The following is a 57,671-nucleotide window of genomic DNA, read 5'->3' as shown; positions in this document are numbered from 1 at the left end:
GCATCGCGCGCGGTCAGGATCAACACCGGCAGGTTGGAACCGCTGTCACGCAAGCGCCTGAGCACTTCGAGACCGTCCATGCGTGGCAGACCGAGGTCGAGCACGGCCAGATCAAAGATTTCGCTGAGCAACGAGTGCAAGGCGCTGTTGCCGTCCTGCAACCAGTCGACGGTATAGCCTTCACGGCAGAGGGCCTGATGAATGCCCTCGCCGAGTGCCACGTCATCCTCTACAAGTAATAAGCGCACAGGGTCTCCTGTCAGCCGAGTTTCTGGTTCACGTCCACCAACAGCGTCTCGATCTCCTTGCGGCGCCCGGCGTCAGCACTCTCGCGGCCAGGCCGGGGCGCAGCCAGCAAGGCTTTTTGCAGCGCTGCCCTGGCTTCGCCATAACGCTTCTGACGGTAGAGGTGATCGCCCCAGAAGTACAGGCTGTCGATGCCGTTGGGGTTCATTTGCAAGGCCATCTTGAGCAACTGCTCGGCTTTGTCCGAATCGCCGAAACCGATGGGCCAGCCTGGTACGCGGTCATAGAGTGCCCCCAGACTGGTATAGGCTGAGCCTTGCAGGGCCTTGGGGTCCAGGGCCAGGGCTTTTTCCAGGTCGGCTTTGGCATCCTTGACCTTGCTCAGCGCCCCCAGCCCTCCCTGGGCGCCCGCCCAGCTACTGGTGACAATGCCGGACCAGATCCAGGCCTCCGCCACCGTTTGGCGTTCCTGCTTGAAGCTCGAAGCCTGGGCGGCCAGTTTTTCGAAAGCCGCGGTTCGTTGTCCCTCGGGCAACTCGTACTGAATATGCGCCCAGCTTTGCTGGATACCGTTGAGACGCTGCTGGTCGGCAGCATCCAGCGCCCACGCGCTCTGGCTCAATGCGCCAAGCAACAGGCAAGCGATGATCTTTTTCATGGTTCGGGATTCTCCTGGTCGGGTTTCTGGCTCAGGCGGCGGATCAGTGGCAATTGCTTGCGCAAACCACGGTCCACCAGATGGGGCAGGAGGCTGTTCAGACGTACAAAAAAACGTTCGGGCCAACCCAGGTACAAGTCGCGACGGTCACCGGCAATGGCGTGAATCACCGCAGCCGCCACGGTCTGCGGATCGTCGACATTGGCTTTGAGGGCATCGTTCAGCGCCTGGGCTGCCGGGCTGTTCATGCTGGTACGGGTCGCCCGCGGTGCGACGTACAGCACACTGACCCGGGTATCTGCCAGCTCTCGGCGCAGGGCTTCGGAGAACCCGCGCAGGGCAAACTTGCTGGCGCAGTAACTGGCGTAGCCGGGGTAGCCAATGGAGCCATAGGTCGAACCGACGTTCACCAGCATGGCGCTGTCGGCTTGCTTGAGCAGTGGCAACATCAGTTTTGTCAGGCACATCGGCGCACTGATGTTCACCGCGAGCATCGATTCGATTTCACTGTCGTCCAGCTGTTCGAGCATGGCGAAATGATTGACCCCGGCGGCATTGATCAGCAGGTTGATGCCGCCGATGCGCTCGGCCTGCGCCAACACCTGGCGGCGGTCGGTGACCAACGTCAGGTCCGCACGGACCCAACTCAGGTTGCGCGGATAAAGCTCGAGCAGCGGCACCAGGGGTTCGCGATGCCGAGCCACCGCCAGCACCCGGGCACCACTGGCGCACAGTGCGGTGGCGATGGCCAGGCCGATGCCGCCGCTGGCACCGGTCAACACGACACGCGCTTCAGACAGGCGCATGCAGGTGCTCCCCGTTACGCGGCAAGCCAAGGAACATGTCGGTGTAGAGCCGGTACACCACTTTGGAAGCGTGAATGACGGCGGCCTGGTCGCCCGGGTCGTCCAGACGGTCCATCAATCGACGGTAGGTCTGCATATGTTCGACATCCAGCGAGCCGTGGGAACTGAGGTAGCTGAAGGCGCTTTGCGGCAAGTCCAGGCGTTGGCGAATGCTGCCGGCGGCATGCGTGGCCAAGGCGATGCTCGTGCCTTCGAGCACGTTGACCATGCCGAACAGTCCCACCGGATTGTCCCTGGCGATCAGGTCGTAGAGGAAACTGACCATCAACTCGATCGGCAATGACGGACGCCCGTCACGTACAGCGGTCCTGTCACCGCCGCAGGCTTCAATGTCATCGAGTACCCATTGTTCGTGGCCGTATTCGTCCTCGATGTATTCACATACCGCTTCGCGCAGCCATTCCAGGCGTAACGGCAGGCGCGCACCGCAGGCCATCATCAACGGCACCGTATGGCGCACGTGGTAATAGGCCTGCGCCAGAAAGGCCCGGTAGCTTTCCAGGCTGACGTCGCCCTGCAGCGCATCACGGATGATCGGCAGGTTGAACAGCTCGGTACGTTCTTGCTCGGTGGCTTGTTGCAGCCGGTCAAAAAAACTCATGGTGCGGGTTCCTCGGAAAATTCAGATTCGCTCAATAGCCCCCGGTAGCGTTCGATGATCGCGTCACGACGGGGCCGGCCATTGGCGGTAAGCAGGCCGTTGGTGGCCGTGAAGGGTTGGTCGAGCCGACGCCAGTGATGGACCCGGGCGTACTCGGGCAAAGCCCTGTTGGCCTCGGCCACGGCGCTGGCCAGTTGTTCGTCGGTGCAGTCCGGGCGATGGGGCCAGAGCAACGCATGGTTGTGAGGCATGGCCTCGCCATGGACGAAGGCCTGGGCGACAGGCCCGCGCTGGGTCAATTCGGCCTCCACCCACTCAGGGTTGACGTTGCGTCCGAAACTGGTCACGAACTGATGTTTCTTGCGCCCCTTGAGGTAGAGGAAACCTTCGGCGTCGAACTCGCCGAGATCGCCGCTGGGCCACCACTGGGCGGTGTGCGGCGCCTCTCCGAGATAGCCCAGCAAGGTTGAACCCTTGATCAGCACTTCGCCGTCGTCCGCCAGGCGAATCTCTACATGGGGCAATGGCCGTCCGACACTGCCGGGCCGCCGTGCTTGCGGGCGATTGAGGCACACCACGGACGCGCACTCCGAGAGCCCGTAACCCTCGTAGACCGGTATCCCCACCCGTTGAGCGCGATGCAGCAGGTCTTCGCTGACCCGGGCACCGCCCACGGCGGCAAAGCGCAAGTGCTGTGGGTCGAAGGCCTTCTGCTCGGCAGCACTGACCAGTATCAGCAACAGCTGAGGCACCAGAATCAGGCTCTGGGGCGATCGGCTGGCCAGGCATCCCAACAGTTTCGCCACATCCACGCCGCTGGCACCTTCGATCCCCAGCGCTTTCTGGCTGGGCAGGCTCAACGCAGCGCCGGCATACAATGCGGCGTAACAACCCATGTTCTCCAGCAAAATGGCCAGCGGCAGCAGCGCCAGGTGGTGTTGCGGGTCGGTGGGCTGGCTGGCCAGGTGCAACTCGCGGGCGACCCGCAGAATGCTCTCGGCACTCAAGCACACGCCCTTGGGTGTGCCTGTGGTGCCCGAGGTGAAGGTCAACTTGGCGGTGCCCGCCGGCATCCGGTTCGGGCCAGTGAAGGTGCGGTGCCAGAACTCGCTGCACTTCTGATAACCAGCCGCTTGCAGCTCGTCATGCAATTGCGGTTCGGCAATGACGTGTTCGGCCTGGCTTTGCTCCAGGCAGTGCTTGCGTTGCGCCGGACTGAAAAAAGGCGGCAAGGCCACGCAGGTCAAGCCCTCGAACAACGCGGCCAGGTCCCACAACATGGCTTCGACGCCATTGTCCAGCGCCAGGGCGACCACCCTGACCCGCTTATCGCGCAGGCGCTGCTGGCGATGAATGACCTCGGTATACAGCGTGGCGTAGTCCAGTTGCAGATGGTCGCCCCACAAGGCAATGGCATTGGTCTTTTGCTCTGCATGCTGACGCAGGGTCTGTTTGAAACGCTCCATTTCAGGCGACATGGCAGGCCCCCTCGACAGAGGTTGGCAAGCCCTGGCGACTGAACAGGCCTACATTGCGCAAATGAATGAAACCGCTGCGGATATTGCCGACATGAACCCAGGGCTTGCTTTCGTAGTAACTGCCCCAGGCGTGGCGGTCCTCGCCCAGGCGCGCCGGGTCGGCAGCACACAGCGTCACGGGCTGCAAACCCAGGCGATGAAAGCTGTTCACCAACCCCAGGCTGCCCGTAAAGGCGACCCATTCCAGACCACCCATGGCCAGCACATAGGTCATCGCGATAATGCTCATCCGCGCACTGCCGGTGTCACTGGCGGCCAAATTACCGACCTCGACGATTGCCGTTCTGTCTACGGCTTGTCCGGCGGCGGCACTGATCAGCGGCTCGACTGGCTCGTCCAGATACCCCTCCAGAAACAAGGGGCCGGCGCTTCCCCGCCGCACGCCGACCACGGCACACAGCGCACCGGCCGCATCACTCATGCCGAACAGTTCCGGCATGAAATGGCGAATATCGGCACCGTGGGCCTTACGAAAACGTTGCTGGATAAAGGCTTCGAACGCGCCCCGCAGCGGGTCCCCCGGCAATGCTCTGACGAGCTGCATCTGCGATGTTTCGGCTTGGCCAAAGTGCAGCGGCAACTGAACGTTCCAGTTGAAATCGGACATTGAAAAACGTCTCCCCCGGATCAATTGGGGAGCAGTATCAAAGGCAATTCTTAACGAAGTCTGAAGGTGATAAAAAGATTCTGTTCGCTGGTTTCCCGGGTGTCACCTTGCGCGACGGACCGGTCCCCCGCACATCGCCAATTCCGTCGTTCTCCCGTATTTGCGAATTCAAACAGGGCAATTCAGCCAGGCTATGGCAGAAGGCCATCCCGCAGGATATTATGCTTTCCTTCGCTGTGCTTTCACCCCCCCGGCGAGGAAATCCACCCCCCTGTTTTGAACATGGAAGTCCTGATGAGCCGAAAAAAACCTCGCTTTCATGACGGGCCCACGCCCCCGAGTCTGTATTTCTGCCCCTCCTGCCATGCATCAGGAACGCGGACTGATTTTTTAACCGCGCACAGCACTTGGTCAAAACAATAAATCTGTCCCCTCTTCCCGTCTTCTCGAACTGATAAAAAGCAAGGAGCATTGGCAATGGCATTGAATTACACGGATGCATCAGGAAACACTTGGGCCGTCGATAGCCGCGGCAACGTGAACCAGGCAAAAACTTCAGCGCCCTACTCCAATACGCTGGACAGCAGTTCGTTGAATCTTTACATCGGCGGATCGACTTCGTCTGCCTACCTGTCATGGGGAACGGCCACCACTACCGCCAATACCCAGACGGTCACGGGGACTGAATCAAGCACCGGTATTACACTTACGCGCACCACCTATATCGGCGATGGTTTTGTCCGCACGCTGGAAATCGTCAAAAACACCGGGAGTGCCGCGCAGTCGGTCAATCTTCAACTGACTGACAACATCTATTACGACTCAAGGACGGTGGTGACCGCCACCAGCAGCGGTGACACCCTGCGCACGACCGCGGACGACTGGTTTGCCGTCGGCAGCACCAACGTTTCCGATGCCAATCTTGTCCACGTGGTGTCCGGCGGTGCCGGTTCGCCAAGCGCCACCACTCAGTACTCCACTTCGGTTGATCAACCGCAGAGCAGCTACAACCTGACGCTGGCCGCCGGCGAAACCAAGGTCGTCATGCATTTCCATGCGCTGGCCAGCACCACGGCCGGCGCTCAGGTGATCGGCAATTCGCTCGCCGGGCTGACGAACAGCGGCTATCTGACCGGCATGAGTGCGAGCGACCTGAGCAGCCTGGCTAACTTCACCCAGGACATTTCCAGCAGCGTGACAGCCACTCTCGCTGCGCATCAGAACAACCTGACGCTGACCGGAACCTCGGCCATCAACGGCACCGGCAACGGGCGCGACAATACGATTACCGGCAACAGCGCGGCGAACACCCTCACCGGCAATGACGGCAATGACACCCTCCTGGGCGGGGCCGGCAACGACACCCTGTTCGGCGGCAACGGCAATGACACCCTCGACGGTGGCATCGGCAACGACCTGCTCAACGGCGGCGCCGGTAATGACCTCTATGTCGTCGACTCGGCCAGCGACCAGGTCATCGAGCTTGCCAATGGCGGCATCGATACCGTCAAGAGCAGCGTCAACTTCAGCATTGCCGCGCTGCTGAACGTCGAAAACATCACGCTGACCGGCACGGCCCTGAACGCTACCGGTAACGCCAACGCCAACCTGTTGATCGGCAATGCCTCGAATAACGTGCTGATCGGCGGTGACGGCAACGACACCCTCAGGGGCGAAGGCGGCGTCGATACGCTCAATGGCGGCGGCGGCAACGATATCTATGTCGTCGATACCGCGACCGATGTCATTGTCGATTCGGCCGGTACGGACCTAATCGAGTCCTCGGTGACTTTCAACCTGGGCGCCTATGCCGCCATCGAGAACCTGACGCTGACCGGGACCGCCGCCATCAATGGCACCGGTAACGGCCTGGCCAACACCATCATCGGCAATGCCGGCGCCAACACCATCGACGGTGGTGCCGGTGCAGACCAGATGATCGGCGGTGCCGGCAACGACACCTACGTGGTGCGCGACAGTACGGATGTCATCACCGAAACCAGTACCGGTGGTACCGACGCCGTGATCAGCTACCTGAACTACACCCTCGGCGCCAATCTGGAAAACCTGACACTGGGCGGTACCGCAGTCATCGGCACGGGCAACGCCGGCAACAACTCGTTGCTGGGCACTGCCGGCAACAACACCCTCAACGGTCTGGCCGGCAACGACACCCTCAACGGCGGCGCCGGGATCGACACGCTCAACGGCGGCGATGGCAACGACCTCTACATCGTCGACACCAATACCGATGTCATCACCGACACTTCAGGCGTGGATACCGTGCAAAGCACGGTCAGCTTTTCCCTCGACAGCCGTCCGACCATCGAGAACCTGTCGCTGATCGGCACCGGCGCCATGACCGCTACCGGCAACGCCCTGGACAACCTGATCTCGGCCAACGCAGGTAACAGTACGATCAATGGCGGGGCCGGCAACGATACCGTCAGCTATGCCAGCGCCACTGCGGGTGTCAACGTGGCGGTCAACGGCGCCGGCCAGGCGACTGGCGGCTCGGGTATCGACACGCTGAGCAACATCGAAAACCTCTCGGGCAGCCGCTTCGCCGACACCCTCACCGGTGACGGCAATGCCAACATCCTGCGCGGCGCTGACGGCAACGACAGCCTCGTGGGCGGCGCTGGCAATGACCAGCTCTACGGAGACAAGGGCAATGATCGCCTGACCGATTCGATCGGCGATGACACGCTCAGCGGTGGCGCGGGCAACGACACCTACGTCGTGGCCGGCACCACCGGGTCTATCCTGATCGAAGATTCGAGCGGCATCGATACGCTGGACGCTTCGACAGCGACGGGCGGTGTCACCATCGATCTCACGCCCGGCGGCACCAGCAACATCAATGGACGGATGGTCACGCTGTCTTCCGGCGGCACGGTCGACGTACCACTGGACGTACTCTTCCTCCAGGACGCCTCCGGCTCGTTTGGCGACGACGTCGCAAAAGTGAAGACGCTGGTGCCCCAGGTGCTCTCCACCCTGTCCTCGGTCCAGGCCGACAACCGTTTCGGCCTGGCCTCCTTCATCGACAAAGGCGAATACGTCTATCGCACCGATCTGGCGATGACCTCCAACCAGACCAGCCTGGTCAATGCCCTCAATACCCTGACCATCGGCAGTGGCGGCGACTCGCCGGAGTCGCAGATCGAAGCGCTGATGCAGGCCGCCGTGCGCCAGACCGAACTGGGTTTCCGCCCGGAGTCCTTCCGGGTCGCGGTAGTGATGACCGATGCCGACTATCACAAGGCGGGCGACACGTCTTACGTCGCCAACGACGGTGATGCGGTGCTGGAGCTCGAAGACTACCCGACCGTTGCACTGCTCAAGGCCAAGCTGCTGGCGGCCGCTATCGTGCCGGTCTTTGCCGTCACCGCTGGCAACGAAGGCTATTACAACAACCTGGTCGATCAGCTTGGCTTCGGCACGGTCGTGACCCTGGCGGCGGACAGCTCCAACCTGGTGGATGCCCTGACGGATGGCATGACCCAGATCACCGAGGCGCGGATCGAGAACGCTATCGGCAGCCTCTACAACGACACCCTGATCGGTAACGGACTGGACAATCGCCTGGAAGGCCTGGCCGGCAACGATACCTACTACGTCCAGGACAGTGGCGACGTGGTGGTTGAAGCGAACCTGGGCGGCACCGACCTGGTCGTCAGCTCCGGCAGCTATGCGCTGTCGGCCAACGTGGAAAACCTGACGCTTTCCGGCATCGCGAACATCGACGCCACGGGTAACACCCTGAACAACCAGCTCGTCGGCAACAGCGGTGCCAACGTCATTTCCGGCGGCGCCGGTGCCGACCGGATGCTCGGTGGCCGCGGCAACGACACCTACATCGTCGATAATGCCGGCGATCAGGTGATCGAGTACGGCGGCGCCGGCACCGACGTGGTCCAGAGTTCGGTCAGTCATGCGCTGAGCGACAATGTCGAGAACCTGATCCTGACCGGCACGGCGGCCATCAATGGCTCCGGCAATGCCCTGGGCAACACGCTGACCGGCAACGCCGCTGCCAACGTGCTCAATGGCAGCGCCGGCAACGACATTCTCATCGGCGGTGCGGGCAACGACATGCTGATCGGGGGTGCCGGCAACGACACCTTCATCTTCACGGCGCTGTCGGACATGGGCACGACCGGTGCGATTACCGATGTCATCAACGACTTCGTGCGCGGGCAGGACAAAATCGATCTGGGGACACTGGATGCCGTAACGAGCACGACCTTCACCAACGAGGCCTTCTCGTTCATCGGCAATACCGTTGCCTTTACCGGCGCCGGGCAACTGCGGATGCAGGACAATGTGCTGTACGGCAACACCGATACCGACAGCGAGGCCGAGTTCGCCATCAAGCTCGTCGGCGTCCCGACCCTGGCGGCTACGGATTTCATTCTCTGATCTACCGCTGAAAACCGCGAGACCGACAACCCCGACAAGCCCTGGTGCTTGTCGGGGTTTTCTTTTATTTGATTGGTCAGTCAACGATAACGCGGGTAACCCGGATGAACGCGGCGCACTGGAGTCCATCGCCAGCAAGCCGGCTCCTACAGGTGTCGCGTCGTCGGTGATTCCCGGGATTGACGCGGTCTTTTGTAGGAGCCGGCTTGCTGGCGATGGTCGTCAACGATAACGCGGGTAACCCGGATAAACGCGGCGCACTTGAGTCCATCGCCAGCAAGCCGGCTCCTACAGGGATTGCGTCATCGGTGATTCCCGGGATTGACGCGGTCTTTTGTAGGAGCCGGCTTGCTGGCGATGGTCGTCAACGATAACGCGGGCAACCCGGATGAATGCGGCGTACTTGAGTCCATCGCCGACAAGCCGGCTCCTACAGGGATTGCGTCGTCGGTGATTCCCGGGATTGACGCGGTCTTTTGTAGGAGCCGGCTTGCTGGCGATGGTCGTCAACGATAACGCGGGTAACCCGGATTTACGCGGCGCACTTGAGTCCATCGCCAGCAAGCCGGCTCCTACAGTCCATCGCCGGCAAGCCGGCTCCTACAGGGATTGCGTCGTTGGTGTTTCCCGGGATTGCGATGAGGCTATCTGCAATGCCTGATTCGCCCTTTCTTGCAGACTGCACGCCTCGGGTAACGCGCACGTCTCGCAAGTCATTGTTTACCTTCGAGTTGGACCTGTGATGCCGTTGGCACAGGAAATGCGATTGCTATCCGGACACCTCGATGCCTGACCCCATCGAGGACCATTTCCGTGCTAGCCGAGGCAGCAGACATGAACGCAATCGACCTTCTGAAAGCCGATCACCAGAAAGTGAAAGCCATCCTTGCCCAATTGAGTGAATCGACGGAGAGAGCCACAAAAAAACGCACTGAACTGCTCGATAAGCTGGAGATGGAGATTTCCATCCACACAAAACTGGAAGAGGAAATCCTCTACCCCGCCTTCAAGCAAGCAGGCAGCAAAGAACAGGACGTCATGTACTTCGAGGCAAAAGAGGAGCATCGCACCGTCGACTCGCTGGTGTTGCCGGATCTGAAGCAGACGGACCCGGGCACGCCGGAATTTTCCGGGCGGGTCAAAGTCGTCAAGGAGCTGCTCGAGCATCATATTGAAGAGGAGGAAACCGAGCTGTTTCCTCAGGCGAAAAAACTGCTGGGCAAAGCCAGGCTCGACGACCTCGGTGAACAGATGGAGTCGATGAAGGCCAGTTTCAAAAAGGATTGGGACGCCAACCATTTGGCAGCTTGAGCCTGCGCTGGTGCAAAGCCCGGTTGCACGCCGGGCTTTGCAGACAAGCGTCACTCAACGGCTCGGCAATCAATCGCAGCTCACACCCATCGTGCCGAACCCCTGCCCCACAAATGCCTCAAAGCGATCGTTAGATGGCAGAATGCCCTTAACTTGATCCTTTCGGAGGCCACAATGCTTCGTGTGTTTGAACGAAGACTCGACCCTTTCCCGCCCGATGAAGCGCCGCCGCCACCTGTCGGCCTGGTGCGGTTCCTGTGGGCATGCACCCGTGGCGCCCGCGGCTACATCCTCATATTTGCGCTGCTCAGCGCCAGCGTCTCGATTTACGAAGCCTGGTTGTTTTCCTTTCTCGGGCAGGTCGTGGACCTGCTCTCCACCTGGCAGGCTGGCGGCGATGCGCAGGCGCAAGCGCAAGAAAGTCGGGTGCTGTGGGGCATCGGCATCGTACTGGTCACCAGCATCGGCCTGGTCGCGCTGCGCACCATGGTTCAGCACCAGATATTGGCGATCAATCTGCCGCTACGGCTGCGCTGGGATTTCCATCGCCTGATGCTGCGGCAAAGTCTTTCATTCTTTTCCGACGAGTTCTCCGGCCGGGTCACGACCAAGGTCATGCAGACTGCTCTGGCCGTGCGCGAGGTCCTGTTCACCGTCATCGAGATCGCACCCGGGATCGGCGTTTATTTCATCGCGATCATTGCACTGGCCGGCGGCTTCGCCCTGAAGCTGATGCTGCCTTTCATTGCCTGGCTCACCCTGTTCGGCCTGGCCATGCTGTACTTTGTGCCGCGCCTTGGCCAGGTCGGGCAGGAACAGGCCCATGCCCGGTCGTCGATGACCGGGCGCATTTCGGACGCCTACACCAACATCACCACCGTGAAGCTGTTCTCGCATTCCAAACGCGAGGCACACTTCGCGCGCGCGGCGATGGAGGATTTCAAGCTCACCGGTTTTCGCCAGATGCGCCTGGTCAGCCAGTTCGAAATCGTCAACCAGGCCCTGGTGGTCGCACTGCTGATGGGCGCCGGCGGCTATGCCCTGTGGCTGTGGCACCAGGGCGAAGTCGGCACGGGGGCCGTCGCGGCGATCACCGCCATGGCGTTGCGGATCAATGGCATGTCGCACTGGATCATGTGGCAAATGACCTCGCTGTTCGAAAACATCGGCACCGTGCAGGATGGCATGGCGACCTTGACCCGTGGCCCCAAGGTGCAGGATGCGCCGAACGCCGGCGTGTTGGTGCCCGGTGGCGGCGCGGTGACCTTCGACAATGTCGGCTTCAACTACAACGGTGAACGCCAGGTGCTCGATGGGCTGAGCCTGAACATCCGCGCAGGCGAAAAAATCGGCCTGGTGGGCCGTTCCGGAGCCGGCAAATCCACGCTGATCAACCTGCTGCTGCGTTTCTACGACGTGGACAGCGGCGAGATTCGTATCGACGGTCAAAACATCGCTCGGGTGACGCAAGACAGCCTGCGCAGCGCCATCGGCATGGTCACTCAGGACACCTCCCTGCTGCACCGCTCCATTCGCGACAACATCGCCTACGGCCGGCCGGACGCGACCGACGCGCAGATCCACAGGGCCGCGGCCAACGCCCAGGCCGACGGTTTCATCAGCCAACTGAGCGACCGGCAAGGCCATCGCGGCTATGACACCCTGGTGGGCGAGCGCGGCATCAAGCTTTCCGGTGGCCAGCGCCAGCGCATCGCCATCGCCCGGGTGATGCTCAAGAACGCCCCGATCCTGTTACTTGACGAGGCCACCAGCGCCCTCGATTCGGAAGTCGAAGTCGCCATCCAGGAAAGCCTCGATGAAATGATGGAGGGCAAGACCGTCATCGCCATCGCCCACCGGCTGTCAACGATCGCGGCCATGGACCGGCTGATTGTCATGGATGACGGACGCATCATCGAACAAGGCACCCATGCCGAGCTGCTGCGCAAAAACGGCACCTACGCGCGGCTGTGGCAGCATCAGAGCGGTGGGTTCCTGGGCGAGGACCAGGGGGTGGCCGAGGCGATGGAGTAGCCATGAACGCCCGTCGCCCCAGGGCAGGTCCTGCCGTTTCAACACACTATCGAAAGCGGTTCACCTGAAGTGCCTGCAGAAGAAACTCAAGTGAATCCGGGGCGGCGTGATGACTGTTCGCCGAACGCTGTTCATCCCACGGCATTGCATCATCGGTGCAGAAATCTCCAACACACTCCATGTTCAGTTCGACATCGAGAAGACCCAGCGGAATCCAGAAGTAGTCTGACTCGCGAAGTGCATTGGGCACGGTTGAGCCACATCGTGAGCAAAAGTCATTTCTGTAGCCACTGGGTTTGTGCCAACTGCTGATCACAGGCTGCCCCTCTTCCCAGCGAAAGTCGCGAGCGTGGACCAGCGTGGCGAGATTATGGCCAACCCCGGTTTGCTTGCGGCACAAGGTGCAATGGCAGCGATAAAACAATCGCGGCTCGACCTCGATGGAAAATCTTACTGCCTCGCACAAACATTTCCCTGATGCCATGGGTCTCTCCTTGAAAGAATCAGACCGATATTCTAGCGGCTCGAGCCCTGGTTTCGCGACACGTCGGCCGCCGTTCGATCGCCACAGGTGGATGACATCCCGCTTGCCTTCTGCCATGGTCAGAAAATCGACCTCCCGCGGTCCATGTGATCACAGCAAACAAACGACAGGGTTCGTCTCATGAGCAAAGCGCCTTATGTTCCTCCGAAGGTCTGGAAAAACAACGCCCCGTCCGGCGGCCAGTTCGCCAGCATCAACCGGCCGATCGCCGGCCCGACCCATGACAAGGCGTTGCCCGTCGGCAAGCATCCGATGCAGCTGTATTCACTGGCCACGCCCAACGGTGTGAAGGTGACCATCCTGCTGGAGGAGTTGTTGGCCCTGGGACATAGCGGTGCCGAATACGACGCCTGGCTGATCCGCATCAACGAGGGTGAGCAATTCTCCAGCGGTTTTGTCGAGATCAACCCGAACTCGAAAATCCCGGCGCTGCTGGACCGCAGCACCGAGCCGGCGACCCGCGTGTTCGAGTCCGGCTCGATCCTGCTGTACCTGGCGGAAAAGTTCGGCGCCTTCCTGCCCACCGATCCGGCAGGTCGCACCGAAACCTTGAACTGGCTGTTCTGGCAGATGGGGGCTGCACCCTATCTGGGAGGCGGCTTCGGGCACTTCTATGCCTACGCGCCGGAGAAACTCGAGTACCCGATCAACCGCTTCACGATGGAGGCCAAGCGTCAGCTGGACGTTCTCGATCGTCGACTGGGCGAAAGCCGCTACCTGGCCGGTGATCACTACTCCATCGCCGACATCGCGGTCTGGCCCTGGTATGGCCAACTGGTGCGGGACAAGGTGTACTCGGCTGCCGAGTTTCTTTCGGCGCACGAATACACCCACGTCCAACGCTGGGCGCAGGCGATCGCCGACCGGCCTGCAGTCATCCGTGGACAGCGCGTCAACCGGACGTGGGGCGATGAGGCGAGCCAGGTGCCTGAACGGCATCAGGCTGGCGATTTGGACTGAGCACTCGGTTTAACAGGTGCGGTGGGTGATCGGGCGCACCCGCCACGCCTAAAAGTGCCGCGCATCCGCCCCCACGGCTGACAGGCTGGTCGCCAGGGGTACGCTCTGCGTGACCTTGGCCATCCGGGTGATTTCCACCTGCATCTGATCCTTGCCGAGCAGGTAGTCGGCCAGCTTCTGCGAAAACGGCCAGTAATTCAGTTCGGCAATCAATGTCAGCGGCCCTGTGGCATCGACCGGTACCAGGAAGGAAAACTCGCCGATCTCGTAGCCCTTGGGCAGGATGCGGTTGTCCGAGAGAATTTGCGTGGCGTTCCAGACCTCGACGTCCAACGGATTGCCGTCCTTGTCGCCGATGTGCACTTTGAAATTGCGTGTGTTGGCTTCGGTCTTGCCGTCCTTGATCGAGCCCAGGCGATAGAGTTCGTGGCCGCCGGCGTCGAGCACGCGGAAATCGATCCACATCTCCCGTCCCTCCGGAAAGCCGGTCGGCAGCTTGTGCCCGGCGCCGACATTGGAAACCTTGACCGCGATCGAGGTGTATTGCCCGGGAATGATGGCTGCCGGCAGTTGTTCGAACGTTATATCCCCTGCGCGCGCAAGCATGTCGCGCGCGCGTTGTGCGCCTTCTTCCTGCCCCAGATGCTTGAGCATCATCGCGTTGGCGCCGCTGAACCAGTGCGACGCGACCTCTTCGCGATCCGGCCCCATGATCGCGGCCTTGCCCTTGAAACCGGGCATGTGGCAGCTCTGGCAAGTGACATCGTTAAGGCTGTAGGTGCTCTCCTGCCATTCGTCATAGGTCCGCTCGACCGCCACACTGCTGAAGGGGTGCGTTACGTTGTGGCAGGTGGCGCAAAAGTCCGAGCGCGTGTGCAGGGCCGAATACACGGTGTCGTGGTAAGGCGAAACGGCATCCTTGCGCGGCCCGAACTTGGTCGGTTTGCCGTGCGCCCGCGGGCTCAGCACGTAGGCGCCGTTATCCAGGCCGGTGCGGGAACTGATGTTGTGGCAGGTCTCGCAATCGACCCCGGGCATCGGATGATTCTTCGTGCTGTCCTCGATCGAGGAGCGGTTGACGTCGGAATTGATCTGCCCGGTGGTGAGACCGATCGGGGTATGGCAGCCGGTGCAGAAGTTGTCGACCTTGCCTTCGGTGGCCGCACTCGCGCGCTTGAGCAAGGCCCGATAGATGGGTTCATCCCAGGCCTGGGACATCATCGACGAGCGCCACTGTTTGTAGATTTCGGTATGGCAGGCGCCACAGACCTGGGCGTTGTCGAAGTCCTTCACATTCAACACCAGGTTGCCGGTGGTATTGGCCCGGTGCGGAAAGAACGGCATCCCGCCATTCACGTGAATGAGCCTGGAACGCGCCGGCTCCAGCCACTTCTCGTTGCTCTGGTTGTCATTGCCCTGGGGCTCGTCGGCCACCACCAGCGTTACCGTCAGCAGGCAGACCAGAAAGCACACCAGACGACGAGCGAGCGTTCTGCCCACCAGCAGGAACGGCAAGAACAACGCCGCCAGGGAAATGTTCAAGTCGACGAGAGCCAGCTTGACGACTGCCGGTATGTGGAAGGTTGCCATGTAGGTGCCCGTGCAGATCGTCCATAGAACAAACACGGCCGATAACCCAAGCAGCGTTGCCTTCGCACACGTACGTCCGGAGTGGCTCATAAGTTTTCCCCTGACCGGTGGCAGAGGATGACTGCAGCACTTGCATTGAGTATCCAAGGGCATCGGGTGATGCAAACCGATGGTTACGGGCAATCACTCAACCAGGTACCTGCAGCTCCTCAGCTTGCCGAATCTGCACCTTCGATGAACGGGACAAGCTCACTGAGCAATTACTCTGCCATCGATGTAACAAAATATGTGCGACGACCGGAACACCCCCGCAAACATTCATCAAGAGTTGCAGTGCCGAGCAATGCACGTGCGAATACGGTTGGGGAATGCCACCCCGCTTGTGGGGAAAATCACACCGGAATCGGGGGCGGTGTCAGACTAAAGGTAGATAGCGCCAACCTTGTGGGCGCTATTGCACCAGCGTTCAGCCTGGCGTACCCGGCACAGCCAGCCCGACCTTCACCCGGTCCAGCGCCACGATGGTCTTGAACCAGGTCACATTGGCGTTTTCGGCGAACAGGCGCCGCGCCAACGCCTGGTATTCCTGCATGCTGGCGACGGTCAGCACCAGGACGAAGTCCACTTCGCCGGTAACGTAGTAGCACTGCTGAACTTCAGGCACCGCGAAGTGGGCCTTCATCGCTTCGAGCTCCGCCAGGCTGGTGCGCTCGGTCATCACTTCCACAATGATCGTGATCGGGCGCCCCACGGCGGTGGGATCGACGATGGCGATATTGCCCGTGATGACGCCCGTCTCCTGCATCCGCTTGATGCGCCGCTGCACCGCGGCCGTGGAAAGATTGACCTGCTCGGCCATCAGGCGCAGCGGCAGGGTGTTGTCGCGCTGGACGAGGTCGAGGATTGCGCGGTCGAATTTATCCAGCGATTGCGATGCAGCGTCTTGTTTTACCATGATGGGTCCGCGAGAAATTTTCTCGAAAACTAGCAGAAAACTGCGACCCTTTATCCAGTCGTGAGAAATATTATCTTGCCAACGGTCTGCATTCGCAGCCCTGGAAGTGAACTCACACAGGATATCCCTGCATGCTCGCGCTGTTTCATCTCTCCCCTGTGCTGTTGGTCACGGCCATGCTTGTCGTGCTGCGCCGGCCACCCGTTCACGCCGCTATCGCCGGCACTTTGCTGGTCGTGGTGCTTTGGCTCGCCGGCGCTGCCGACGCGTGGCACCCGGGCAGTATGCTGGCCGCCGCTCAAGATACGGCCGTGCTGTTCGCCAGTACGGCCTTCGTGATCGTGCCGGGCCTGGCCTTCGTGATTTACATCGAGCGCCTGGGCATCAACCTGGCGGTCAGCCAGTGGGTGAATTCGCTGGGCCTGCGGCGTGGCGACCAGGTGGTGTTCATCGTCCTCGGATTGGCGCCGTTGCTGGAAGCGATGACCGGCTTCGGTGTGTCGTTGATCGCGACAGTGCCCCTGCTGCTCAGCCTGTTCGAGCGCAGGGCCGCACTGCGCATTGCGCTGGCCGGCATGGCGATCATGCCGTGGGGAACGCTGGGGCTGGCATCGGTCATCGGCGCCTCGCTGGCTCACCTGGACGCCAGCGCGCTGGCGGCGACCTCGGCACTGACCAGCGCACCGGTATTCCTGGCCCTCGGTGCGCTGTCGCTGTTTCTGGCCGGTGTTCGTGAGTGGCGCGAATGGAGGACGCTGGGCGCTTGCTGGCTGCTGTTTGTCGGAGTGCTCTACAGTGCCAGTCGCTGGCTGGGGCCGGAAGTTGCCGGCGTTGCCGCGGGCCTGGTGACGGCCTCCGCCGTACTCTCTGTCGGGTTGTGGCGTTTGCGCCTCAGCGAGCGCGGTGCGGTGCACTGGCCGCGTCAGGCATGGCCCTATCTGGTGCTGATTGTCTGCATTGTCGCGCTGAAACTGCTGTGGACGTTCACCGCCTGGCAGGACCTCTGGGTCGTACAGGGCGCACAAGTCAGCTGGAAACCATTGGCCTCGCCCGGGCTGGCCCTGCTGTTGCTGCTGGCCGGGCTGGCGTTTTACACGCGAGGCCGGACAGCCCCCGAGGTCAGCGTGCCTGCCGCGTTGGCCGCGCGCGCGAAGCGGCCGCTGTTGACCATTTTGTTCTTTCTGGCGATGTCGCAGATGATGGTGAAGGCAGGCTTCCTGGCGGGCTTGATGCAATTGCTCGCGGGGCTTTCGCCCAGCGCCGCGACATCGCTGGTGGCCCTGCTGGGCGCCCTGTCAGGCTACATGACCGGGTCGAATGTGGGCGGCAACGCGATTTTCATGCCCGCTATCGCCATGTTGCCCGAGTCCTCGCGCCTGTTGCTGGCAGCGGTACAGAACAGTTCGGCAGGCCACGCGGCACTGGGATCGCTGTCGATCGTCATGCTGATCCTGGGGCTGGCCAAAACCCAGGCCCGGGAAGAAAGCGAACTGGTGAGGTTTGGCTTCGCACTGGTCTGTCTCAATACCGCGCTGGTTGCGTTTGGGGCCGTGTTGCTCGGTGGATGGACTGGATAGCGCTTAGTCCCGGTCTTTCGTGGTGCGGATGAGATTACCGCGCAACTTCACGATGGCTTTTTGCATTTGCACGAAGTCGTCGGGATCCAGACCGGTTTGCGGGAAGCCGTCTTCACTCAGGCCTTCACGCAATTTTCGCCCCTCTGTCGTGAGATTGATCCGCACCTGGCGTTCGTCCTCCGGGTCGCGCTGGCGCAGCAGATACCCCATCGCTTCCAGCTTCTTGAGGATCGGCGTGAGGGTGTTGGATTCCAGGAACAGCTTTTCGCCGAGGCTGCCAACGGTCTGGTTGTCCTCCTCCCACAGCGCAACCAGGGTGATGTATTGCGTATAGGTCAGGCCGAGCCGTTCGAGCATCGGCTTGTAGGCCTTGCCGAACGCCAGGTTGGTGGAATAGACCGCAAAACACAGGAAGTCGGTGAGTTTGAGATCCAGGGCGGATGTCTTGTCGGTATTTTTCATGGACGTTTCTCTTGGGTCAGTCGTGCCAGGCTGAGACTATACGTCGTACGCGATGATATCGGAAGTGCGTATAAACACCGGCGGCCGGCTCACCGGGGAAATCCCCGGTGAGCTGGCCGGGCAGTGGGTCATGCCGTCAGGACGTTGATGGCGACATCGATGTTGCCGCGCGTGGCCTTGGAGTACGGGCAGATTGCATCGGCGTTGTGCGCCAACTCGGTTGCCACGCCCTGCTCCAGCCCTGGCACGCGCAACGTCAGCCGGGCCTGGAGGAAGTAAGCCGCGCCGGTCTGGCCCAGATCGACTTCAATGTCGACGGCCGTGTCGGTCGGCAGCATCACCTTCATTTGCTGGGCGGCCAGGCCCACCGCTGCGATGTAGCAGGCCGACCACGCTCCGGCGAACAGTTGCTCGGCTTTCGGGTGCGGCTGCACGGCGGTCAGCACATGTGCCGGTGTGTCGCTGCCGGGTGACGACAGCACAATGTCGAGGTTGCCGTTATGCCCGCGCGACGTGGTGCCTGCACTGTTATGAGTGGTGTGGGTTTTGCCGCTGGCCAGTACTTTTTCGATCTTGCTCATGATGATTCCCTCAGGATTACAATCAGTTATGGACGTATGCGTTTGCATCGCATACGACGTTAGTGGTGCTTGCGGGCATCACGCCGTAATCACGTTCAGGGCAACGTCGATATTGCCGCGTGTGGCTTTGGAGTAAGGGCAAATGGAGTCGGCGATGTACGCCAGTTCAGTCGCGACATCGTGTGCCAGCCCAGGCACTCGCAGGGTCAGTCGGGCCTGAAGGAAATAGGCCGCACCAGTCTGGCCCAGGTCCACTTCTATGTCGACGGCCATGTCCGCCGGCAACACGATGTTGCGCTCCCCCGCCACCAGCCCCACTGCCGCGGTGTAGCAGGCCGACCAGGCCCCGGCGAACAGTTGCTCGGCTTTCGGGTGCGGCTGGGTAGCGGCAAAGACGTGGGCCGGTTGAGTGGAACCCGGTGACGACAGTTCGATATCGAGGTTGCCGTTGTGACCGCCGACAGCGCTACGAGTGGTGTGGGTTTTGCCGGTTGCCAGTACTTTTTCGATCTTGCTCATGGTGATTTCCTCAGGGTTTAAAGTTCGTGCGATCATATCGGATGCGATGTATGTGACATTAAAAAAACAACAGTGCTCAATGGGCCTGTCCAACGATCCAGTTGTTGCCGTTGTGGCCATGGGAAGCTTGAGCGGTAGCGATCAACATGGTGCGGCGGCTTCCGGTGTTCATGGCTGAATCTCCAAACGGCAAAGTTGTTTTTGTTTGTTATCGCACTCGACTCGATCGCATGCGATGGATGAATATTCAGCCAAAGCCCCGATGATGTCAAAGATTATTTTATGCCTTGGCGATGAGCGGCAGTTCGAGGCTGACGTGGCTGCCCTCCCCTGCAACCCGCGCCGCTGCGGACACTGCAAACCGAACGACCGTGGTGGTCCACCAGGCCAAGGTAACCATCGAGCCAGGGGCTGAACGGACAACCATCGGCCGCACAAACAAAAACCCCCTCGCATGGAGGGGGTCCGATGTTTCAAAGGTGCAAACGGCTGGAGCCGTCCTTACCTGGACTGACGTCCGCTCATCGTGCAGGAATGCCGGCGAACAGCCAAGTCTCCTGGGCAGGTGCTTCCGCGCTGCGGCTGCGGGCCCACTGGGTCAGCGCCAACATCATTGCAAAGCCGAGCATGATCAACACCGGGTAGGCCATCAGCAACTCGGTGAGCGAGTATTTCCAGGCCAGCGGTCGACCGACACCGAGCATGGCGGCATACAACCAGGACACGCCGGACAGTGCACCAGAGAACAGGGCAAACATGCGTACATTGACGTGAAGATCAATCAAGGAACCGGCCTTGAGCATTGCCGGCAATACATAGCGGTGCAACAACATGCCGTTGAATGTCAGCAACAAGACAATAATGACTTTGGCTTGCAGTTTAGGGTTGGCAAAGTAGGTCATTCCTTTATCAAGGTAATCAATACCTATGATCGCGGCGCCGGTAATCCACAAGAACAGCAACGCATTGGATACAGACTTCTGCAGACTGGCCATATGATCATTATCGTGCCCGGACGACACACGGCCCTTCAACAAGTCCTTGACCATTGCAACATCGCTGGCAAACACCAGGCCAATGGCTACGCAACAAGCCAGCAAGTGTACGTATACAACTCCTAAACGCATGAACTCCATGGATTCTTTCTGGCCGAGAAGGCCGATCATTGTATTAATATCCACGATTACATCTCCACTTATTGCGGCAGTGTGAATTGACCATGCCCCAGGCACGCGAAATGATTAATCACGCCTGCACAATCAAACTCACATTGATTAAAGCAACTAGAATTAAAGCAACTAGAATAGTTGGGTATTACCCGTACAAGAGAGAGCGACTCGACCAGCGAGTCAGTGATGACAACATACTATCACTCCAGGTCTCAGGTAAAAAAAATCCCCATGAGCATTCCATTCAATGCAGATGAGGTATTCGTCCATTTTTTTTCTTGGTTACTAGGGAGTGCAGTGCGAAGCTCCAAGGATCCGCCTGCTGGTAGATCAGAGCCCAGCATATCCCGATCGTTCATTTTTCGAACAAAAACCTCGACAGACGGTACTCCATCCAAGCCCTCGCAAGCCCGGTTTCATTGGCCGAAACCGCCGTCCCATGGGGCTGAAACGTTTCATTTTTCAGGCCGAAAAAAAATGCGGATTTCCCACGGAACTCACTCAATCTGACCTTGCAAACAGCGAATTTTACCCCGCTCGCCGTCGCGCCAAGTCCATGCTGGCAATACAGCATCCCTGAACGGAACTGCTACGCTTGAACAACTGCTTCGACTCTTTCCGAAATACCCGTACAGGCGTGCCCTGAAGGCTGATGGAACAGTCGCATTACCAGATCCTGTGCCCGAGGGAGTCAACCTTCGTTGAGCAAAGGAGTGGACATGCCCCCCCGCAAAAGCAAGTCTGCCGACGACGGCACCGGTGACGAATCGGTTTTTCTCTCGCGCAAGGAACGCCTGTTCGCCGGTGAGCAACTACGCGAACGCCTGCCCCATGCCGCTCACCGCGAATGGAAACCGCCAGGCAAACACCGCGACCCTATCGAACTGCTCGAAGAATCCAACCGCTACCGGCTGCCCAACCTGGTGCCGTTGCGCTACGGGCGCATGTTGCGCAGCCCGTTCACCTTTCTGCGCGGTTCCGCGGGTTTGATGGCGCATGACCTGGCCACTACCCCGACCACTGGCATCGAGGTGCAGGCCTGCGGCGATTGCCACCTGATGAACTTCGGGCTGTTCGCCACACCTGAGCGCAATCTGATTTTCGACATCAACGATTTCGACGAAACCCTCCCTGCCCCTTGGGAATGGGATGTCAAACGCCTGGCCATCAGTTTTGTCGTGGCCGCGCGCGACAACCGGCTCACCGACAAAGAGGCACGGGGCATTGCCGTCAGATGCGTGTGTGCTTACCGCGAGGGCCTGCGCAAATTCTCGAAAATGGGCCCGCTGGATGTCTGGTATGACCGCCTCGATGCCCAGGCGATCATCGACATGGCGCCCAATGCGCAAATCAGGAAAATTCGTGAGCAACTGGTGGCAAAGGCGAAGTTGCGTTTGGGGGATTACCTCTACCCCAGGATCAGCAGCGAAGTCGGCGGGCGACGGCGCCTGATCGACCAACCGCCGGTGCTTTTTCATGTGTACGAAAAGGGCTTCAAGCAGCGGGTCCGTACCGCCTTGCGTGATTATCGTTTGTCGCTGTCCCATGAACGACGCGTGCTCTTCGATCGTTACCGGCTCGAAGACATTGCCGTCAAAGCGGTCGGCATCGGCAGCGTCGGCACCTATTGTTTCGTCGGCCTGTTCTTTTCTGCGGAAAACCACCCCCTGCTTCTGCAATTCAAGGAAGCCTGTCCCTCGGTACTGGCGCCCTATGCAGGCAACAGCGACTACGAAAACCAGGGGCAGCGCGTGGTCACGGGGCAGCGGTTGATGCAGTCCTCCAGCGACATCTTTCTGGGCTGGACACGCGGCAACAATGGCCGGCATTTCTTTGTGCGCCAGTTGCGCGACATGAAAATGTCAGCCCCTATCGAAGGCATTTCCGCGGCACGAATGAAGATGTACGCCGAGTGGTGCGGGCATACCCTGGCCCGTGCCCATGCCAAATCCGGGGATGCAGCGCTTATCAGTGGCTACCTGGGCAAGATGGACTCCTTCGACCAGGCCATCGGCAGGTTTTCCATCGCCTATGCCAATCAGAATGCGAAAGACCATGCCGCGCTGCTGGCGGCAGAAAAGTCAGGGCGGATCAACGCACTCAGGGAAGAGGAGTGACCAGGCCGATCCATCGACTTCAAAGGCCAATCCATTTGGTTATGGCCGGCGCTTGCCACTGCTCGAGTGCATCGATGAGCGAGCACGGATCGGTGTCGAAAATCAGCATGTCGCGGTGTTCGGCCTATGCCGTATGGACCGGCATCGGCGCGGTAGGCACGGCGATCCTGGGCATAGCCCTGCTCGGCGACTCCATGGCACCGCCGCGGATCCTTTGCATCGGGGTCATCGTGGCCGGCATCGTTGGCCTGAAACTGGTGTCGGCAAACTGAAGCGGCCTACCCTGCGCAACGGGCTCAAGCCAGCAACTGGTTGATCCACTGCACCTCACGCGCGAGGTCCTGCACCTTTTGCTCGGGCACGGCGCGTTGCGCCCCGGCAAACTGGCTCAGGGTCTTGTGCTTCTGGCGCAGCTTGCGCTGCCACTTGGACAGGAACGCCGGGCTGCGGGCCTGCATCTGCAAAGGACCGAAGTACAGCTCCTGGGCGGTGTAGATCACCGGCCCGGCGCGTTCGGCGACGATGATTTCGTAGTCGAAACGATTTTCCCGCAGCAGTTCCTCGCAGAGAATGCGATAGCCATTGTCCATCAGCCACAGACGCAGTGGCTGCTCGCCGCCGTTGGGTTGCAGGATCAGGCGTTCTTCACCGCTCAGGCAGGCCTTGCCGCTGTCGAGGATGTCGCGGATCGTTTCGCCGCCCATGCCGCAGATACTGATCGCGGTGATCCCGTCACCCGGCTCGATGGCCGCCAGGCCGTTGGCCAGGCGCACGGTGATTTGTTGATCCAGGTCGTTTTCGCGCACGGTGCGGTTGGCCGCGTGGAACGGCGTCAACGCCACCTCGCCGGCCACCGCTGCGGTAATGACGCCACGGCGCATCAACGCCACCGGCAGGTAGCCGTGATCCGAGCCGATATCGGCCAGGCGCGCACCGGCCGGCACATGTGCCGCCACACGCTCCAGGCGCATGGACAATGTCTGTTCGTTCAACTGCGGCCCCTTCTCACCACGAACGTCCGGCGCCTTTGGCCGGATCGGGGCGCGATTGTGTCGGGCAACGCCGTGCATTTCAAATTTATGCGACCAGGGTCATGGCGCTCCTTACGCAATCACGTGCGCATACACCGATCTGTCGACGTTGCCACCGGACAGGATCACCCCTACCTTTTTGCCGGACATGGCCTCACGCTCGGCAATCAGTGCCGCCAGCGCCGCGGCACCCGCCCCTTCGGCCAGGTTGTGGGTATCGGTGTAATACACGCGCATGGCCTCGGCGATCTGCGCGTCACTCACCGCTACAATCCGCGTCGCACCTTGCGAGTAGACGGCAAAGGCTTCAGGCACCGGCTTGCGTACGGCCAGTCCGTCGGCAAAGGTGTTTGCCGAGGCGGTTTCGCGCAGGGCGCCGGTGTCGAACGATAACTGCGCGGCCGCCGCCTCTGTGGAAACCACGCCCACCACCTGTGTTTTCAGGCCCAGCGCATCGCGGGCGGCGATCACGCCACAAATCCCCGATCCACAGCCAATCGGTACATAGACGGTGTCCAGGTCCGGCGCTGCGTTGAACAGCTCCAGTGCATAGGTGGCGACGCCCTTGACCAGCTCGGTGTGGAACGGCGGCACCAGGAACAGGTCGTGTACTTGCGCAAGGCGTGCCGCCTCTTCACGGGCCTCGTCGAAATCCCGGCCATACTCGACCACTTCGGCGCCAAAGCCCCGCATGGCATTGTTCTTTTCCAGCGAGTTGCCTTGCGGCACCACGATCAATGCGCGCAAACCCACTGCGCCCGCCGCCAGCGCCAGGCTCTGGCCATGGTTGCCGCGGGTAGCGCTGACGATGCCCTTCACGCCCGGGTGCTCGCGCTTGAGCCAGTGCAAGAAGGTGATACCGCCGCGCACTTTGAATGCACCGGTAGGCGTGTGATTTTCGTGCTTGACCCACACCGTGCAACCCAGGCGCCTGGCCAGCAACGGCCAGGCGTACTGGGCAGTGGCAGGCATTACCTGATAAACGTGGCGTGCGGCCTGTTCGATGTCGTCGCGAGTCAGTTTGTGCATGAGCGTCTCCCGGGGATTTTGCCCAGTCTGGCCCCCGTGCAATACCTGGGCTTTCAAAAAACCGACCTGACTTTTGCGCCCCCTCTTCATTACTATGGTGTTCATGAGCCATCGAAACCGCCTGCCACCCAAGCTTGTGCCCGAACCGGTCCGTCGCATCGAGGCCGGCCCATGGGCGATAGAGTTGCTGCCCGGCCGCGCCTACGCGACCCGATATGTAGCATCTCAGGCAGGAATCGGCTTTGCCTTCGACAGCCAGCGCGGCCTGCACGCGATCGGCAGCGACCGGGTCCATCCCTTCGATGCCATGCCCAACGGCCTGGCGTTTGTCCCCGCCGGCTGTGATGTGTTGTCCGAATCAGCCACAGGCGGTGAGTACCTGCGGGTGATACGCACCGACAGTGTGGCGTTGGTGGGGGATCGCGCCTTCAACAATCGCATCGATCCACAGGCCACCGCCCTCGCCTGGCGAATGCGCGCCGCGCTGTTGCACGCAGGCGTAGAGGACGATTGGGAGGCCTGGGCGCTGGCATTGTCCGAGCGCGCAACGGCTGGCGAAGCCGTGTCGACACCGCCCCATGGTTCGATAACCGGCAGCCGCATGCGCTTGCTCGACGAGTTCATCGACGCTGGCCTGGATGGCCCGCTGAGCGTTCCGGCGATGGCGGGCCTGCTTGGATTGTCCGAAGGTTATTTCATGCGGGCCTTCAAAAACGCCACCGGCAAAAGCCCCCATGGCTACCTGATCGACCGGCGCCTGGCCAAGGCCCGGGCCCTGATGCGCGACTCGACGGCGACCCTGGCGGAAATCGCCTACGCCTGCGGCTTCAATTCCCAGGCGCACATGGCGACCACCTTCAGGCAACGCCTTGGAGTGAGCCCGGCGCAGCTGCGTTCGAGGTTCGTTTAGCGCGGGCTCTGCGTGGCCCTGGCCTGGCGGCCACAGGACAATCAGTGCTTGCGTGCGGGCAGCATGCCCTTGAGCACATCATCCTTTTCAACGAAGTGATGCTTGAGGGCAACCAGCAGATGGCCGCCCACCAGGGCGCCACACACCCAGGCCGTGTAGGTATGCACCGCCTTGGCCAGATCGTACAGGCTCTCGTCGGGGGCGACGATGGGCGGCAGCATGAACAGCGACGCCACCATGATGGGTTTGTCGGCGACCGAGCTCCAGTACCAGCCGGACAACGGCAGCCCGATCAAGGCCACGGCATACAGCAGCACATGCCCGACCAGCGCGCCACGCTTCATGGTCCGGCTCATCGAGTCGGGTAGCGCCGGGGCCGGGTGACTCAAGCGCCAGGCGATACGCACGACGATGAGAAACAGCAGCGTGCTGGCCATCGCCTTGTGCAAGTAGGTGAGCTCATGGTGCGCATTGAACTCGTCGCGCCAATGCGTGGCCACGATCCCGATGACCCAGGCACCCAGCCAGATCAGTGCCATGCCCCAATGCAGCCACTTGGCTGTACCGGTGTAACTTCCTTGCTTCGCCATCCCGCTGTCCTCCCGCCATTTTCGAAGGCGGATTATCGCGACATGGCGTTATCGAAAAAACCGTGAAATGTTGCTTAAACACATCGACGCATTCGATAGGGTTTGTGCCCGCTAGTCCTCAAGGCGCCCCGTGGAGTCCCGATCGCCCTCGTAGCGTCGTTTAAAAGGAAAAGCCGGCAACCAGGCCTCGCGACGCACCATCCAGCTCTCGTAGGTGGGCGTCAGCTGGTCAGGGGCATCCAGGGATCCGAGGTTCACCTCGACTTCGTCTGCACTGCGCGCAAACACCGACGAACCGCAGTGCGGGCAGAAATGCCGGCCGGCATAGTCACGTGTTTCGCCTTCGACCGTCACGGCATCCTGATGAAATATCGCGGAGGCGTGAAACAGTGCGCCATGATGCTTGCGGCAATCGAGGCAGTGACAGACGCCAACCCGGAACGGGCGCCCCGATGCGACGATTCGCACCTTGCCGCACAGACAACCGCCGGTGAATCGGTCCATGCCGTGCCTCCTCTTGATCATGCCGGGCGCATGACAAAAACGCGCCTCAGCGCGGGAACAGTAAGGTCACTGCGGCGCGAAAGCCCCACCCTTGCGGGCCGTCTTCCGGGCTGTCGAGCCAGTAGCGCGGGCCGGCCTGCACCGTCAGCGGCTGGCCGCCGATCTTCAGCAGTTGGGTGACCGTCAGGTTGACGGGCACCGACCATTCCCGAGATTGCCAATTGTAAGTCGATTCGGTGTTGACCCCATAGGTCGTCAGGGTACTGGTGGTGTACGAGAGGAACGGCTGCAGGAAGGTCTCGTTGACCTTTTCCTTGTCGTCCGGCGGGCTGCCGTCCAGGCCCCAGATATGGTTGGCCAGAATGCCTCGGGTCCAGCCATTGGACTGCTTCAACGCCACCGCAGTCGGGCCCAGCCCCCATTGCTCGTTGCCGAGCAATTCGTCGCTGCCGGTGGGAATCAGCAACGCCGGGCCGGCGCCGAGTATCCAGCCACTCTCAGTGGGCTTGGTGGGCGAGAAGAAAAAACTCTGGGTGATATCGCCGGTGCCGGACTTGTCCGCCGCACCATCGGGGGCCAGGCCGTGCTGGTCGATGATCGGCAGAATGGTGCGGGAAATGAGATTCCAGTCCTCGTTCAGGGCAAACGGCAGCACGGGCTGGATATTGGTCACGCTGTGCATGCCCTCGCCGGTCGGCCCCATTTTCTGGTCCCAGTTGTATTGCACCGGCAGGCTGTACATCGCCGCGACCGGGTTGAGGGCCTTCTTCGCCAGTTCAGCAGAATCCTCGGCCTGAGCCAGCGGCATGAGACCCAACGCAACGACGACTGTCGACGCGGAGCCCATCCATCGTACTTTCACATCCATTCTCACTCACCTGTAGACACCAAAACCGGTGTTGCAAGGAGTTAGCGTAGGCAACTGTGATCGAAGTGCAATACGGCCCGACCACTCGGCGGGCGTGTGTTTAACGGTTTTTGAGAGTTATTGATTCGGATTATTCCCCCGCCGCAGGCAGCATCCGGCCCGCATTGACCGGCGTGCAAGCACCTGTACCCGAATGACAACTTTAATCACTTGAGAAGCAAACACATGGGCATGTCGAATAAATGGATTGCGGGTATCGCATTGAGCTGTGTATTTCAGGTCGGCTGCGTCTCGAAAGTGGCGCAGCAAGAGCAATACTCGGGTTTCCTGGGCAACTACCAGGGCCTGGAGGAGCAAACTACGCCAAGTGAGCAGAAGGTCTTGCGCTGGGTGTCACCGGGGTTCGACCCTCGCGCGTATTCAACCGTGGTGTTCAGGCAGATGGAACTGTATCCGTCGCCGCAGCCGACCGCACGCGTCAGCCTGAAGACGCTGCAGGACCTGCAATTGATGGCCAGCAACAGCGTCAAGAGCGCCTTCGCCCATCGCTACGCGATCGTCCCTTATCCGCAGCTGGCGCCAACCGACTCACGGTCGCTGATCCTGCAAGCGGCGATCACCCACGTCAGCGCCAACAACGAAGGCATGCACTGGTATGAAGCCGTTCCCATCGGCGCCATTGTCGGGGCGACACAAGCAGCCACCGGGCATCGCGACCAGACTGCCGAGATGTACATCGAAGCCAACCTGATCGACGCGAAAACCGGTCTGCCGGTGGCCAAGGTCGTTCGCAAGGTGTTCGGCGCGACGCTCGACAATGCCCAGCAACCGGTGCTTGCCAGTGACTTCAAGGTCGCGCTCAAAGGCATGACGGACGATATGCAGGCCCTGCTCCTCAAGCGTTGATGCCCGGATAAACCCCATCGCATGCGCAACGGCGTGGGGTTTCGCACACATTTCTTCCCTGACAAACCGTCAGCCGTGCCCACGCCTGACGTGAGACCCGACGATGAAAATACTGGCCCATACCCTGGCGGTGCTGATGCTGTTGCCGAGCACCAGTGCCCTGGCGACGACGGTGGTTCCCCTCAAAGGTCAGACCTCCCAGACCATCCAGCAGGACACCGGTACCTGCCAATCCCAGGCCAATGCACAACATCCGGTACAGAACAGCGTGCCATCCGGTGGCCGGGCAAAGGGCGCCGTCACCGGCGCCGTAGCCGGGGCGACCGCGGCAGAGGTCCGGGGCCGCCAACATGAACAGGTCTATGACCAGATCGACGACGACACCCGGCAAGACTATCGCCAGAACCAGGCACGCAGTACCGCGGCGGCCGGCGCCGTCGTCGGGGCTTCCAGGCAACGCCAGGCGCGCCGGCAGAATCTTGCTGCGAGCGAGCAAAGCGTCACCGCCAACAACTCGGTCTATAGCAGTTGCCTGCAACAGCGTGGCTACGACGTTTTACCCTGATCAGCGGCGACAATGCCCCTCGACTGCCTCCCCGGGGGAACTGCAGGAGCCGGCTTGCCGGCGATGGACTCAAGTGCGCCGCGTTTATCCTGTTTACACGCGTTAGCGTTAACGACCATCGCCAGCAAGCCGGCTCCTACAAGTGACCGCGTTTATCCGGTTCATACGGGTTATCGTTAACGGGTTGCACGCAAACTCGCCCGCCCGGGCTTGCAGTTTTCGGATAGCGCGGATAATCCATTGCACGCATTATTCATGCAGTCCAAATCAGGAGCCATGGGTCATCCGGCAATGCTTTTCCTTTGTTTCAACCGATACCTCTGACAGGCAGGGCTGTTTTCCGCACTGCACGCTCCTGGCGCCTGGCCCCCTCTTCGTTCACCTCCCGGACCCGAATGTACCGAGCCAAATCCGGCCCCTATACTCAGGCCAGTACCGCCTGAACGGAAGATTTCTATGAGCTACACCTTCAAGTTGAAAAATGGCGCCGTGGCGGTGTTCGACCCGGACAGCGCCATGCTGACCATTACAACACCCCATGGAGATGTACAGAATTCCACGCTGGGCAGGGCTGAATCGCGACTGTTGGACCTGTTGCTCAAGGAGCCGGGAATCACTAAAAGCCGCGATGAAATCATCGACTACACCTGGAATGACCGCGTGGTTGCTTCCGGCAGTTTGAATCAAACCGTATTCTCGTTACGCAACATCCTCAATGACGGTCGCGATCACGAGATTCTGATGACTGTTCCGCGAAGAGGCTATTGCTTCAACCGCCATGCTGTAGTCGATGCGGCAGATAGACCGGCACCTTCAGAGGAAACTGCGCAGCCATCGGCGGCCATTCCCGAACAACTGGCGCCGACTGTTGGCGATGAGTCGCCAGCACCCTGCAGCACAACTGAAAAGTCCACCCGCATGACCAAAGCTCAACGGGTCGCCTATATCGTTACGCTGGCAGTCGCGGCTTTTACTGTTTTCCAATCCGGCCTCGACGCGCCAAAAGTTGAAATTTCCAGCATCGACAAGAATGGATTGGTCATTCATGCCGTCGGCAATGATATTGCCGAGGCACAAGCGTTGATGAACCTGTCGGCGAAACAATCCGAACAGTTGCCGCCAGACCTGAAAGGCCAGGTCTGGATCAACCTGTATAAAGCCAGCTATTCCGTTTCGTGCATCCGTCCGGATCTGAGCACTGCAAATCTACAGCTCAACAGCAGCGAAAGAGACCTTGCCTTGATGATTCGCCAATGCCTGGAAGTCACCCTATGAAGTTTGGAATTCCACAGGTCGTTCACTGGCCGATCATCGCCTTGATCAATGCGCTGTGCATTTTCTCCTTTGTTTACTCTCCTTCGCACTATATGGAAAACACCAGCTATCAGACAAAAACCCGACAGTGGCTGGAAGACCTCAATCAACTCAACACCGAAGAGTATTTGACTATCGGGCACGGCCGACTCACCGGGACCACGCTGGAAAGCCTGAACGAGAAGATCCGCAATGCCACCATCACGGCGAATATCATCGCGGAAAGCAAAACCCACGTTCAGATCAAGGTCAGCAACGTAAAGCTCAGCCAGGACAAAGAACTGTTTGCCATTGAAAAGACCCCTGACCTGTTCTTCAGGCGCCAATATGTCTTGCAAGAAGGCGCCATCCTCAACTACGAATTGATCCCGACCCAGAGTAAAGACGCCGTGTGTTTTTACGTACATGAACTGGGCCGCTTGCGCTGCATGAACCATTGATTGACTTGCCACCCGTTCGGCAGAGGCAGAAATAACGGTTATTGATTTGAATCAGATGGTGCCCCGGCAAAAAATCCCCCGCCAATAATAGCCGGAATCGAGCCTGCTTGATTCTGCCCGGGACAATGCCCTGCACAGGGGATTCAAGTGAACACAAACAATAAACCGAACACTTTCAGATTGCTGATGGCTTTATTCCTGCTCGCCCTGCCAGCTTATTCGTTAGCGTACGACGAGCGCAGCGTCGAAAGCACGACCATTGAATATTATGAAATCCAGACAAACCCGGATGACACGCAAAAACTGTCGCATCTGAAAATTCATAGCGAAAATGAGTATCACACCGACGAACAGGAGCCTGATTTCCCGCCCCCTGCCCCGGCACAAGGTGACTCCGGCAGCCGTTACACCAGCTCGCTCATCGTGCTTTGAGGCCTGACAAATATGAATTTTTGACTTCGGCAGGCGCAATCGGGGAGAGATTATTTGCAGACCACACCTTGGCAGAGATACAGCTGATACCAGGACCTGCCCGAATAAACTGCAAGTAAGGAAGTCGCCCTGATGCTACTGAAAAACTTCGTCACCGTGTCGTTCGGTTTATTGCTTTCGCTCAAGGCCATGGCCGACGAGAAGGGAATCTACAGTGCAAAATTGAGTAGTGTCGAAACCAACAAGAAGGCCCCGGGTTCTGTGAAAAACGGCTATCAGGTAAAAACCGGTTATCGTATTGACGATTTTCATTCCTTTACCATTGCCGCCATAGACCCGATGAAACCCCAGTCGAAAATCTTCAGTTCGAAGATTGACCCGCGCAACGTACAGCAACTGAACGACTCGTCACCGGACAGCAAATACGCATTTTCGGCGGAGCTGGAACTAATCCGCGGACTCTGACAACCCTCTCGACGCGGACAGTCATTGCTTGACTCCCATCCTTTAACTGCTGAGTTTTCAATTCCATGAGTATCGCACCGCCCGATGAAATCTTTCATTTGTCCACTGCCGTGCCAAGCCTATTGAATCGAACAATAGGCAAATGGGAAATGAGCCTGATCCCGACCGAACATGAGGCGCGCATTCGGCAACACAAGCTGTTTCACAGCCCGGAACTCCAGTGCAGCCGTCTTGAGTTCGACTCGTCCGTCACCCTGGTCAGCTCGGTCCCTGCAGGTTTCGTGACATTCGCCATCTCGCAGGCGCCGATTGGTCGCCCGGTGGTAAACAATCACAAACTGCAGCCCAACGAAATCATGGTACTGCTCAGCGATGAACAGGTGCATTACACCTGCGAGCCGAATGAAACAGTCTTCAGCATTACCACGACACTCGAGTTGTATGAGCAGTGCCGCCAACGTCACCCTGTCGTGGATGTACTTGCCAACAGGACACAACACAGCTTCCAGGCTGAAAACTTCCAGCTCATACAGTCAGCCATTCAAGCCATCAGCGCTTCCTGCGTCGAAGTCAACGACTGTGCGTCCGCGGTACTTGTCTCTCTGCTGAAGTCTTTGACACCCGCTGGCAGCTGCAACCGGAAAGTCCCGACAAGAAGAAAGGTGGCGATACAGGCTATCGAGTACATTCACGAAAACACGAAAAAAACACTCAATATAAAGTCACTCGTCAGGCAGCTTGAAACCACAACGCGCACCCTGCACTTTGGTTTTATTGAAACCTTCGGAATGTCGCCAATCGCCTATATCAGAAACTTGCGACTGGCCAGTGCCCGTCGCGACCTGATCAACAACACGTGGCCCACCGTGACAGAAACCGCGATGTTCTGGAATTTTCACCATCTGGGGCGGTTTTCCAGGGCGTATCAGATTGCTTATGGAGAGACACCGTCAGAAACGGCAAGGCGTAACTCGGCCAAGCCCCGCAAATGATGATTAATGATTTTCGTTGATCAACGACAGCCCCCGACAATTGCTTGTTTTCCCACCCAAGGAGATAAGCATGCAGCTTCGTATAAACACACTGCCGCTCAAGCAAAAAATCATCCTGTGCATGACTGCCTATGTCAGCGGCATCGTGTTGGCATGGATCATTGACTGGTACTGAAGACATTCAACTGCAGCAGCAAGGTGCACAGTGAAATAACGATACTCGGGGTTTTTCGATGGTTGCCGTCTATAAAGCGTTATCTGCCAGGCACGCAATCGCTGTATGCCTGATTGCCGCAGCGGGCTGGGCCGCATGGTGGTGTGCTGGCGCAATGGCTGAGTCGCTCATTGCACGCAAGTTGAACAATGTTTATACCGATCTGCGTGTGGCTCGAGTGGAGCCCAATGCGCAGATCGACAAGGCGCTGGAAAACCTCGGCGAGCTGGATCGCTCAGGTCAGGAATGCTCCGAGGAGCAATATTGGCGACTGGCCGAGCTGGTCAAAAACCTGCGGTTTGTTGATCAGGCGGCAATCCAGCTGCCCAATGGCAAGATCTGTTCCTCCTACGGACAAGAGCTCCCGTCGATACCGGCCGCTGACGAGAAGCGCAAGTTTTCCATTGGCAAGCGAACCTATTGGATCGATACCGGCCACGCCGTTACTGCGGACGCCGACTTTATCATCGTGTCGGAACAGTCAACCTACGTATGGGCAAACAAGAAGGTCCTGCTCGACAACCTGAAGTTTCCCCAGGACCTGCAACTGGACCTCATCGGCCCCGGCGGCGCCATCCCCATTGCCTCTACTGGCGCCAGCCCCCTGAAGATGCTGAAGCCGTTCCATCTTGAAGATCTGGTCATTTCAGCAGACAAGGTTTTCATCGGTTTCCCGGGTAACCGCAATGAACTGATCGCGGTCATTTCGCTTCCGCTGAGCGAGCTGACAGGTCTCAGATTCAAATTATTCATCGGCGTTGCGTGCGTGTTCGCAGTACTGCTCTTGCTCGCAAGCTGTACTCAGCGGCATTACACCTCGACAGCCGTACGCCTTCGTCATGCCATAAAAGCCAACGTGCTGGGTGTTCACTATCAGCCTATCGTCAATTTGAACACGGGTTATCTGGAAGGCGCCGAAGCACTTTCCCACTGGGACCACAACGGCACCCCGGTGCCGGCGGACGTGTTCATTGCGCTGGCGGAGAAGTCCGACCTGATCTGCAAGCTGACGCACTCGGTGATTCGCCAGGTGGCGGAGGACTACAGCACTTACCTGTGGGCCTGCAAGGACTTCTACATTACGGTCAATCTGTCCGCCCGGGATATTCAGGACCCGACCTTCCCCGACTTCGTCGCCAGCCTGCTCGCCACTTACCGCATGCCTGCGCGCGCCATGACCTTTGAAATCACCGAAAGAACCTTGCTCGATCAGCAGTCCGCCGCCATGCAATTGCGCAGGCTGCGTGCCAGCGGTCATCGCATAGCCGTGGACGACTTCGGCATCGGCTATTGCAACCTGTCGCTGCTGGACTCGGTGCCGTTCGACATTCTGAAAATAGATCGCTCATTCATCGCAGACGACAAGATCGCTGCCACGGATGCCTTGTGGCGCCACATTGCCCGGTTGGCCAGGTCGCTAAGGCTCAAGGTCGTGGCCGAGGGAGTCGAGCATCCGGAGCAATTGCCGCATCTGGTGTCGGAGGGCGTCGTATTGGCCCAGGGCTGGTTGTTCTGCAAGGCCCTGCCGGTGCAGGCGTTGGCCAGACGCTACTTTCAATGCCCGGCCAACATCCCGCCTGGCGCCGCAAAAATATCAATCAATGACTTCTATTAGCCCCCCGAGGTCCCTCAAATGCTCGCCGAACCCTAACACCTGACAAACCTGTACAAGGACTCCACCACACATGCTACTTCGAAACCTTGGCTTCGCTTCACTGCTGTCGCTGCTGTCTTTCCAGGCGCTCGCCGATGACAAAGGTTTATATCTTGGGGCCGGCGTCAGCAACATCCAGGCAGACGAGTCCAGACTGGACGACGATGACACCAGCTACAAGGTCTATGCAGGGTATCGCGTCAACAGCTACCTGGCCTTCGAGGGTGCCTACGTCGATCTCGGTCAATTCAAGGACAAGAATGTCGATTTCGACGGCAAGTCGGCCCAGGCTGCCGCCCATGTCGGCTTTCCGCTGGGTGATCGGTTGCGGCTATTCGGCAGTGTCGGCGCTCACGCCTGGGACGCCGACGGCAATGCCACCGACGACGATACCGGGGTTGACCTGACCTACGGCGTCGGCGTGGAGCTCGATGTCTTTCGCAACATCGGCGTGCGCGCGGAATACGAAGTCCTTGAGGTTGGCGAGATCAACCTGAACCAGACGACCGCATCGGCCTATATGCTCTTCTAATACCGCTACAACCGAGCGGCCTTGCCGGTCGCTCAACGCACCCTGCGCAACATCCCCCCGCCCTGCCTGCCCCCGCGCGTTTCCAAAAAGCCACCAACACCAAATTCCCGGAGCCCTTCCCGGGAATTTCAAAAGCTTCGCTAACACACTGGAAAAGCTACAGAAACGTCCTACGCTCACTCTGTCCAGTAGTGGGCTTCGTATCAATGGATTGGTTAACCGCGTAGTCAGAGGGCCTCACTATGCAAGGGTCAGGGCGTTCATTTTTCGGTTCTCATTTGCGTCCACAGCGCCAGGCGCTGGCGCTGGAACCGCGGATTCTTTTCGACGGGGCGGCCGCTTCGGCCGCGGCCGATCAGCACCACAGCGACCCGACTGCCACGCCGGCAGCGGCCGACGCCGCGGTTCCTCATGCCACCGCCACTGAAGGTCGTGCCGCCACCGAGCAGGCCCCATCGGCGGCGCGCAGCCTGCTGGTGCTGGACAGTCGTATCGAAAATCGCGATCAACTGCTGGCCCAATTGCCTGGCAACGTCACCGCCATTGTGGTCAACGCCGGTGAAGATGGCCTGGCGGCGATTTCCGCGGCACTGGCGCAGCTGGGCAAAGTCGATTCGATCCAGGTCATGTCCCACGGTGCCGCCGGGCAATTCACCCTCGGCAACCGCACCATCACCGCAGACAACGTCGACCAGCTCGGGCAGACCCTCGGACAATGGCGCAGCAACCTGACCCAGGGTGCGGACATCCAGCTCTATGGTTGCGACATTGGTGCCGGGGCGGCGGGCAAGACCCTGGTCACCGAACTGGCGCGCTGGACCGGCGCCGATGTGGCCGCCTCCAGCAATGACACCGGCAGCACCAAAGCCGGTGGCGACTGGGCGCTGGAAACCCGGGTCGGTGACATCGACAAGAGCATCGCGATCAGCAGCGCCGCCATGGCCGGTTTCGACGGCTTGCTCGCCGACGCCGCACCGACCGCCAGCTTGCCCACCGCTGGCAGCGATGTTTTGTTGGGCGACAACTTCTCGTTCACCGTGAACTTCAGTAACCCGTCCACACAAGCCGGTTTTGCCCCCTTCATCAACCTGGCGCTGCCGACCACCGGGCGGGACGGCAATGACGGCGTGAACTTCATTTCCGCCAGCTACCTGGGCCAGAACCTGATCACCCACTCGGTGACATTCGACGCCAACGGCAACGCCACTCACCCATTGGCCAAGGACGCCAACGGCAATTTCCTGATCGTCAACGCATCGACCTACGGCATGCGCGCCGGCGACACGCTGGTGGTCATCGAGCTGCCGTTTGCCAGCGTCACCAACGGGCAACCCGTCATCCCGGTACAGATCAACGCGAGCCTGAGCAATCTGGCCGACACCAGTTTTTCCAATGGCACCCCGGACCTGACCATCCGCACCAGCGGCGGCTTCCAGTTCGGTAACGACGCCCTGGACAACCCGACCAACGACCCGAGCCTGATCCAGGCCGGCACGGCCGCGTTTGTGGTGCATCCGACCGTCATCACCTTCGATGAAGTTCTCAACACCCCCGAGGGTGAAACCGCCACCGGCCCGAACTATGGTCGGACTTTGACCCTGTCCGTGACCCCGGCCCCGGGCCAGACGCTGTCCAACGTCGTGGTGACCCAGCCATTGCCGGACAATGTCCAGGTCACCGCCATTACCCCGGGCCCCGGCGGACGCGTAACGTCCATCACCCTGCACGATGGCACGGTGGTCACCAACGCCGCACAAATCGCCGTGCTGATCGCCGCCAACGACGTATTCATCGACTCGTTCTCCGTGACCTATGCCAGCCTGACGGGCAAAACCGATACCGTGGTCGCGTTCTATGTGCCTGAGGTCGATGCCAACGGCCTGCCGATCATCAACCCGGTCACCGGCGACGATGTGACCATCACCCTTGGCGCCCCCAGTGCTTCCGGGCAATGGGTACCGCTTGACCCTCGGGACGTCACCGCACCGAACACGACCATCGACTTCAGCGGCACCGGGCTGCCCACGGATTTCATCGCCAAATCGATCACCCTGCTCAAGACCGTGGCCGTGCAGACCGATATCGGCCATACCGGCATTACCCCCGGCGATACCTTGCAATACAGCCTGAACCTGGCTGTTTCCGACTACTTCGCCTTCGGCAAGGACATTTTCAACGGCGGTCAGCTGATCATTCGCGATCAGCTCAGCGATGGCCAGACGCTGACCGGCACCCCGACCCTGACCGTCACCATCAACGGCGTCCAACAGTCCATTACCCTGGTGACCACCGTCGTCAACAACGCCGACGGCAGTACGTCGATGGCGTTCGACATTGCCCAGTCGTTGCGCGATTCGTTTGCCTTGCGTGGCTGGCTCAATGGCGACCTGGCGTTTGACGATCAACTGCAGGGCGCGATGCTGGCGGTGCTCAGCTATTCGGCCATCGTCGGCCAGACCTACAAGCCGCCTTCAGGCAACCCGCAGCCGGAAATCAATGAAGGCGACGAACTGGGCAACAGTGCGGTGGTCGATGGCACCCTGCTGCAAGACCCGCTCAACCTCACCGGCCAGAGCGAAACCGATAATTCCGCCACCACCAGCGTGATCCCGACCAGCGTCGTCGATATCAGCGTGGTCGAGGTCAATAACGGCACCCCGCCAATCAGCGGTGAACTGCGCCCTGGCGATGAAGTGACGTTCCAGCTCAGTTACGACCTGGTCACCGGTGATTACGAACAGTTCAAGCTCACGGCGTATCTGCCGTTGCCATTGTTCAACGTGGGCGGCGTGACCTGGGCCACGGGCAGCGATGTCGGCCAATGGCAGCTCGGCCCTGGCAACACCAATGCCGGCGGCGTGATCAGCGTCGCCAGCGCCGACGGCAATTCGGTGGTCTTCGATTTTGGCAGCTTCGCCACGGCCGACACCACCGGCAGCCGCATCGTCATCCGCTTCACCGTGCGCGTGGGCGACCAGCCGTTTGCCGACCAGCGCTCGCTGGACGTACTGGCGCAATCGAGCCAGCAAACCACCCTCACCGACCGTACGCTGATTTCCTCCGACGTCGCGGTGATTGTGTCCGTGGCCGAGCCGGTGCTGAACATCAAGCACGGGGTGGTCTCCGGCACCAACGGCACCGTCAGCAACACGACCGGCAGCTGGAACCCGCCGGGCAGCACCGGTGTACCCTTCAATGGCAGCGTCACCAGCCTGGCGGCCGTGGACGGCAACATCACCAACATCGACGGCGGCGATCGCCTGCGTTTGGTCACCGCGATCGAAAACAGCGGCGGTGGCGGCGCCTTCGATGTCAGCACCAGCATCACCCTGCCGACCGGCCTGAGCTTCGTCGGCGGCAGCCTGGCGGCAGCGAACCTGCAGATTTATCGCGGTGACGGCACGCTGCTGGTGTTGGGCACCGACTACAGCGTGAGCGGCAACCAGATCACCTTCCTCGATGCCGGCGGCCAGGCCACTCTACTGGCCGGACGCAGCGGCACCGCCGCCGACACCAGCGGCGCCAATCTGGTGGTGATCAGCTACGACGTGGCGGTCAGCAACTCCATCGAGGCCAGCCGCACCCTGCAGTCCACCGCGACCCTGAGCAATTACGCCAGCGTCGATGGCGGCACCGATTTCACCCCGAGCGACCTCAGCGACCTTGCCAACCAGCAGATCGCCGCGCCGGCCATTCGCAAAGTGTTTGCCGACGGCACGCTCGACAATGGCGACTCCAGTGCCGGGCACACCACCGGCAGCGACCTGGTGATCGGCGAAAGCATGCGCTACGACATCGTCATCACCCTGCCCGAAGGCAACACGCAAAACCTGCGCATCGACGACCTGATCCCGGCGGGCATGCGCCTGGACACCACCTTCAACGGCGGCCTGGGCTACCAGATCATCACCACCCGCACCGGCAGCGGCGCCCTCGGTGCGGACTTCGCCGGCAGTGTGCTGGTCAGTGGGTTCGCCGGACAGGGCGGCACCCAGGGTGGCGATGGCGTGGATGCGCGCTGGACCTTCAGTGTGTCCAGCGCCTCGGCCGACAACCAGACCGGCAACAACACCTTCGTGATTCGCGTGCAATTGGTGGCCAGCAACGTCATCGGCAACCAGGCGAACGTTTCCCGGCAAAACAACGCGCAACTGGTCTACAGCGATCCGGACAGCAGCACCGCCAACGGCAATGTCGCGGTGGATCGCACTGTCGCGCTCACCGGTGGCCGGCCTTCGGTGATCGTGCGCGAGCCCACCCTTCAGATCAATCAGGCGCTGACCTCGACCACCGGCAACGGCGGTTATGACCAGGGCGACACCGTCAGCTTCACGATCACCATCAGCAACGGCAGCGCTGCCAGCGACTTCAATGCCTTCGACATCAGCTTTCTCGATAACCTGCCGACCCAACTCAGCAACCTGACGTTGGTGGGCGTGCTGTACCAGAACGGCGCCACCAACAATGGCGGCGTGGGGTTCGAGATCGTCGGCGGTCAGTTGCGCACCGCCAACGGCGCCAATATCGACATCACCAAGGGTGGCAGCATCGTCTTGCAGGTGACCGGCGTGGTCAATTCCACGGCAGCGGCAGCCTCCAACTTCGCCAACGTGGCAACCGTGCAATGGACCAGCCTGGACGGCACGCAAGGCGGCGAACGCACAGGGGTCGATGGCCTGATCAATGGCGGCACGCTCAACGACTACCGCAATGCTTCGACCCTGATCGTGCCCGTGGCACAGTCCATCGAGATCTCCCGGGTCGGCGGTTTGCCGGACACGGCGGCACCGTCCCCGACCACGGCCGCCCAGGAACAGGTGACCATCGGCGAAGTGATTCGCTATCGGGTGGTGGTACTGGTCCCCGAGGGCAACAACCCCAATTATCAGATTCAGATCACCCTGGCCAACGGCCTGCAGTTCATTTCACCCGACGCCCTGGTGAATGCGTTGCGCATCGCGTTCATTTCCAATGGCGGGCTGAGCAGTGACGCCAACCTGATCGTCGGCGGCACGCTCGACGTCAATGGCAACGAGAACAGTCCCCAGGCCTTGCCGATCACGCCCGACCTGTCGGGGCTTGCGCCCAATGGCGTGTTCGACCCGAGCCGCCTGACCGTGGTGACCAATCCCGACGGCAGCCAGGTCGTGACCTTCAACCTCGGCAACGTGGTCAACAGCGCCGACGACGACGATCTGGAAGGCATCGCCATCGAGTTCAACGTACGGGTCAGCAACACCGCCAGCAACATCAGCGGCGCGCAACTGGCTGTCTCGGCCCATGAGATCGTCAATGGCGCGGGCCGAGCCAACAGCGACACGGTTTTCGAACGCATCGTCGAACCAAGCTTCAGTGGCCTGGACAAACAGATCGTCACGTTCAACCCCAACCCGAGCGGCACCACCGGCAGCGCCACGGTGCAACTGAGCTTCACCCAGAACGGCGGCCTGCCGGCATTCGATACGCGAGTCAGCGACAGCTTTGCCGGAGGCAGCAACTACACCCTGCTCAGCGTCAGCATCAACGGCACCACCTTCGGCCCCGGCAACCTGCCGGCGGGCGTGAGCTTCAGCACCACCGGCGGCTTGAGTGTCGATTTCGACCAACTGGACGTGGGCGCACAGATTCAGGTGCGCTATCAGGTCACGTTGCCCAACGCCTCGATAGTCGCCAGCAGCAACGCCACCCTGACCTGGAGCAGCCTGCCCGAAGACTTCACCAATTGGGGCGGCAACTTTGTCGGCATCGACGGCAGCGTGAACGGAGAGCGCACCGGCAGCACCGTAGGCCCGAACCAGTACATCCTGCGCGACAACGCCGGGCTCGGCGTCATCACCGGCACCCTGTGGAACGACACCGCGTCGCCGACCGCCAGCGCCACGCCCGACGGCGCCGGCCTGGCCGGGCAGACCGTCACCCTGACCTGGGCCGGCGTCGACGGCCAGCTGGGTACTACAGCCGACAACCTGACATTCACCACCGTCACCGACGCCAACGGCCAGTACCGTTTCGGTGTGCTGCCGCTGGGCGTGTTCCGCATCGATGTGCCGGCCGGGCTGGTCAGCTACCCGCAGCCGCTGGGCGATTTGCGCGTGCGGGTCGACACCGATGCCGGAACGCTCGGGCAGATCACCATCACCCTGGGCGATGCCGCCACGCAAGCGGCCAATGCAGGTTATGTCGAACAGAACGATGCACCGGTCAACACCCTGCCCGGCACCCAGAACGCTCAGGAAGATGTGCCGCTGAGCATTGGTGGCATCAGCGTCGCCGACGTCGACGCCAACCGCGACCCGAATGCCGCCGACCGCAACCTGAGCGTGATCCTGAGTGTGCTCAACGGCACCTTGTCCCTCGGTGCAACCGTCCCCGGCGTAACCGTAACCGGGACCAATACCACCACACTGACCCTGACCGGCACCCTGGCCAACCTCAACACGGCGCTGGCCAGCCTGCGTTACCTGGGCAACCTGGACTTCAATGGCACCGATACCCTGACCGTGGTCAGCAATGACCAGGGCAACTATGGCGATGCCAACGGCGATGGTTTGCCCGGCGGAGCAGGCGATGCCCTGAGCGACACCGACACCCTGCAAATCATCCTCGCCCCGGTCAATGACCCGCCGGTGGCGGTCGATGACAGCGCCATCGCCGTTGAAGCGGGCGGCACCAACAACTCGGTCATCGGGGTCGACCCGCGGGGCAATCTGCTGGTCAACGATACCGATGTCGATATCGCCACCAATGCCGACCGCTTGAGCGTGCAGTCGGTCGGCCCCGGCGCCGGCATCCAGACGCCAGTGATCGGCGTGGTGGTGATCAACGGCCAGTACGGCCAGTTGCTGGTCGGCAGCAATGGTTCCTACGAATACATCGTCGATAACGACAACGCCGCCGTACAGGCCCTGCGCCTGTCCGGCCAGACCCTGACCGATCGCTTCGACTACGTTGCCAGGGACCTCGCCGGGGCGACCGCTACAGCCACGTTGACCGTGACCATCCAGGGCGCCAACGACACGCCGGCGGGCGTGAATGACAATGGCGTTGCCGTCGAAGCCGGAGGCGTGGCCAACGGCACCCCGGGCAGCGATGCGGTCGGCAATGTGTTGACCAACGACACCGATGTGGACAGCGCGGCCAATGGCGAAACCAGGACCGTGACGGGCATCCGTCCGATCCCGGAGGTGGTGCCGGGCGCTTTCACGCCGGTTGCCGCCGCCACCAGCGTGGCCGGTCTGTACGGCACCCTGACCATCAACCCCGATGGCAGTTATCGCTACGTGGTCGATAACAACAACATCCGCGTCCAGCGCCTGAGCGCCGGTGAACAACTGCTTGAATTCTTCAGCTACCGGCTCACCGATACCGGCGGCCTCGACGACGTGGCGCAGTTGCGCATCGTGGTGCAGGGGGCCAATGACAATCCGGTCGCCAGCGATGACCAGGCCGAGGCACAGGCGGCCTCCTCCAACGTCAATTCCAGCGAAAGCAACCCGAGCGGCAACGTTGTCCAGTTCCCGAGTCGCCCGGGGCTTGTCGATAACGGCGTCGATCGTGACGTCGACGCCGTCGACCAGCCCAGCAGCCAGTTGCTGGTCAACGGCGTGATCAATAAAAGCGAGGCCACCTACAACCCGGCCATCGATGTCCTGAGTGGCGTCGCCACCGGCACCACCTCGGCCGACGGCACGGTGGTGACCGGCCTGTTCGGCACCTTGCGCATCGGCGCCGACGGCTCGTACTTCTACGACGTCGACAGTACCAACGCCGCCGTCCAGGCGCTCGCGGCAGGACAGACCCTGACCGAGTTCTTCACCTACCGGATCACCGATACCAACGGGCTGACCGATACCGCGCAACTGGTCATCACCGTGCACGGCATCAACGATCCACCCGTGGCGCAAAACGTGATTGCCATTGCCACCGAACAGGGTGGCGTGGCCAACGGCACCGGGGGCTTTGATCCTTCCGGCGACGCCACGGCCAATGACTTCGACCCCGATGGCGACCCGTTGACAGTGACCCTGATCAAGGCCGGCGCCGAAGGCGGCACAGGCACGCCCATCGCAGTCAATGCCGGCGGCACGGTGGTTGTCGGCCTGTACGGTACGCTGACGATTTTCCCGGACGGCAGCTACAGCTACGCGCTGGACAATAACAATGCGGATGTCCAGGCGTTGCGCCGTGGCGTCGATTTGTTGCTGGAGCGCTTCACCTACACCGAAAGCGACAACACCGGCCCGACGCCGGAAACCGACTCGGCGGAAATCATCGTGTTGATCCGCGGCCAGAACGACAACCCGGTCGCCGCCGACGACACCTCCATCGCCATTGAATCCGGTGGTACGAACAACAACCAGCCCGGTCTGGACCCCATTGGCAATGTGCTGGACAACGACACCGACGTCGACGGCGGCGAGGTGCCCGCCGACCTGCCCGACCACGACTACGGCGAGACCCGCGCGGTGTCTTCGCTGCGCACCGGCAACGAAGCCGCCACCGGCACGGCCGGCATCCTGGGCAGCGAGCTGCGCGGCACCTATGGCTGGCTGACTCTAAATGCCGATGGCAGCTACAGCTACCGCCTCGACAACAACATGGCCGAGGTCCAGGCGTTGCGGTTCGGCGAACGCCTGGTGGATGCCTTCAGCTACACGGTGATCGATGCCGCCGGCACCGAAGATCGCGCCACCTTGAACATCGACATTCGCGGCCGCGATGACACACCGCTCCCGCGCAACGACATCAGCATCGCCTTCGAGGCCGGCGGCCTGAACAACGGCACCGCAGGGACCAACCCTTTCGGCAACGTATTGCTCAACGACACCGACGTCGACGGCAATACCGAACGGCTCAGCGTGACGGGATACAACGAAGGGACCTCGGTCGGCGTGCTCGGCAGTGGTCTGGTCGGCCAGTTCGGCACCCTGACGTTGAACGCCGACGGGACCTTCAGTTATCAGGTCGACAACGACAACCTGCGGGTCCAGGCCCTGCGCACGCCTTTTGACGTGCTGACGGAAACCTTCACTTATCAGGTTCGCGATCTCTTTGGAGCCAGCAACACCGCCACCCTGACCATCATCATCCGCGGCGCCAACGACACCCCGCGGGCGGCGGACGACAGCACCGTGGCCGTCGAGGCCGGCGGCACCGCCAATGCCACGCCGGGGCTGAATCCTACCGGCAACGTGCTGAGCAATGACCGCGATGTCGACGCCAACGACAGCAAGACCGTCACCGATGTCCGCGGTGGCGACAAAGCGGCCGCAGGCACGTTCACCACGGTTGGCACCACGCAGACCCTCAATGGTCTGTACGGCACCCTGACCATCAACGCCGACGGCACCTACAGTTATGTGATCAACAACAACCTGGCCGCTGTCCAGGCGCTGAAAGTCGGCGATTCTCTGGTGGAAACCTTCACCTACCGCATGCGCGACACCGCCGGCGCCACCGATGTCGCCCAACTGGACATCCGCATCGACGGCGCCTGGGATGCCCCCGTGGCGGCCAACGACGTAGCCCTCGCGGTCGCCGATGACGGCAAGGGCAACAGCGTCAATCCGTCCGGCAACGTGTTGCCCAACGACACCGATGTCGATCAGGGCGACAGCCTGCACATCACCGGTATCCGCTTCGGCACCGAAGCGGCGGGCGGCACCCTGGACGCCGTCGATCCAGGCACCGACAACACCAACGGCACCTTGATCAACGGACTCTACGGGCAACTGATCATCGGGGCCGACGGCAACTACACCTACGTCGTCGACTCCAGCAACCCGACGGTGCTGGCATTGGGGCCGCTGCAATTCCTCAATGAGCGCTTCACCTATCAGGTCACCGACCTCGGCGGGCAAAACGATCTGGCGGAAATTCACATCATCATCCGCGGGCGCAACTCGGCGCCGGTGGCAGGTGGCGATGCGTCGACGGCCGTGGAAGCTGGCGGGCTCAACAACAACCAGAGCGGCATCGACCCCTCGGGCAATGTGCTGGGCAACGACACCGATGCCGAAGGCGACGCCCTCAACGTGTCGGCGATTCGAACCGGCGGGCTTGCCGATACCGGCACAGGCGGCGCCGTGGGCACTGTGCTGCGCGGGCTTTACGGTGACCTGCTGATCAATGCCGACGGCAGCTACACCTACACCGTCGACAACAGCCTCGCGGTGGTCCAGGCCCTGCGTCAAAGCGGCCAGACCCTGACGGACGTCTTCAGCTACACCCTGTCCGACGTCTTCGGCGCCAGCAGCCAGGCCGAATTGCGTATTACCGTCGATGGCCGCAATGACACGCCGATTGCCCGGGACGACAACTCTGTCGCCGTCGAGGCGGGCGGCGTGGCCAATGGCACGCCAGGCAGCAACGGCACGGGCAATGTGCTGGCCAACGACAGCGATGTCGATGGCGTGGCCAATGGCGAAAGCAAACAGGTGCTGAGCGTCACCGGCGAAAACGGCCAGTCCGCCGGCGCGGGGCAAGTGCTGAGTGGACGCTACGGGCAACTGATCATCAACGCGGACGGCAGCTACACCTACCTGATCGACAACAACAACCCGGTGGTGCAGGCCCTGCGCACGGCGGGCGAAACCCTCAGCGAAACCTTCACCTACCGCATGACCGACACCGCCGGGGTCACCTCGGATGCACGCCTGACCGTGGTCATCCAGGGTGCCGACGACAACCCGGTGGCGCAAAACGACAGCGCCACCGCCAGCGACCAGACACCGGCGCCACAAGCCACAGGCAATGTATTGCCCAACGACAGCGACGTCGATGGCAACGATCAACTGCAAGTGGTCGGGGTACGCACGGGGGCCGAAAGCGGCACAGGCACGACGGGCGTGATCGGCCAACCGATCCTCGGCCTCTACGGCACCCTGGTACTCAACGCCGATGGCAGCTGGACCTACACCATCGACCAGAGCAATCCCCAAGTGCTGGCAGCCGCCGGCCTGGGCCTGGTGCTCCAGGACGTCTTTACCTACACCGTAGGTGATCTTGCCGGGGCCAGCGACCAGGCGGAACTGGTGATCACCCTGGACATTGCCACGCCGTTCATTCCGGCACCCCAGGGCAACTTCTTCGACCGCGACCTCACCCGGCCGGACGGCAGCCTGCTGATCCCCGATCCGTTACCGGCGATCTTTGTCACGCCGGTGGTCGAGCGTAACGCCCGGTTGAATGAGCTCTCGACCTGGAATGCCGATGGCAGCAACCTGCGCATCAGCTCCAGCGGCGAGTTCACCAGCGATTCGCTGGGCAATGGCCTGGGGTTGGTGCCCGGACAATTCGTCGCCGATGCCGTGCGTGATAGCCGGATTGAAAGTGAACTGGAAATGGCCTGGATTCTTGGCCGGCATGGCCGCGTCGGCCTGAGTGCCGACGGGTTGTTGAGTGACCCGTCGCTGTTCGCCATCGATGCCGCCGAGTTGACCCACGGACCGGCACAGGTGGAAAAACCGGAAAAAGCCCAGGAGCAACGCCCGGCGCGGGGATTCAGCGCACAGGTACGCCATGCCGCGCAACGCCTGCACCCGGCGAATCGGGGTAACTGAAGTGACCCAACAGAATAAATTCGAAGAGCACAAAGGATTGAACATGCCGAAAAATGCGACGAGGTTCATCAGTTCCGCCCTCGCTTCTGCGCTGCTGCTCAGTGCCTGTTCGTCACTGGAGCCCAAGCCCTCCACCGACGAAGAGAACCGTCAGCGTATCCTCGCCGATCAATCGCGCATGTATTCCGGCCAGGAACCGGTCACAGCGCCCATCACCTTTTACGAAGCGGCCGCGCGGGCGCTGAAGTACAACCTGGACTACCGCCTCAAGCTCATGGAGAGCGCCCTGGCCTCGGACCTGCGCGATGTGTCCAGCCATGAGATGTTGCCCAAACTGGTGGCATCGGCCGGGTATGCCGGGCGTAACAACGATTCCGGCGGCACCTCCATCGGCATCGAAGACCGTCAGGTCAGCTTGCGGCCGTCGACCTCCGAAGAGCGCTATCGCGAGCTCTATGGCCTGGGCCTGAGCTGGAGCCTGCTGGATTTCGGCGTGGCCTATTACCGCACCCAGCAAAAAGCCGATCAGATCCTCATGGCCGAGGAGCGTCGGCGCAAGGTCGCGCAGAACGTCCTGCAGGATGTGCGCAATGCCTACTGGCGCGCCCTCGGTGCGCAACGACTGATGCCGGAAGTGGACAAGCTGCTGATGCGCACCCACTCCGCGCTGACCTCGGCCCGGGAAGCCGAAACACGTGGCCTGTTGCCGCGCCAGGAAATCCTCGCCTACCAACGCGCCCTGCTCGATTCCATCTACCTGCTGACCGTGCGCCGCCAGGACCTGGAGTTCGCCCAGGCCGAACTCGCCGCGCTGATGTCGTTGCCGCCGGGCTCGAAAATGATCCTCGCCGACATGCCGGATCCACCGTTGCCTGAGGTGCATCAGAGCCTGGCGCAGCTGGAGCAACTGTCCCTGGAGCACCGCCCGGAAATCATGGAAGAGTGGTATCGCAAGCGCGTCAACGAGAAAGACCTGGACATCGCCAAGGCACAACTGTGGCCCAACGTCTCGGCGGATTTCGGCTACCGGTACGACACCAACAAGTACCTCTACAACAACGACTGGAACGCCACCGGGCTGCAAGTCTCGATGAACCTGATACGCCTGCTGCAATTGCCCTCGCTCAATGCCGCGCAGAAATCCCAGAGCGAAACCGATGACGCCCGCCGGGTGGCCCTGTCCATGGCGATCCTGACCCAGGTGCGGGTCGGCACCCTGCGCTATCAACTGGCGCGCCAGGAAGTGGAGTTCACCGAAGACAGCCTGCGGGTCGATCGCAGCCTGCTCGACTACGCCCAGGCGGCAAAAAGCGGTGCCCTGGGTTCCGAGCTCGAGGTGATCCGCTCCGAAGGTCGTTACCTGCTTTCGCGCTACCAGCGCGAGGCGGCGTTTTCCAGTGCGCAGGCCGCATGGGGGCGCTTGTACAATTCCGTGGGGCTGGACGTCCTGCCGGAAGAAATCTCCAAGCACGATATCAAGACCTTGTCGCGGGAAATCCAGCGCACATTGAATGAACAGGAGCAGCAACGCCTGCTCATCAGCCAGCAAGGAACGCCGAATGCGCAAAACCGCCCTTGAGTCCCGTGTAGGGGCCCTGCTGTTGGCCTGTATGATTTTGCCCGTCAACGCCGATGACACGCCGTCGGCCTCCAACCTCGATAGCGCCAGCGCCATTCGCGTGTTGCTGGCCGCTGAACTGGAAACCACCCTGTCGAGCCAGATGAGCGGCACCCTGGGCGAAATGAAAAGCGGTTTCGGCGAGCACGTCGCCAAGGCCGAGGTGCTTGCCCGCTTCAATTGCAACGAGGCCGAGGCCCGCAGCAAAGTGGCCGCCGCCGAACTGGCCATGGCCAAACAGAACCTGGAGGCGAAAAAACAGCTGCGTCAGCTCAACGCCGTGGGCGATATCGAAGTGTCCATGGCCAACACCGAAGTACAGAAAGCCGACGGCGCCCGCGCCATGGGCGTGGCCCAGAGTGGTTACTGCCAGGTACTGGCGCCGTTCTCCGGGCGTATCGCCAAGGTCTACGTCAAGCCGTACCAGACCGTCACCGCCGGCACCCCGCTGTTCGACCTGGTCAGCGACGGCGCCTTGAAAGTGCGGCTCAACGTACCGTCCAATCTGCTCAAGACACTCAAGCCCGGCCTGGCGCTGCAAGTGAGCATTCATGAAACCGGCAAGACCTACACGGCCCATGTCAGCGCCATCAACTCGCGGGTCGATGCGGTGGCCCAGACGGTCGAGCTCGAGGCCCGGCTCGACCAGAAATACCCCGACCTGATGGCCGGCATGAGCGGCACCGCGCAGTTCAACCAGGACACTGCCCAGCAAAACCCGGCACTGCAAAACAGTCCCCAGCCATGACAATGAACGAGCCCCTGCCCCACCCTCACCTGCTGCTGGAACTTGACGCACTGCGGGACAAGGCCATGGCCGCCGACTCGCTGAACGCCCTGGCGTTCAGCATGGCCAATGACCTGTACCCGTTGTTGCCGTTTCATCAGGCGCTGGTCTTTGCCCAACGGCAATCGTCGCTGGAACTGCTGAACGTCTCCGGGCTGTCACGCCCCAGCGAGGATTCGCCTTATCTCGTCTGGCTGCGCCGGGCCAGTCGCTGGATCGCCACTCAGGTGCCCGATGGCGAACCGGTGTGGCTGACACCGGACACCACCACCCCGCCGCCGGACATCGTCGAAGGCTGGAGCGAGTGGTGGCCAGCGGGCCTCTGGTGCATTGCGCTGGAGGACCGTAACGGGCAACGCCTTGGCCTGTTGGTGTTGCTGCTGGAACAAGAGCCGCCGGCGGTGTTGCGGCAACACCTCAAGGGGCTGGTCACCACCTGGGGCTACTGCTGGGCCGCGTTGACCGGGCATCGGCGCATCAGTCGCTGGCGGCCCAACCGCAAGCAAGTGCTGTTGGGCCTGATCGTACTCGGTGCCTTGCTGTTGCTGCCGGTACGGCAAACCGCCCTGGCCCCGGCGGAAATCGTCTCGCGACAGGCACAAATCATCAGTTCGCCCATCGACGGCGTGATCGAGCAGATCCAGGTGCGCCCCAACCAACCGGTGGACACCGGCACGCCGCTGTTCTCCCTGGACGAAACCACCTTGCGCAGCCGTGCCGAAGTCCTGGGCAAGGAAGTCGCCGTGGCCGATGCCGAATTGCAGGCGGCCAGCCAGCGGGCGTTCGATAACCCGCAAAGCAAAAGCGAGCTGACCCTGCTCCAGGGCCGGGCCCAGCAGCGTCGGGCCGAACTGGCGGCGGTGCAGGCCCAGCTCAAGCGCACCAGGGTCCTCTCACCGCGCGGCGGCGTAGCGGTGTTCAGCGACCCGAACGACTGGCTGGGCAAACCGGTGGTCACCGGCGAGCGCATCATGCAGGTGGCCGACCCGACCCAACCGGCCATGCTGATCCAGTTGGCGGTGGCCGATGCCATCGCCCTGGAGCCCGGGGCGCAAGTCACGCTGTTTCTCACGGCGTACCCGCTGACCCCGCTCAAGGGCGAAATCCTCGAGACCAGTTACCAGGCCCGCCCCAGCGATGAAGGCGTGGTCGCCTACCGTCTGCTGGCCAGCGTCGAGGGTGCGCCGGAGCATGCGCGCCTGGGCCTGCACGGCACCGCCAAACTGTACGGCGGCCGGGTGATGCTCGGTTACTACCTGCTGCGCCGGCCGCTGGCGACGCTGCGGGCGTGGAGTGGCTGGTAATGCTCGATCCCGCTGACTTGCCCGTGCCGCCATTGCGCGAAGACCTGCGCCTGAACGAAGCCGCCAACGGCAGCAACGGCGAACCGGCCTGGGTGATCCAGGACACGGTGATCAACCGTTTCTACCGCATCGGCTGGCTGGAGTTCGAATGCCTGCTGCGCTGGGGCCAGTCGCCCCGGCAGATCAGCGAACAGATTGCCGAAGGCACCGCGCTCAAACCGGATGTCGAACAGGTCCTCGAATTCCGCCAGTTCCTTGAACAGCACCAACTGTTGCGTGCAGGCCCGGCCGCGCTGGAGCGGCTCAAGGCCAAGGACGAGGCAGGCAGCTGGCTGAGCTGGCGCTGGTGGTTGCACCATTACCTGTTCTTTCGCATCCCGTTGCTGCGTCCGCAACAGCCCTTGCAACACCTGGCCCGCGCCCTGGGCTGGCTGTTTCACCCGCTCACCGGCCTGCTGGTGTTTGCCCTGAGCCTGTGGGGGGGGATTCTGGTCCTGCAACAGTGGGATGTCTTTACCCACGCGGTGGTCGAGTCGTTTTCCACCGAAGGCCTGTTCAGCTTCGCCCTGGCGCTGATCGTCGCCAAGACCCTGCATGAACTGGGGCATGCTCTGGTGGCCACGCGCCTGGGTCTGCGCGTCGGTCACATGGGCATCGCCTTCGTGGTGTTGTGGCCGATGCTCTACACCGACACCGGCGAGAGCTGGAAACTCAGTCGCTCGCGCCAACGCCTGGCAATCGCCTCGGCCGGTATCGTCACCGAGCTGTCCCTGGCCGGGTTGTCGACCCTGGGCTGGGCGCTGTGCGACCCGGGCCCGCTGCGCAATGCCCTGCTGTACCTGGCGACCACCAGCTGGCTGCTGTCACTGGCGCTCAACGCCAGCCCGTTCATGCGTTTTGACGGCTACTTCATCCTCTCCGACCTGCTGGACTTTCCCAACCTGCACGAACGCTCATCGGCCCTGGCGCGGGTCACCCTGCGGCGCAATCTGCTGGGTCTGCAGGAAGACTGGCCGGAAGCGTTCCCGCCCGGTCAACGCCGACTGCTGGTGACGTTCGCGATCATTACCTGGCTGTACCGGCTGGTGCTGTTCCTGGGGATCGCCCTGGCGGTCTACCTGTTCTTCTTCAAATTGCTGGGGATCATCCTGTTCATGGTCGAATTGTCCTGGTTTATCGCCATGCCGGTGGTACGCGAGCTGAATCACTGGTGGCAACACCGCGCAGGCATCCCGAGCCGACGCAAGGTGCTGTTCTATGGCGTGCTGGCGCTGATTGTCGCCGGGCTGGCGATCCCTTGGCACAGCCAGATCGATGCGGTGGGCGTGGCCCGTGCCGAACACCAGTTGCGCGTCTATGCGCCCTACCCGGCGCGCCTGCAATCGATCCAGACCGAAGGCCCGGTCAACGCCGGCGAAACCCTGATCGTGCTCGACGAGCCGGACATTGCCTCGCGCCTGCAAAGCAGCGAAGCCAACGCCCGCAGTTACGAGGCGCGCCTGTCAGGGTTGCTGGCCGACCCCGGCGGACTGCAGGAAGACGCCGTCACCCGGCAACGCCTCAACGTGCAATTCGAAGAAGCCCGGGCCGCGCGCTCGGAGATCGCCCGGCTCAACCTGCAAACCCCCTTCGCCGGGCTCTGGCTGGACGTCAATCCGGACTGGAAAGCCGGCCAGTGGGTCGGTCGCCAGGAATCCCTGGGCATGTTGATCGACCCGCGCAGCTGGCAGGTGGACGCCTACGTCGCCCAGGACCAGGTGCATCGCATGGTCACCGGCGACCGTGTGCGATTCTACCCGGACGGCCAGACCACCCCGCTCAATGGTCGCGTACTGGTGATCGGCAGCACCCGCGCCAGCCAACTGTCGCACCGCATGCTGTCCTCACGCTTCGGCGGCCCGGTACCGACGACGTCAGCGGAACACGCACTGATCCCCAGCGCGGCATTGTTCCAGGTGCTGGTCCAGCTCGACGAACCCTTGCCAAGCCTGCGCGAAACCCGCGGGCATCTGAAGATCGAAGGCGAACGCCGCAGCTTGCTGGCCGACGGTGCGACGCACTTGATGGCGGTGTTGATGCGCGAAAGTGGCTTCTGAAAATCAGATGAACCTGTGGCGAGGGAGCTTGCTCCCGCTGGGTCGCGCAGCGAGCCCTCTTTTAAAGCGTGGGCCTGCTGCGCAGTCCAGCGGGAAAGACTAGCCGGCCACCACAAATACAATGATCGGCCCACACACCGCCAGCAACACATTGGAAATCGCATAACACACGGTAAAACCAATCACCGGGGTGTTGCTGCCGGACTGTTCGATGATCTTGTTCATCGACGCCGCTTCGGTTTGTGCGCCTGCCAGTGCGCCGAACAGGATCATCGGGTGCAGGCGCAGCACGTAGCGGCCGAAGTACAGGGCCACCAGCGGCGGCACGATGGTGACCACGGCGCCGGACAGCAGCAACGCCAGGCCTTGTTCCTTCATCGCGGCAAAGGCCGCAGGGCCTGCCAGCAGGCCAACCACCGCGCCGAACGCGGTCAGGCCGAACTCGGAAAACGCCCACTGCGCGGCCGGCGGCAAGGCGCCGATTTCCGGGTGGCGCGAGTTGTACCAGCCAATCACCAGGGCGGCGACCAACACCCCGCCACCGATGCCCAGCTCCACGGGGATCATGCCGATGTGGGTCGACAACAGCCCCAGCAACGAGCCCAGCACCATACCGAGGGTGTGCACGGCAATGTCGCTCTTGTAGTTGTTTTCGCGAATCCGCCCCAGGCGCTTGGCCACCGCTTCGACGCTGGCGGTGCGACCGGTCAGGGTAATCACGTCGCCCCGACGCAGCACCGTTTTGGGCAGCAACGGCAACTCGTAGCCCTGGCGGGTGATGGTATTGATAAAACAGCCCAGGCGCCTGGCGCTTTCCAGGCGGCTTTTCGCCTGATGGATGGTCTTGCCGGCGAACTCCGGCGAGGTCACCACGATGTCCACTTCGCGGGTGGGGAAAGACAAGGATTCGGCATGGTCGATTTCCGGCCCGATCCACTGGGTGAGCGTGCCCACGGCTTCGCGCAAGGCGTAGACCCCGACGATGTCCCCGGCCATCAGCGTGAATGCTTCGTCACGCTCGATGATCTTGCCTGCCCGCACCACACGTTCGACGGTCAGCGACTCGTGCTGTTTCTCCACATCGGCAATGCGCTGCCCATTCGCCGAGCCGTTGTCCGCCACCTGATGGGCGCGCACGACGATGCGCGTGTAGGGCACGGTGATCGCGTCTTCTTCCTTGGCGATGCCCAGTTCCAGCTCCAGTTCCCGGGCCGATGCCCTGAGGTCCACGCCCAGCAGTTTCGGGGCAATGCTGCCGACGAAGACGATCAGGCCGATGGTGCCGAACAGGTAGGTGATCGCATAGGCAATCGCCATATGGCTGTTGAGCTGGGCCCTGGCCGCGGTGTCGATCGAGAGTTGATTGATGGCGCTGGTGGCGGTCCCCATGATCGCCGTATCGGTCAGCGCACCGGCGCCGAGCCCGGCGGTGAACCCGGCGTCGAAATCGAAGACCGCATTCATCAGCAGGATTGCCGCCAGCGCAGTGCCGCACAGCACCACGCTCAACAGCACCAGTTTCAGTGTGCCGCGATTGAGGCTGCCGAAAAATTCCGGCCCGCTCTTGAAGCCCACCGCGTAGATGAACATCACGAAAAACACCGACTTCAGGCCGGTCGGCACTTCCAGGCCGATCTGGCCGATCAGCAGCCCCATCAGCAGTGCGCCGGCCACCGAACCGAGGTGGAAACTGCCGATGTGGATGCGGCCGACGAAGACGCCCAGGGCGATGGCCAGGAACACCGCGATTTCCGGGTCAGTCCGCAGGGCGTGGAGAATGAACTCAAGCATGGTGCGAACTCCCTATCAGGCGAAATCAGGATTCCTTCGGTTCTTGGGCCGGGGCCGGGTACCACTTGTCCCGGGGCACCCATTTCTCTTGCTGCGGATCGCCCAGGTAGTGCGGCGACATGATCTGCACGCCGTACTCGTTGAACACATCCTGGATGTTGGCGTGCAGCATGCTCAGCAGCACCGCGCGCGGCCGGGGCTGGCTGGGAATGGCCTGGGCCACCAGGCGGTATTCCGGATAGAAGTCCGACAAAGCCGTCTGGAACACCTGGGCCGGCGGCACTTCGAGAATCCCCGGCGTGCGCGCCGCGGCCTCCAGCAGCATCGCCTCGACCTGTCGCCACGGTGTGTCGTAGCCGATGGTCACGACCGTGTCGACCACGTAGCCCGGGCCTTGTACGACCCGCGAGTAGTTCTTGGTGACGGTGCCGGTGATCATCGAATTGGGCAGGGTCAGTACCTCGCCCAGACCGGTGCGAATGCTGGTGGTGAACATGCCCAGTTCAGTGACCGTGCCTTCGTAGTCGCCAATGCGCACGAACTCACCGGGGCGCAGGGTTCGGGTGTAGGTCAGGATCAACCCCGCCGCTGCCTGGCCCACCACACTGGTGGCGCCCAGGGAAATCATCAGGCCGATCAACACCGACAGCCCTTTGAATGCATCGGTGCCGGCCCCCGGCAGGTACGGATAAGCCATGGCCAGGGCAAACAGCCAGATCGCCAGGGACGTCAGGCGTTGGGTCGGTTGCAGGGTTTCATGGTTCAGCCAGCTGAGGGTTCCCGGGGCCGCCATGCGCCGCAGTATCCGGCGCATGAACGCGGTGGCGCCGCGAGCGATGAAGAAGATCGCCAGCGCCACGCCCAGCCCGGGTATGGCACCGACGATCCCTTCCAGCAGATAGCCGCCGAGCTCCAGCAGATAGTTGTTGAGGCTTTCGCCCCAGGGCCGGGTGTAGGGAAAACGTGACAGGACAAAACCCAGCCATTCGTATGTCAGCAGCAGCACGACGATCCAGCGCACCAGCTCCAGCAAACGGCTGACCAGCGGATACAGGTAATTGGCGTCGACCAGCGGGACCTTTCCGACTTTCAGGGCCTTGGTGTGCCGATGCATCAGTTCGGGCAGTTTCTTCAGCACTCGGCGCCGCACGTACGACATGCCAAACAGCAGCGCGATGTAAATGCCGGTGGCGATCAATGCGGCGACTACCGAGCGCAGGATCAACTGCAGGCTGCGGGCTTCGCGGGTTTCGGCCACGACCTGGCGCAGTCTGTCGGCCGCGGCTTCGGCGGCCTGCTGTACCGTGTCGTATTCGGTCGCGTCGAAATCCTTGGGCGAAACGATAAAGGCACGCCGACTGCCCAGCAGCACCATGTAGCTTTTCATGATCGGGTCGAGGGTGACCTTGAGGTCGTCGGTGTCATCCAGCGCCTCACCGATCACCGCTTTCGCACGCTTGACCCGCGAGGCCGGCCCTTCACCGAGGATGGTCGCGCGAAACACCATGATGCTGCGGTTGGCCACTTTCAGTTCAACGGGAGCATCGACCACTTTCGGTGCTTCATCTTCGGCCCACGACTGCACCGACCACATCATCCCGAAAACAGTAAACATTACAGCGAGCAGCCTGCTCCGCATGTGCCACATCCTTACTTCACAAAATTCAAACCGAGGGTACGTATCGCAGCGTAGTTCACCGATGAACGGTTGTCAGATTTCGCCTCAAGCCATGTGACGCAGTTGTCTGCTTCCATCAATCCGCGGACTCAAGCCTGCGGGGCCGGCTGCGATCGCTTGACCGGCGCCGGCCCCTAGCCGTTCGTGTTTAGTCAACTCATATTCGTGATCCATCAAGTCAGGCGCATCGCAGCTGCGTAGGCTTGGTCCCTTGCTGAATGGATTCATCCAATCCATTTCCCTCCACGGCAAAGGAATCGATCAGACCTATGAACTTCACCCGGCTTTGGCTCGATCTTCAGGGTTTCTGGAGCTCGCTCGACAAACACCCGCATGTGTACGCCAGCTTGACCCTGTTGCTGTTGCTCATCGTCGCCTTGCTGCTGGGGCGTGCCGCCGGTTATCTGGTGCGGCACGGGGTCGGCCTGCTGGGACGCAAGCCGTCCATGCGCTGGGTCAACGACCTGGCCGACCACAAGGTGTTCCACCGCCTGGCGCAAATCACCCCTTCGCTGCTGGTCCAGTTCGGCTTGAATGTGGTGCCGGGGTTGAGCGACAAGGCGCAGAATTTCCTCGGCAATGTCGCCCTGGCGTTCACCCTGCTGTTCCTGATGCTGGCCATCAACGCCGTGCTCGATACCCTGCTGGTGATCTATGCCCGCACCCCGCACGCCCGCACTCGCTCGATCAAGGGATACGTGCAGTTGGCCAAGATGGTGCTGTTCGTGTTGGCGGCGATCATCATTGTCGCCACCCTGATCAACCGCTCGCCACTGTTGTTGCTGTCCGGCCTTGGCGCCATGTCGGCGGTGATCGTGCTGGTCTACAAGGATACGCTGCTGTCGTTTGTCGCCAGCGTGCAGCTGACCAACAACGACATGCTGCGCGTCGGTGACTGGATCGAGATGCCGCAACTGGGCGCGGACGGCGACGTGGTGGACATCACCCTGCACACGGTCAAGGTGCAGAATTTCGACAAGACCATCGTCTCGATTCCCACCTGGCGCCTGATGTCCGACTCGTTCAAGAACTGGCGCGGCATGCAGGCCAGCGGCGGCCGCCGGATCAAGCGCAGTCTGTTCATCGATGCCGGTGGCGTGGGTTTTCTGGCCGATGACCAGGCGCAGCAGCTCCATCAGGTGCGCTTGCTCAGCGACTACATGGGCCGCAAGCACACTGAACTCAAGCACTGGAACGACGCCCAGGGCAACGTTCCCGCCCTGTCCGCCAATCGCCGGCGCATGACCAACATCGGCACCTTTCGCGCCTATGCTCTGGCGTACCTGAAAAATCATCCGGACATTGCGCCGCACATGACCTGCATGGTGCGCCAGATGCAGGCCACGGCCCAGGGTGTGCCGCTGGAAATCTACTGTTTTACCCGCACCACCGAGTGGGATGACTACGAGCGCATCCAGGCCGACATTTTCGATTATCTGCTGGCGGTGCTGCCGGAATTCGGGCTCAGCCTGTACCAGCAACCGAGCGGCAATGACTGGCGCAGCGCCGGGTTGGCGACCGCCCTGTAGGGGCAGCATCCAGAACATTCGCAATCGAGTTTGAAATAACCTCGTCGTAGGAGCCGGCTTGCTGGCGATGGCGTCCTTGAGAACGCTATCGCCAGCAAGCC

Annotated in this window: 42 protein-coding genes and 1 pseudogene (1 of these 43 running past the window's edge); 23 read left to right on the top strand and 20 right to left on the bottom strand. The window is 61.4% G+C overall.

Features of this window, described 5'->3' with window-relative positions:
* The 6 genes in view from EI969_RS16460 to EI969_RS16435 are tightly spaced (at most 11 nt apart) and all read right to left on the bottom strand, a layout consistent with a single transcriptional unit that may run on beyond the window.
* Positions 1 to 248: the 5' end (the start) of a response regulator gene (locus tag EI969_RS16460; RefSeq protein ID WP_160388713.1), read on the bottom strand. Its footprint begins 415 nt before the window's first position; only the first 248 of its 663 coding nucleotides appear in the window; the start codon lies at positions 246 to 248; its stop codon lies beyond the left edge, outside the window.
* 11 nt (positions 249 to 259) lie between these two features.
* Complete coding sequence (locus tag EI969_RS16455; protein WP_160388712.1) at positions 260 to 904, bottom strand: tetratricopeptide repeat protein; 645 nt, start codon at positions 902 to 904, stop codon at positions 260 to 262.
* Complete coding sequence (locus tag EI969_RS16450) at positions 901 to 1,710, bottom strand: SDR family oxidoreductase (RefSeq protein WP_160388711.1); 810 nt, start codon at positions 1,708 to 1,710, stop codon at positions 901 to 903. The genes EI969_RS16455 and EI969_RS16450 overlap by 4 nt, the downstream gene beginning before the upstream one ends.
* Positions 1,697 to 2,371, bottom strand: a complete 675-nt coding sequence (locus tag EI969_RS16445; RefSeq protein ID WP_160388710.1) for a TenA family transcriptional regulator — start codon at positions 2,369 to 2,371, stop codon at positions 1,697 to 1,699. The genes EI969_RS16450 and EI969_RS16445 overlap by 14 nt, the downstream gene beginning before the upstream one ends.
* Positions 2,368 to 3,849 carry an AMP-binding protein gene (locus EI969_RS16440; RefSeq protein ID WP_160388709.1) on the bottom strand — a complete coding sequence of 494 codons (1,482 nt, stop codon included), beginning with the start codon at positions 3,847 to 3,849 and terminating at the stop codon, positions 2,368 to 2,370. Before EI969_RS16440 ends, EI969_RS16445 begins: the two co-directional genes overlap by 4 nt.
* Positions 3,839 to 4,516: a thermostable hemolysin gene (locus EI969_RS16435; protein ID WP_160388708.1), complete on the bottom strand. Its 678-nt coding sequence runs from the start codon at positions 4,514 to 4,516 to the stop codon at positions 3,839 to 3,841. The genes EI969_RS16440 and EI969_RS16435 overlap by 11 nt, the downstream gene beginning before the upstream one ends.
* Before the next feature lie 477 nt (positions 4,517 to 4,993).
* On the opposite strand from EI969_RS16435, the gene EI969_RS16430 reads away from it, so the two are divergent.
* The 3 genes from EI969_RS16430 to EI969_RS16420 all read left to right on the top strand — a co-directional run bounded on the left by EI969_RS16430 (position 4,994) and on the right by EI969_RS16420 (position 12,286).
* Positions 4,994 to 8,941, top strand: a complete 3,948-nt coding sequence (locus tag EI969_RS16430; protein WP_160388707.1) for a M10 family metallopeptidase C-terminal domain-containing protein — start codon at positions 4,994 to 4,996, stop codon at positions 8,939 to 8,941.
* An 834-nt stretch (positions 8,942 to 9,775) separates the two neighbouring features.
* Positions 9,776 to 10,252 carry a hemerythrin domain-containing protein gene (locus EI969_RS16425; protein ID WP_160388706.1) on the top strand — a complete coding sequence of 159 codons (477 nt, stop codon included), beginning with the start codon at positions 9,776 to 9,778 and terminating at the stop codon, positions 10,250 to 10,252.
* 174 nt (positions 10,253 to 10,426) lie between these two features.
* Complete coding sequence (locus EI969_RS16420) at positions 10,427 to 12,286, top strand: ABC transporter ATP-binding protein (RefSeq protein WP_160388705.1); 1,860 nt, start codon at positions 10,427 to 10,429, stop codon at positions 12,284 to 12,286.
* A 46-nt stretch (positions 12,287 to 12,332) separates the two neighbouring features.
* On the opposite strand, the gene EI969_RS16415 is transcribed toward EI969_RS16420, so the two are convergent.
* Positions 12,333 to 12,770 (bottom strand): GFA family protein, encoded by a 438-nt coding sequence (locus EI969_RS16415; protein ID WP_160388704.1) that lies wholly within the window; start codon positions 12,768 to 12,770, stop codon positions 12,333 to 12,335.
* 180 nt (positions 12,771 to 12,950) lie between these two features.
* Here EI969_RS16415 and yghU point away from each other — a divergent pair, with 180 nt between their 5' ends.
* Positions 12,951 to 13,790, top strand: coding sequence for a glutathione-dependent disulfide-bond oxidoreductase (yghU, locus tag EI969_RS16410; protein ID WP_160388703.1), 840 nt, complete (start codon positions 12,951 to 12,953; stop codon positions 13,788 to 13,790).
* 48 nt (positions 13,791 to 13,838) lie between these two features.
* Here yghU and EI969_RS16405 read toward each other — a convergent pair whose 3' ends face one another.
* Positions 13,839 to 15,470 (bottom strand): multiheme c-type cytochrome, encoded by a 1,632-nt coding sequence (locus EI969_RS16405; protein ID WP_160388702.1) that lies wholly within the window; start codon positions 15,468 to 15,470, stop codon positions 13,839 to 13,841.
* Between the two features lie 376 nt (positions 15,471 to 15,846).
* Entirely contained in the window at positions 15,847 to 16,335 is a 489-nt protein-coding gene (locus EI969_RS16400; protein ID WP_160388701.1) for an Lrp/AsnC family transcriptional regulator, read from the bottom strand.
* A gap of 131 nt (positions 16,336 to 16,466) precedes the next feature.
* Between EI969_RS16400 and EI969_RS16395 the strand changes: the two genes are divergently transcribed.
* Positions 16,467 to 17,912, top strand: a complete 1,446-nt coding sequence (locus EI969_RS16395; RefSeq protein WP_160388700.1) for an L-lactate permease — start codon at positions 16,467 to 16,469, stop codon at positions 17,910 to 17,912.
* A gap of 3 nt (positions 17,913 to 17,915) precedes the next feature.
* Here EI969_RS16395 and EI969_RS16390 read toward each other — a convergent pair whose 3' ends face one another.
* The 4 genes from EI969_RS16390 to EI969_RS16375 all read right to left on the bottom strand — a co-directional run bounded on the left by EI969_RS16390 (position 17,916) and on the right by EI969_RS16375 (position 20,610).
* A complete protein-coding gene (locus EI969_RS16390) occupies positions 17,916 to 18,374 on the bottom strand; it encodes a MarR family winged helix-turn-helix transcriptional regulator (RefSeq protein WP_160388699.1) in 459 nt (152 codons plus the stop codon).
* A 128-nt stretch (positions 18,375 to 18,502) separates the two neighbouring features.
* On the bottom strand, positions 18,503 to 18,955 hold the full coding sequence (locus EI969_RS16385) for an Ohr family peroxiredoxin (RefSeq protein WP_160388698.1): 453 nt from the start codon (positions 18,953 to 18,955) through the stop codon (positions 18,503 to 18,505).
* Positions 18,956 to 19,033: 78 nt separating this feature from the next.
* On the bottom strand, positions 19,034 to 19,474 hold the full coding sequence (locus EI969_RS16380; protein ID WP_160388697.1) for an Ohr family peroxiredoxin: 441 nt from the start codon (positions 19,472 to 19,474) through the stop codon (positions 19,034 to 19,036).
* Positions 19,475 to 19,995: 521 nt separating this feature from the next.
* On the bottom strand, positions 19,996 to 20,610 hold the full coding sequence (locus EI969_RS16375; RefSeq protein WP_160388755.1) for a hypothetical protein: 615 nt from the start codon (positions 20,608 to 20,610) through the stop codon (positions 19,996 to 19,998).
* A gap of 752 nt (positions 20,611 to 21,362) precedes the next feature.
* Here EI969_RS16375 and EI969_RS16370 point away from each other — a divergent pair.
* Both EI969_RS16370 and EI969_RS16365 read left to right on the top strand, forming a co-directional pair.
* Entirely contained in the window at positions 21,363 to 22,760 is a 1,398-nt protein-coding gene (locus tag EI969_RS16370) for a DUF2252 domain-containing protein (protein WP_160388696.1), read from the top strand.
* Between the two features lie 119 nt (positions 22,761 to 22,879).
* Positions 22,880 to 23,032 (top strand): annotated as a pseudogene (locus EI969_RS16365) (multidrug efflux SMR transporter); the annotation flags it as partial.
* Between the two features lie 24 nt (positions 23,033 to 23,056).
* On the opposite strand, the gene EI969_RS16360 reads toward EI969_RS16365, so the two are convergent.
* Together EI969_RS16360 and EI969_RS16355 are read right to left on the bottom strand one after the other, a co-directional pair.
* Positions 23,057 to 23,752, bottom strand: coding sequence for a tRNA (adenine(22)-N(1))-methyltransferase TrmK (locus tag EI969_RS16360; protein WP_305989801.1), 696 nt, complete (start codon positions 23,750 to 23,752; stop codon positions 23,057 to 23,059).
* A 111-nt stretch (positions 23,753 to 23,863) separates the two neighbouring features.
* Entirely contained in the window at positions 23,864 to 24,820 is a 957-nt protein-coding gene (locus tag EI969_RS16355) for a threonine dehydratase (RefSeq protein ID WP_160388694.1), read from the bottom strand.
* Positions 24,821 to 24,914: 94 nt separating this feature from the next.
* On the opposite strand from EI969_RS16355, the gene EI969_RS16350 reads away from it, so the two are divergent.
* Positions 24,915 to 25,730: an AraC family transcriptional regulator gene (locus tag EI969_RS16350; RefSeq protein ID WP_160388753.1), complete on the top strand. Its 816-nt coding sequence runs from the start codon at positions 24,915 to 24,917 to the stop codon at positions 25,728 to 25,730.
* Between the two features lie 41 nt (positions 25,731 to 25,771).
* Here the strand turns inward: EI969_RS16350 and EI969_RS16345 are convergent, their stop codons facing one another.
* From EI969_RS16345 to EI969_RS16335, 3 genes are all read right to left on the bottom strand, one after another.
* Positions 25,772 to 26,320, bottom strand: coding sequence for a cytochrome b (locus tag EI969_RS16345; protein ID WP_160388693.1), 549 nt, complete (start codon positions 26,318 to 26,320; stop codon positions 25,772 to 25,774).
* A gap of 111 nt (positions 26,321 to 26,431) precedes the next feature.
* The gene (locus EI969_RS16340) at positions 26,432 to 26,824 is read right to left on the bottom strand and encodes a GFA family protein (protein WP_160388692.1); all 393 of its coding nucleotides are present in this window, start codon (positions 26,822 to 26,824) and stop codon (positions 26,432 to 26,434) included.
* Positions 26,825 to 26,870: 46 nt separating this feature from the next.
* Positions 26,871 to 27,671 (bottom strand): transporter, encoded by an 801-nt coding sequence (locus EI969_RS16335; protein ID WP_371925981.1) that lies wholly within the window; start codon positions 27,669 to 27,671, stop codon positions 26,871 to 26,873.
* 246 nt (positions 27,672 to 27,917) lie between these two features.
* Here EI969_RS16335 and EI969_RS16330 point away from each other — a divergent pair, with 246 nt between their 5' ends.
* The 14 genes from EI969_RS16330 (at position 27,918) to EI969_RS16265 (ending at position 52,572) form a co-directional block, all read left to right on the top strand.
* On the top strand, positions 27,918 to 28,598 hold the full coding sequence (locus EI969_RS16330) for a DUF3313 domain-containing protein (RefSeq protein ID WP_160388690.1): 681 nt from the start codon (positions 27,918 to 27,920) through the stop codon (positions 28,596 to 28,598).
* A gap of 103 nt (positions 28,599 to 28,701) precedes the next feature.
* The gene (locus tag EI969_RS16325; RefSeq protein WP_160388689.1) at positions 28,702 to 29,163 is read left to right on the top strand and encodes a hypothetical protein; all 462 of its coding nucleotides are present in this window, start codon (positions 28,702 to 28,704) and stop codon (positions 29,161 to 29,163) included.
* 456 nt (positions 29,164 to 29,619) lie between these two features.
* Positions 29,620 to 30,438: a transcriptional regulator gene (locus tag EI969_RS16320; RefSeq protein WP_160388688.1), complete on the top strand. Its 819-nt coding sequence runs from the start codon at positions 29,620 to 29,622 to the stop codon at positions 30,436 to 30,438.
* Positions 30,435 to 30,917, top strand: a complete 483-nt coding sequence (locus tag EI969_RS16315) for a hypothetical protein (RefSeq protein WP_160388687.1) — start codon at positions 30,435 to 30,437, stop codon at positions 30,915 to 30,917. The genes EI969_RS16320 and EI969_RS16315 overlap by 4 nt, the downstream gene beginning before the upstream one ends.
* 147 nt (positions 30,918 to 31,064) lie before the next feature.
* Positions 31,065 to 31,349, top strand: coding sequence for a hypothetical protein (locus tag EI969_RS16310; RefSeq protein WP_371925979.1), 285 nt, complete (start codon positions 31,065 to 31,067; stop codon positions 31,347 to 31,349).
* 132 nt (positions 31,350 to 31,481) lie between these two features.
* Complete coding sequence (locus EI969_RS16305; RefSeq protein WP_160388686.1) at positions 31,482 to 31,814, top strand: hypothetical protein; 333 nt, start codon at positions 31,482 to 31,484, stop codon at positions 31,812 to 31,814.
* 65 nt (positions 31,815 to 31,879) lie between these two features.
* On the top strand, positions 31,880 to 32,806 hold the full coding sequence (locus EI969_RS16300; RefSeq protein WP_160388685.1) for a helix-turn-helix domain-containing protein: 927 nt from the start codon (positions 31,880 to 31,882) through the stop codon (positions 32,804 to 32,806).
* A gap of 233 nt (positions 32,807 to 33,039) precedes the next feature.
* On the top strand, positions 33,040 to 34,635 hold the full coding sequence (locus EI969_RS16295) for an EAL domain-containing protein (RefSeq protein WP_160388684.1): 1,596 nt from the start codon (positions 33,040 to 33,042) through the stop codon (positions 34,633 to 34,635).
* Between the two features lie 70 nt (positions 34,636 to 34,705).
* Positions 34,706 to 35,206: an outer membrane beta-barrel protein gene (locus EI969_RS16290; RefSeq protein ID WP_160388683.1), complete on the top strand. Its 501-nt coding sequence runs from the start codon at positions 34,706 to 34,708 to the stop codon at positions 35,204 to 35,206.
* A 242-nt stretch (positions 35,207 to 35,448) separates the two neighbouring features.
* Positions 35,449 to 46,767 carry a VCBS domain-containing protein gene (locus tag EI969_RS16285; RefSeq protein WP_160388682.1) on the top strand — a complete coding sequence of 3,773 codons (11,319 nt, stop codon included), beginning with the start codon at positions 35,449 to 35,451 and terminating at the stop codon, positions 46,765 to 46,767.
* A 43-nt stretch (positions 46,768 to 46,810) separates the two neighbouring features.
* Entirely contained in the window at positions 46,811 to 48,346 is a 1,536-nt protein-coding gene (locus EI969_RS16280; RefSeq protein ID WP_160388681.1) for a TolC family protein, read from the top strand.
* Positions 48,327 to 49,133 carry an efflux RND transporter periplasmic adaptor subunit gene (locus EI969_RS16275; RefSeq protein ID WP_160388680.1) on the top strand — a complete coding sequence of 269 codons (807 nt, stop codon included), beginning with the start codon at positions 48,327 to 48,329 and terminating at the stop codon, positions 49,131 to 49,133. Before EI969_RS16280 ends, EI969_RS16275 begins: the two co-directional genes overlap by 20 nt.
* Positions 49,130 to 50,476 (top strand): efflux RND transporter periplasmic adaptor subunit, encoded by a 1,347-nt coding sequence (locus tag EI969_RS16270; protein ID WP_178120705.1) that lies wholly within the window; start codon positions 49,130 to 49,132, stop codon positions 50,474 to 50,476. Before EI969_RS16275 ends, EI969_RS16270 begins: the two co-directional genes overlap by 4 nt.
* Positions 50,476 to 52,572 (top strand): HlyD family efflux transporter periplasmic adaptor subunit, encoded by a 2,097-nt coding sequence (locus EI969_RS16265; protein WP_160388678.1) that lies wholly within the window; start codon positions 50,476 to 50,478, stop codon positions 52,570 to 52,572. The genes EI969_RS16270 and EI969_RS16265 overlap by 1 nt, the downstream gene beginning before the upstream one ends.
* A gap of 99 nt (positions 52,573 to 52,671) precedes the next feature.
* Here EI969_RS16265 and aspT read toward each other — a convergent pair whose 3' ends face one another.
* Positions 52,672 to 54,363, bottom strand: a complete 1,692-nt coding sequence (aspT, locus tag EI969_RS16260) for an aspartate-alanine antiporter (RefSeq protein ID WP_160388677.1) — start codon at positions 54,361 to 54,363, stop codon at positions 52,672 to 52,674.
* 25 nt (positions 54,364 to 54,388) lie between these two features.
* Positions 54,389 to 56,002, bottom strand: a complete 1,614-nt coding sequence (locus EI969_RS16255; protein WP_160388676.1) for a mechanosensitive ion channel family protein — start codon at positions 56,000 to 56,002, stop codon at positions 54,389 to 54,391.
* Positions 56,003 to 56,310: 308 nt separating this feature from the next.
* Here EI969_RS16255 and EI969_RS16250 point away from each other — a divergent pair, with 308 nt between their 5' ends.
* The gene (locus EI969_RS16250) at positions 56,311 to 57,570 is read left to right on the top strand and encodes a mechanosensitive ion channel family protein (RefSeq protein ID WP_160388675.1); all 1,260 of its coding nucleotides are present in this window, start codon (positions 56,311 to 56,313) and stop codon (positions 57,568 to 57,570) included.
* Positions 57,571 to 57,671: the final 101 nt, after the last annotated feature.

The organism is Pseudomonas sp. PB101 (genome assembly GCF_009764265.1).
In the GTDB taxonomy this organism is placed as follows: Bacteria; Pseudomonadota; Gammaproteobacteria; order Pseudomonadales; family Pseudomonadaceae; genus Aquipseudomonas.
The sequence above is the reverse complement of the archived record's forward strand: the minus strand, read 5'-3'. Positions and strand labels throughout refer to the sequence as shown.

What these genes read in the sequence shown, in the direction of transcription:
- EI969_RS16455 (WP_160388712.1), bottom strand. Translation starts at nt 904, where the DNA reads ATGAAAAAGATCATCGCTTGCCTGTTGCTTGGCGCATTGAGCCAGAGC.
- EI969_RS16450 (WP_160388711.1), bottom strand. Translation starts at nt 1,710, where the DNA reads ATGCGCCTGTCTGAAGCGCGTGTCGTGTTGACCGGTGCCAGCGGCGGC.
- EI969_RS16445 (WP_160388710.1), bottom strand. Translation starts at nt 2,371, where the DNA reads ATGAGTTTTTTTGACCGGCTGCAACAAGCCACCGAGCAAGAACGTACC.
- EI969_RS16440 (WP_160388709.1), bottom strand. Translation starts at nt 3,849, where the DNA reads ATGTCGCCTGAAATGGAGCGTTTCAAACAGACCCTGCGTCAGCATGCA.
- EI969_RS16435 (WP_160388708.1), bottom strand. Translation starts at nt 4,516, where the DNA reads ATGTCCGATTTCAACTGGAACGTTCAGTTGCCGCTGCACTTTGGCCAA.
- EI969_RS16430 (WP_160388707.1), top strand. Translation starts at nt 4,994, where the DNA reads ATGGCATTGAATTACACGGATGCATCAGGAAACACTTGGGCCGTCGAT.
- EI969_RS16425 (WP_160388706.1), top strand. Translation starts at nt 9,776, where the DNA reads ATGAACGCAATCGACCTTCTGAAAGCCGATCACCAGAAAGTGAAAGCC.
- EI969_RS16420 (WP_160388705.1), top strand. Translation starts at nt 10,427, where the DNA reads ATGCTTCGTGTGTTTGAACGAAGACTCGACCCTTTCCCGCCCGATGAA.
- EI969_RS16415 (WP_160388704.1), bottom strand. Translation starts at nt 12,770, where the DNA reads ATGGCATCAGGGAAATGTTTGTGCGAGGCAGTAAGATTTTCCATCGAG.
- yghU (WP_160388703.1), top strand. Translation starts at nt 12,951, where the DNA reads ATGAGCAAAGCGCCTTATGTTCCTCCGAAGGTCTGGAAAAACAACGCC.
- EI969_RS16405 (WP_160388702.1), bottom strand. Translation starts at nt 15,470, where the DNA reads ATGAGCCACTCCGGACGTACGTGTGCGAAGGCAACGCTGCTTGGGTTA.
- EI969_RS16400 (WP_160388701.1), bottom strand. Translation starts at nt 16,335, where the DNA reads ATGGTAAAACAAGACGCTGCATCGCAATCGCTGGATAAATTCGACCGC.
- EI969_RS16395 (WP_160388700.1), top strand. Translation starts at nt 16,467, where the DNA reads ATGCTCGCGCTGTTTCATCTCTCCCCTGTGCTGTTGGTCACGGCCATG.
- EI969_RS16390 (WP_160388699.1), bottom strand. Translation starts at nt 18,374, where the DNA reads ATGAAAAATACCGACAAGACATCCGCCCTGGATCTCAAACTCACCGAC.
- EI969_RS16385 (WP_160388698.1), bottom strand. Translation starts at nt 18,955, where the DNA reads ATGAGCAAGATCGAAAAAGTACTGGCCAGCGGCAAAACCCACACCACT.
- EI969_RS16380 (WP_160388697.1), bottom strand. Translation starts at nt 19,474, where the DNA reads ATGAGCAAGATCGAAAAAGTACTGGCAACCGGCAAAACCCACACCACT.
- EI969_RS16375 (WP_160388755.1), bottom strand. Translation starts at nt 20,610, where the DNA reads ATGGAGTTCATGCGTTTAGGAGTTGTATACGTACACTTGCTGGCTTGT.
- EI969_RS16370 (WP_160388696.1), top strand. Translation starts at nt 21,363, where the DNA reads ATGCCCCCCCGCAAAAGCAAGTCTGCCGACGACGGCACCGGTGACGAA.
- EI969_RS16355 (WP_160388694.1), bottom strand. Translation starts at nt 24,820, where the DNA reads ATGCACAAACTGACTCGCGACGACATCGAACAGGCCGCACGCCACGTT.
- EI969_RS16350 (WP_160388753.1), top strand. Translation starts at nt 24,915, where the DNA reads ATGGTGTTCATGAGCCATCGAAACCGCCTGCCACCCAAGCTTGTGCCC.
- EI969_RS16345 (WP_160388693.1), bottom strand. Translation starts at nt 26,320, where the DNA reads ATGGCGAAGCAAGGAAGTTACACCGGTACAGCCAAGTGGCTGCATTGG.
- EI969_RS16340 (WP_160388692.1), bottom strand. Translation starts at nt 26,824, where the DNA reads ATGGACCGATTCACCGGCGGTTGTCTGTGCGGCAAGGTGCGAATCGTC.
- EI969_RS16335 (WP_371925981.1), bottom strand. Translation starts at nt 27,671, where the DNA reads ATGGGCTCCGCGTCGACAGTCGTCGTTGCGTTGGGTCTCATGCCGCTG.
- EI969_RS16330 (WP_160388690.1), top strand. Translation starts at nt 27,918, where the DNA reads ATGGGCATGTCGAATAAATGGATTGCGGGTATCGCATTGAGCTGTGTA.
- EI969_RS16325 (WP_160388689.1), top strand. Translation starts at nt 28,702, where the DNA reads ATGAAAATACTGGCCCATACCCTGGCGGTGCTGATGCTGTTGCCGAGC.
- EI969_RS16320 (WP_160388688.1), top strand. Translation starts at nt 29,620, where the DNA reads ATGAGCTACACCTTCAAGTTGAAAAATGGCGCCGTGGCGGTGTTCGAC.
- EI969_RS16315 (WP_160388687.1), top strand. Translation starts at nt 30,435, where the DNA reads ATGAAGTTTGGAATTCCACAGGTCGTTCACTGGCCGATCATCGCCTTG.
- EI969_RS16305 (WP_160388686.1), top strand. Translation starts at nt 31,482, where the DNA reads ATGCTACTGAAAAACTTCGTCACCGTGTCGTTCGGTTTATTGCTTTCG.
- EI969_RS16300 (WP_160388685.1), top strand. Translation starts at nt 31,880, where the DNA reads ATGAGTATCGCACCGCCCGATGAAATCTTTCATTTGTCCACTGCCGTG.
- EI969_RS16295 (WP_160388684.1), top strand. Translation starts at nt 33,040, where the DNA reads ATGGTTGCCGTCTATAAAGCGTTATCTGCCAGGCACGCAATCGCTGTA.
- EI969_RS16290 (WP_160388683.1), top strand. Translation starts at nt 34,706, where the DNA reads ATGCTACTTCGAAACCTTGGCTTCGCTTCACTGCTGTCGCTGCTGTCT.
- EI969_RS16285 (WP_160388682.1), top strand. Translation starts at nt 35,449, where the DNA reads ATGCAAGGGTCAGGGCGTTCATTTTTCGGTTCTCATTTGCGTCCACAG.
- EI969_RS16280 (WP_160388681.1), top strand. Translation starts at nt 46,811, where the DNA reads ATGCCGAAAAATGCGACGAGGTTCATCAGTTCCGCCCTCGCTTCTGCG.
- EI969_RS16275 (WP_160388680.1), top strand. Translation starts at nt 48,327, where the DNA reads ATGCGCAAAACCGCCCTTGAGTCCCGTGTAGGGGCCCTGCTGTTGGCC.
- EI969_RS16270 (WP_178120705.1), top strand. Translation starts at nt 49,130, where the DNA reads ATGACAATGAACGAGCCCCTGCCCCACCCTCACCTGCTGCTGGAACTT.
- EI969_RS16265 (WP_160388678.1), top strand. Translation starts at nt 50,476, where the DNA reads ATGCTCGATCCCGCTGACTTGCCCGTGCCGCCATTGCGCGAAGACCTG.
- aspT (WP_160388677.1), bottom strand. Translation starts at nt 54,363, where the DNA reads ATGCTTGAGTTCATTCTCCACGCCCTGCGGACTGACCCGGAAATCGCG.
- EI969_RS16255 (WP_160388676.1), bottom strand. Translation starts at nt 56,002, where the DNA reads ATGCGGAGCAGGCTGCTCGCTGTAATGTTTACTGTTTTCGGGATGATG.
- EI969_RS16250 (WP_160388675.1), top strand. Translation starts at nt 56,311, where the DNA reads ATGAACTTCACCCGGCTTTGGCTCGATCTTCAGGGTTTCTGGAGCTCG.